The organism is Limimaricola variabilis, assembly GCF_014195545.1.
Lineage (GTDB): Bacteria > Pseudomonadota > Alphaproteobacteria > Rhodobacterales > Rhodobacteraceae > Limimaricola > Limimaricola variabilis.
This window is the reverse complement of record NZ_JACIBX010000009.1, coordinates 56,600-111,752: the sequence shown is the minus strand read 5'-3', so window position 1 is coordinate 111,752 and position 55,153 is coordinate 56,600. Positions and strand designations below refer to the sequence as shown.

The 55,153-nt window shown below is 68.1% G+C and carries 55 protein-coding genes, 1 tRNA gene and 1 pseudogene (2 of these 57 cut by a window edge); 24 read left to right on the top strand and 33 right to left on the bottom strand.

Annotated features, from left to right (window positions below):
* Window positions 1-694 carry the 3' portion of a guanine deaminase gene (gene guaD, locus FHS00_RS12550; protein WP_183474150.1) on the top strand. Its footprint begins 596 nt before the window's first position, so 694 of the gene's 1,290 nt are visible here — the last part of the coding sequence; the start codon falls outside the window, past its left edge; its stop codon occupies window positions 692-694.
* Here the strand turns inward: guaD and hisN are convergent.
* Both hisN and FHS00_RS12540 read right to left on the bottom strand, forming a co-directional pair.
* Window positions 691-1,494 (bottom strand): histidinol-phosphatase, encoded by an 804-nt coding sequence (hisN, locus tag FHS00_RS12545; RefSeq protein WP_183474147.1) that lies wholly within the window; start codon window positions 1,492-1,494, stop codon window positions 691-693. The two genes, guaD and hisN, sit on opposite strands and share 4 nt — an antisense overlap.
* Before the next feature lie 102 nt (window positions 1,495-1,596).
* Window positions 1,597-1,965, bottom strand: a complete 369-nt coding sequence (locus FHS00_RS12540) for a helix-turn-helix domain-containing protein (RefSeq protein WP_183474144.1) — start codon at window positions 1,963-1,965, stop codon at window positions 1,597-1,599.
* Window positions 1,966-2,417: 452 nt separating this feature from the next.
* Here FHS00_RS12540 and FHS00_RS12535 point away from each other — a divergent pair, with 452 nt between their 5' ends.
* The gene (locus tag FHS00_RS12535; RefSeq protein WP_183474141.1) at window positions 2,418-3,194 is read left to right on the top strand and encodes a Bax inhibitor-1/YccA family protein; all 777 of its coding nucleotides are present in this window, start codon (window positions 2,418-2,420) and stop codon (window positions 3,192-3,194) included.
* 144 nt (window positions 3,195-3,338) lie between these two features.
* Entirely contained in the window at window positions 3,339-4,706 is a 1,368-nt protein-coding gene (locus tag FHS00_RS12530) for an aminotransferase (protein ID WP_183474138.1), read from the top strand.
* 88 nt (window positions 4,707-4,794) lie between these two features.
* Here the strand turns inward: FHS00_RS12530 and phaR are convergent, their stop codons facing one another.
* From phaR to phaC, 3 genes are all read right to left on the bottom strand, one after another.
* A complete protein-coding gene (gene phaR, locus FHS00_RS12525; RefSeq protein ID WP_183474135.1) occupies window positions 4,795-5,334 on the bottom strand; it encodes a polyhydroxyalkanoate synthesis repressor PhaR in 540 nt (179 codons plus the stop codon).
* A 123-nt stretch (window positions 5,335-5,457) separates the two neighbouring features.
* Window positions 5,458-5,922: a phasin family protein gene (locus FHS00_RS12520; protein ID WP_183474132.1), complete on the bottom strand. Its 465-nt coding sequence runs from the start codon at window positions 5,920-5,922 to the stop codon at window positions 5,458-5,460.
* Window positions 5,923-6,074: 152 nt separating this feature from the next.
* Window positions 6,075-7,904, bottom strand: a complete 1,830-nt coding sequence (phaC, locus tag FHS00_RS12515) for a class I poly(R)-hydroxyalkanoic acid synthase (protein WP_183474129.1) — start codon at window positions 7,902-7,904, stop codon at window positions 6,075-6,077.
* Between the two features lie 120 nt (window positions 7,905-8,024).
* Between phaC and phaZ the strand changes: the two are divergent.
* A pseudogene (gene phaZ / locus FHS00_RS12510) lies at window positions 8,025-9,296 on the top strand (polyhydroxyalkanoate depolymerase); the annotation flags it as partial.
* A gap of 409 nt (window positions 9,297-9,705) precedes the next feature.
* On the opposite strand, the gene FHS00_RS12505 reads toward phaZ, so the two are convergent.
* Window positions 9,706-10,887, bottom strand: a complete 1,182-nt coding sequence (locus tag FHS00_RS12505; protein ID WP_183474123.1) for a pyridoxal-phosphate-dependent aminotransferase family protein — start codon at window positions 10,885-10,887, stop codon at window positions 9,706-9,708.
* 68 nt (window positions 10,888-10,955) lie between these two features.
* Window positions 10,956-11,570 carry a hypothetical protein gene (locus FHS00_RS12500; RefSeq protein WP_183474120.1) on the bottom strand — a complete coding sequence of 205 codons (615 nt, stop codon included), beginning with the start codon at window positions 11,568-11,570 and terminating at the stop codon, window positions 10,956-10,958.
* 122 nt (window positions 11,571-11,692) lie between these two features.
* Here FHS00_RS12500 and FHS00_RS12495 point away from each other — a divergent pair, with 122 nt between their 5' ends.
* Genes FHS00_RS12495 through ygfZ form a run of 3 tightly spaced genes read left to right on the top strand, consistent with a single transcriptional unit; the run spans window position 11,693 to window position 14,930 of the window.
* Window positions 11,693-12,370, top strand: coding sequence for a tyrosine-protein phosphatase (locus FHS00_RS12495; protein WP_246391297.1), 678 nt, complete (start codon window positions 11,693-11,695; stop codon window positions 12,368-12,370).
* A complete protein-coding gene (locus FHS00_RS12490; RefSeq protein ID WP_343064606.1) occupies window positions 12,367-14,160 on the top strand; it encodes an ABC transporter ATP-binding protein in 1,794 nt (597 codons plus the stop codon). The genes FHS00_RS12495 and FHS00_RS12490 overlap by 4 nt, the downstream gene beginning before the upstream one ends.
* A gap of 32 nt (window positions 14,161-14,192) precedes the next feature.
* Window positions 14,193-14,930, top strand: coding sequence for a CAF17-like 4Fe-4S cluster assembly/insertion protein YgfZ (gene ygfZ, locus FHS00_RS12485; protein WP_183474110.1), 738 nt, complete (start codon window positions 14,193-14,195; stop codon window positions 14,928-14,930).
* Here the strand turns inward: ygfZ and FHS00_RS12480 are convergent.
* Both FHS00_RS12480 and efp read right to left on the bottom strand, forming a co-directional pair.
* Window positions 14,927-15,754: an inositol monophosphatase family protein gene (locus tag FHS00_RS12480; protein WP_183474107.1), complete on the bottom strand. Its 828-nt coding sequence runs from the start codon at window positions 15,752-15,754 to the stop codon at window positions 14,927-14,929. The genes ygfZ and FHS00_RS12480 overlap by 4 nt on opposite strands.
* 89 nt (window positions 15,755-15,843) lie before the next feature.
* Window positions 15,844-16,407, bottom strand: a complete 564-nt coding sequence (gene efp, locus FHS00_RS12475) for an elongation factor P (protein ID WP_183474104.1) — start codon at window positions 16,405-16,407, stop codon at window positions 15,844-15,846.
* Between the two features lie 230 nt (window positions 16,408-16,637).
* On the opposite strand from efp, the gene FHS00_RS12470 reads away from it, so the two are divergent.
* Window positions 16,638-16,961: a DUF6280 family protein gene (locus FHS00_RS12470; RefSeq protein ID WP_026147324.1), complete on the top strand. Its 324-nt coding sequence runs from the start codon at window positions 16,638-16,640 to the stop codon at window positions 16,959-16,961.
* A gap of 118 nt (window positions 16,962-17,079) precedes the next feature.
* Entirely contained in the window at window positions 17,080-18,531 is a 1,452-nt protein-coding gene (locus FHS00_RS12465; RefSeq protein WP_183474101.1) for a cobyric acid synthase, read from the top strand.
* A 3-nt stretch (window positions 18,532-18,534) separates the two neighbouring features.
* Here FHS00_RS12465 and FHS00_RS12460 read toward each other — a convergent pair whose 3' ends face one another.
* The 3 genes from FHS00_RS12460 to FHS00_RS12450 form a co-directional block, all read right to left on the bottom strand.
* A complete protein-coding gene (locus FHS00_RS12460) occupies window positions 18,535-19,326 on the bottom strand; it encodes a hypothetical protein (protein ID WP_183474098.1) in 792 nt (263 codons plus the stop codon).
* Between the two features lie 73 nt (window positions 19,327-19,399).
* Window positions 19,400-20,788 (bottom strand): TolC family outer membrane protein, encoded by a 1,389-nt coding sequence (locus tag FHS00_RS12455; protein ID WP_183474095.1) that lies wholly within the window; start codon window positions 20,786-20,788, stop codon window positions 19,400-19,402.
* A gap of 32 nt (window positions 20,789-20,820) precedes the next feature.
* Window positions 20,821-21,474, bottom strand: coding sequence for a methyltransferase domain-containing protein (locus FHS00_RS12450; RefSeq protein WP_183474092.1), 654 nt, complete (start codon window positions 21,472-21,474; stop codon window positions 20,821-20,823).
* Between the two features lie 221 nt (window positions 21,475-21,695).
* On the opposite strand from FHS00_RS12450, the gene FHS00_RS12445 reads away from it, so the two are divergent.
* Window positions 21,696-21,769 (top strand) — tRNA-Cys (locus tag FHS00_RS12445).
* Between the two features lie 259 nt (window positions 21,770-22,028).
* Window positions 22,029-22,805, top strand: a complete 777-nt coding sequence (locus FHS00_RS12440) for a bestrophin-like domain (protein WP_183474089.1) — start codon at window positions 22,029-22,031, stop codon at window positions 22,803-22,805.
* 119 nt (window positions 22,806-22,924) lie between these two features.
* Here FHS00_RS12440 and FHS00_RS12435 read toward each other — a convergent pair whose 3' ends face one another.
* Window positions 22,925-23,719, bottom strand: a complete 795-nt coding sequence (locus tag FHS00_RS12435) for an SDR family oxidoreductase (RefSeq protein WP_183474086.1) — start codon at window positions 23,717-23,719, stop codon at window positions 22,925-22,927.
* 179 nt (window positions 23,720-23,898) lie between these two features.
* Window positions 23,899-24,357 (bottom strand): Lrp/AsnC family transcriptional regulator, encoded by a 459-nt coding sequence (locus FHS00_RS12430; RefSeq protein ID WP_183474083.1) that lies wholly within the window; start codon window positions 24,355-24,357, stop codon window positions 23,899-23,901.
* Window positions 24,358-24,471: 114 nt separating this feature from the next.
* Here FHS00_RS12430 and FHS00_RS12425 point away from each other — a divergent pair, with 114 nt between their 5' ends.
* A complete protein-coding gene (locus FHS00_RS12425; RefSeq protein ID WP_183474080.1) occupies window positions 24,472-25,377 on the top strand; it encodes a DMT family transporter in 906 nt (301 codons plus the stop codon).
* Between the two features lie 17 nt (window positions 25,378-25,394).
* Window positions 25,395-26,633, top strand: a complete 1,239-nt coding sequence (locus FHS00_RS12420) for an amino acid aminotransferase (protein WP_183474075.1) — start codon at window positions 25,395-25,397, stop codon at window positions 26,631-26,633.
* Window positions 26,634-26,777: 144 nt separating this feature from the next.
* Here FHS00_RS12420 and FHS00_RS12415 read toward each other — a convergent pair whose 3' ends face one another.
* Window positions 26,778-28,052, bottom strand: a complete 1,275-nt coding sequence (locus tag FHS00_RS12415; RefSeq protein ID WP_183474072.1) for a cation:proton antiporter — start codon at window positions 28,050-28,052, stop codon at window positions 26,778-26,780.
* A gap of 184 nt (window positions 28,053-28,236) precedes the next feature.
* On the opposite strand from FHS00_RS12415, the gene FHS00_RS12410 reads away from it, so the two are divergent.
* Window positions 28,237-29,481, top strand: coding sequence for a lytic murein transglycosylase (locus tag FHS00_RS12410; protein ID WP_183474069.1), 1,245 nt, complete (start codon window positions 28,237-28,239; stop codon window positions 29,479-29,481).
* Window positions 29,482-29,544: 63 nt separating this feature from the next.
* Here the strand turns inward: FHS00_RS12410 and yghU are convergent, their stop codons facing one another.
* Window positions 29,545-30,411 (bottom strand): glutathione-dependent disulfide-bond oxidoreductase, encoded by an 867-nt coding sequence (yghU, locus tag FHS00_RS12405; protein ID WP_183474066.1) that lies wholly within the window; start codon window positions 30,409-30,411, stop codon window positions 29,545-29,547.
* Window positions 30,412-30,666: 255 nt separating this feature from the next.
* Between yghU and nhaC the strand changes: the two genes are divergently transcribed.
* Together nhaC and FHS00_RS12395 are read left to right on the top strand one after the other, a co-directional pair.
* Window positions 30,667-32,184, top strand: a complete 1,518-nt coding sequence (nhaC, locus tag FHS00_RS12400; RefSeq protein WP_183474063.1) for a Na+/H+ antiporter NhaC — start codon at window positions 30,667-30,669, stop codon at window positions 32,182-32,184.
* A gap of 121 nt (window positions 32,185-32,305) precedes the next feature.
* Window positions 32,306-32,575 carry a DksA/TraR family C4-type zinc finger protein gene (locus tag FHS00_RS12395; protein WP_183474060.1) on the top strand — a complete coding sequence of 90 codons (270 nt, stop codon included), beginning with the start codon at window positions 32,306-32,308 and terminating at the stop codon, window positions 32,573-32,575.
* Between the two features lie 57 nt (window positions 32,576-32,632).
* Here the strand turns inward: FHS00_RS12395 and modC are convergent, their stop codons facing one another.
* The 4 genes from modC to FHS00_RS12375 form a co-directional block, all read right to left on the bottom strand.
* Window positions 32,633-33,697: a molybdenum ABC transporter ATP-binding protein gene (modC, locus tag FHS00_RS12390; RefSeq protein WP_183474057.1), complete on the bottom strand. Its 1,065-nt coding sequence runs from the start codon at window positions 33,695-33,697 to the stop codon at window positions 32,633-32,635.
* On the bottom strand, window positions 33,694-34,383 hold the full coding sequence (modB, locus tag FHS00_RS12385) for a molybdate ABC transporter permease subunit (protein WP_183474331.1): 690 nt from the start codon (window positions 34,381-34,383) through the stop codon (window positions 33,694-33,696). The genes modC and modB overlap by 4 nt, the downstream gene beginning before the upstream one ends.
* Complete coding sequence (gene modA, locus FHS00_RS12380) at window positions 34,383-35,147, bottom strand: molybdate ABC transporter substrate-binding protein (protein WP_183474054.1); 765 nt, start codon at window positions 35,145-35,147, stop codon at window positions 34,383-34,385. The genes modB and modA overlap by 1 nt, the downstream gene beginning before the upstream one ends.
* A 61-nt stretch (window positions 35,148-35,208) precedes the next feature.
* Window positions 35,209-36,333 carry an acetoin utilization protein AcuC gene (locus FHS00_RS12375; protein ID WP_183474051.1) on the bottom strand — a complete coding sequence of 375 codons (1,125 nt, stop codon included), beginning with the start codon at window positions 36,331-36,333 and terminating at the stop codon, window positions 35,209-35,211.
* 140 nt (window positions 36,334-36,473) lie between these two features.
* Between FHS00_RS12375 and FHS00_RS12370 the strand changes: the two genes are divergently transcribed.
* The 5 genes from FHS00_RS12370 (at window position 36,474) to arsH (ending at window position 41,828) form a co-directional block, all read left to right on the top strand.
* On the top strand, window positions 36,474-36,965 hold the full coding sequence (locus FHS00_RS12370) for an NUDIX hydrolase (protein ID WP_183474048.1): 492 nt from the start codon (window positions 36,474-36,476) through the stop codon (window positions 36,963-36,965).
* Between the two features lie 67 nt (window positions 36,966-37,032).
* On the top strand, window positions 37,033-37,455 hold the full coding sequence (locus tag FHS00_RS12365; protein WP_183474045.1) for a DUF1178 family protein: 423 nt from the start codon (window positions 37,033-37,035) through the stop codon (window positions 37,453-37,455).
* Window positions 37,456-37,522: 67 nt separating this feature from the next.
* On the top strand, window positions 37,523-38,761 hold the full coding sequence (locus FHS00_RS12360; RefSeq protein ID WP_183474042.1) for an aspartate kinase: 1,239 nt from the start codon (window positions 37,523-37,525) through the stop codon (window positions 38,759-38,761).
* Between the two features lie 43 nt (window positions 38,762-38,804).
* Window positions 38,805-41,060 carry a phosphoenolpyruvate--protein phosphotransferase gene (locus tag FHS00_RS12355; RefSeq protein WP_183474039.1) on the top strand — a complete coding sequence of 752 codons (2,256 nt, stop codon included), beginning with the start codon at window positions 38,805-38,807 and terminating at the stop codon, window positions 41,058-41,060.
* Window positions 41,061-41,120: 60 nt separating this feature from the next.
* Complete coding sequence (gene arsH / locus FHS00_RS12350; RefSeq protein WP_183474036.1) at window positions 41,121-41,828, top strand: arsenical resistance protein ArsH; 708 nt, start codon at window positions 41,121-41,123, stop codon at window positions 41,826-41,828.
* On the opposite strand, the gene FHS00_RS12345 is transcribed toward arsH, so the two are convergent.
* Together FHS00_RS12345 and FHS00_RS12340 are read right to left on the bottom strand one after the other, a co-directional pair.
* Window positions 41,825-42,640, bottom strand: a complete 816-nt coding sequence (locus FHS00_RS12345) for an EcsC family protein (RefSeq protein WP_246391295.1) — start codon at window positions 42,638-42,640, stop codon at window positions 41,825-41,827. The genes arsH and FHS00_RS12345 overlap by 4 nt on opposite strands.
* Before the next feature lie 31 nt (window positions 42,641-42,671).
* Window positions 42,672-43,160 carry a GNAT family N-acetyltransferase gene (locus FHS00_RS12340; RefSeq protein ID WP_183474020.1) on the bottom strand — a complete coding sequence of 163 codons (489 nt, stop codon included), beginning with the start codon at window positions 43,158-43,160 and terminating at the stop codon, window positions 42,672-42,674.
* Between the two features lie 139 nt (window positions 43,161-43,299).
* Between FHS00_RS12340 and FHS00_RS12335 the strand changes: the two genes are divergently transcribed.
* Complete coding sequence (locus tag FHS00_RS12335) at window positions 43,300-43,905, top strand: flavin reductase family protein (protein ID WP_183474017.1); 606 nt, start codon at window positions 43,300-43,302, stop codon at window positions 43,903-43,905.
* 57 nt (window positions 43,906-43,962) lie between these two features.
* Here FHS00_RS12335 and FHS00_RS12330 read toward each other — a convergent pair whose 3' ends face one another.
* A complete protein-coding gene (locus FHS00_RS12330; protein ID WP_183474014.1) occupies window positions 43,963-45,555 on the bottom strand; it encodes a SulP family inorganic anion transporter in 1,593 nt (530 codons plus the stop codon).
* 181 nt (window positions 45,556-45,736) lie between these two features.
* On the opposite strand from FHS00_RS12330, the gene FHS00_RS12325 reads away from it, so the two are divergent.
* Together FHS00_RS12325 and FHS00_RS12320 are read left to right on the top strand one after the other, a co-directional pair.
* On the top strand, window positions 45,737-46,267 hold the full coding sequence (locus FHS00_RS12325) for an adenine phosphoribosyltransferase (RefSeq protein WP_183474012.1): 531 nt from the start codon (window positions 45,737-45,739) through the stop codon (window positions 46,265-46,267).
* Between the two features lie 128 nt (window positions 46,268-46,395).
* Window positions 46,396-46,578: a CsbD family protein gene (locus FHS00_RS12320; protein WP_183474009.1), complete on the top strand. Its 183-nt coding sequence runs from the start codon at window positions 46,396-46,398 to the stop codon at window positions 46,576-46,578.
* A gap of 73 nt (window positions 46,579-46,651) precedes the next feature.
* On the opposite strand, the gene FHS00_RS12315 is transcribed toward FHS00_RS12320, so the two are convergent.
* The 10 genes from FHS00_RS12315 to coxB all read right to left on the bottom strand — a co-directional run.
* On the bottom strand, window positions 46,652-48,061 hold the full coding sequence (locus FHS00_RS12315; protein ID WP_183474006.1) for an FAD-binding oxidoreductase: 1,410 nt from the start codon (window positions 48,059-48,061) through the stop codon (window positions 46,652-46,654).
* 14 nt (window positions 48,062-48,075) lie between these two features.
* Window positions 48,076-48,660, bottom strand: a complete 585-nt coding sequence (locus tag FHS00_RS12310; protein WP_183474003.1) for a GNAT family N-acetyltransferase — start codon at window positions 48,658-48,660, stop codon at window positions 48,076-48,078.
* The gene (locus FHS00_RS12305) at window positions 48,660-49,925 is read right to left on the bottom strand and encodes a M16 family metallopeptidase (protein WP_183474000.1); all 1,266 of its coding nucleotides are present in this window, start codon (window positions 49,923-49,925) and stop codon (window positions 48,660-48,662) included. The genes FHS00_RS12310 and FHS00_RS12305 overlap by 1 nt, the downstream gene beginning before the upstream one ends.
* Window positions 49,922-51,310 carry a threonine synthase gene (gene thrC / locus FHS00_RS12300; RefSeq protein ID WP_183473997.1) on the bottom strand — a complete coding sequence of 463 codons (1,389 nt, stop codon included), beginning with the start codon at window positions 51,308-51,310 and terminating at the stop codon, window positions 49,922-49,924. The genes FHS00_RS12305 and thrC overlap by 4 nt, the downstream gene beginning before the upstream one ends.
* Window positions 51,311-51,327: 17 nt before the next feature.
* Window positions 51,328-51,996 (bottom strand): SURF1 family protein, encoded by a 669-nt coding sequence (locus FHS00_RS12295; protein ID WP_183473994.1) that lies wholly within the window; start codon window positions 51,994-51,996, stop codon window positions 51,328-51,330.
* A gap of 89 nt (window positions 51,997-52,085) precedes the next feature.
* Entirely contained in the window at window positions 52,086-52,886 is an 801-nt protein-coding gene (locus tag FHS00_RS12290; RefSeq protein WP_183473992.1) for a cytochrome c oxidase subunit 3, read from the bottom strand.
* A 25-nt stretch (window positions 52,887-52,911) separates the two neighbouring features.
* On the bottom strand, window positions 52,912-53,526 hold the full coding sequence (locus tag FHS00_RS12285) for a cytochrome c oxidase assembly protein (protein WP_183473989.1): 615 nt from the start codon (window positions 53,524-53,526) through the stop codon (window positions 52,912-52,914).
* On the bottom strand, window positions 53,523-53,729 hold the full coding sequence (locus FHS00_RS12280) for a hypothetical protein (protein ID WP_183473987.1): 207 nt from the start codon (window positions 53,727-53,729) through the stop codon (window positions 53,523-53,525). The genes FHS00_RS12285 and FHS00_RS12280 overlap by 4 nt, the downstream gene beginning before the upstream one ends.
* Before the next feature lie 6 nt (window positions 53,730-53,735).
* Entirely contained in the window at window positions 53,736-54,704 is a 969-nt protein-coding gene (cyoE, locus tag FHS00_RS12275) for a heme o synthase (RefSeq protein WP_183473984.1), read from the bottom strand.
* A 172-nt stretch (window positions 54,705-54,876) separates the two neighbouring features.
* Window positions 54,877-55,153, bottom strand: the final stretch of a protein-coding gene (gene coxB / locus FHS00_RS12270; protein ID WP_246391293.1) for a cytochrome c oxidase subunit II. 581 nt of this gene lie beyond the right edge of the window; the window shows 277 of its 858 coding nt (coding positions 582-858); the start codon falls outside the window, past its right edge; the stop codon is at window positions 54,877-54,879.

The window sequence follows — 55,153 nt, the reverse complement described above, 5'->3', positions numbered from 1 at the left end:
GCCGCGCTTCTCGCCCACCTCGACGCCCGAGCAGCTCGAGGCGCTGGGCGCACTCTGGGCCGAGAGCCCCTCCTGCCTGATGCAGACCCATCTTTCCGAGCAGGTCGACGAGATCGAATGGGTCAAAAGCCTCTACCCGCAAGCGCGCGACTATCTCGACACTTACGAGGCGCACGGGCTGCTGGGTGAACGTGGGCTCTACGGCCACGCGATCCACCTTGAGCCGCGCGAGGCCGACCGGCTGCGCGAGACCGGCGCGGGGCTGGTGCATTGCCCGACCTCGAACACCTTCATCGGCTCCGGCCTGTTCGACATGGCCGCACGGGTGGCCGAGGGGCAGCGGATCGGGCTGGCCTCGGATACCGGCGGCGGCTCGTCGTTCTCGATGCTGCGGGTGATGGGCGCCGCCTATGAGATCGGCCAGCTCAAGCGCAACCCGATCCATCCGGCGCAGCTCCTGTGGCTGGCCACTGAAGGATCGGCGAAGGTGCTGCATGCCGAAGGCGAGATCGGGCGGCTGGCACCAGGCGCCATGGCCGACATGATCGTGCTCGACCTCGCCTCGACGCCGGGCATCGCGCAGCGCAGCGCGGTGGCCTCCGATATCTGGGAGGCGTTGTTCCCGACCATCATGATGGGCGACGACCGGGCGATCGCGGCAACCTATGTCGCCGGGCGGCGGATGAAGGGCTAGCGCCCCCGCAACAGTTCGAGCGCCTCGGCATGGATCCGGCTGTTGGCGGCGGCGATCACGCGACCGCCGCCATGCGCCGGGCCGCCATCCCAATCGGTGACGATGCCGCCCGCCGCCTCGATCACCGCGATCGGCGCGCAGATGTCGTAGCTGTTGAGCCCGGCCTCGATCACCAGATCGACCTGACCCAGCGCCACCAACGCATAGGCGTAGCAGTCCATGCCATAGCGGGTCAGCCGGACAGCCTGGCTCACTGCCTCGAACCCTGCCCGCTCGGCGGGGCTGCCCACTTCCGGAAAGGTCGTCATCACGATCGCCTCGGCCAAGGGACGCGGGGCACGGGTGGCAAGCGGGGTTTCACCCCGGGGGCCGGCCAGCCGTGCCACGCCGAAACCGCCTTCGAAGCGTTCGCCGATATAGGGTTGATCGATCAGCCCATGGACTGGCCCCTCGGCGTCGTTCACCGCGATCAACACGCCCCAAGTGGGCGTGCCGGCGATATAGGCACGGGTACCGTCGATCGGGTCGAGCACCCAGGTCAGGCCGCTGGTCCCGGCGCTGTGGCCGTATTCCTCGCCCAGGATCGCGTCATCGGGGCGGCGCTCGGCCAGCACCGCGCGCATCGCGCGCTCGGCGGCCCGATCGGCCTCGGTAACCGGGTCGAAGCCGGTTTCGAGCTTGTTCTCGGACGCGATCTGGGTGCGGAAATGACGCAGCGCCTCGGGACGGGCTGCGTCGGCTAGCGCATGGGCGGTGGCCGCGAGGTCGCGCTGCAGATCGGGGGTAAGCGTGCCGGTCATGATGTCTCCGTCGAGCCCGGACGGAGCATCCCGCCCGGCACCGGCGGTAGCGCGCAGGTGTCGCCCCGGTCAAGCCGGGGGCTCACCCTCGGATCGGGGCTTTCAGGCGGCGTCGCTCAGCACGCGCGCGAGATCGAACAACCGACGGCGCTGCTGCTCGGGGATCGCATAATAAGAGCGGAGCAGTTCCAGCGCCTCGCGATCCGCCATCACGTCGCCGGGCATGTCGCCGGGGCCGGCCTCGGGCTGGGCCGCTTCCATGCCCTCAAAGAAGAAGGAGACCGGCACACCGAGCGCGTGTGCGATGTCCCACAGCCGGGAGGCGCTGACCCGGTTCATGCCGGTTTCATATTTCTGGATCTGCTGAAACTTAATGCCGACCTTTTCGGCAAGCTGCTGCTGGGTGGTGCCGTTCATCCACCTCCGGTGGCGAATACGCTTGCCAACATGGACGTCTACTGGATGCTTCATAATGCCGGCCTTCCTACCTTCGGACGCCCTCCTCCCGGATAGCGACGCTCCCAAGTCGATTAATGTTCGAGCAAGAACTGCCCGTCAGTATATATCCATTAAGACACGTTTTGGTTGCATCGGTCATCATTGCTTTTAGATCAGAAATCGGGGCATCCGCAGGGCGGCACCTGTCCGGAAGGTCAGGATTGTATCGCAACTTCATGAATTGCAACGCCATTCGGGTTGTGCGGGCGGAATGCCGCTAGCGTGCCGGTCTTCTCCTCCCGGTAAGAATATCGCTTTAAAAACGAACACGACGCAACGTAACGAGCGGCGCTGATATTCCGGCTCTCCAAACGCGCCCGAAAGCGTCACAGAGCGAGGGGCGACCCGCCCCGACACACTTGAAAAGAGCGGGCCGATCCCCAATATCGGACAGCGACTGAACTGCTTTCTGAACGGAGGTCTCTATGGCTGAATTCAACACGATCCGTGCGACGGCCGGAGCCCGCACCGCTCGGATCGACGAGGGCCTGCGCGCCCACATGAACAAGGTCTACGGCACGATGTCCGTGGGCATGGTGATCACTGCCGCCGCCGCCTGGGCGATCGCAGGGCTGGCCACCACCACCGACCCGTCGCTTGCCGCCGCGCAGATCGGCGCCGGCAAGTACCTGACCAATTTCGGCGCCGCGATCTACGCCTCGCCGCTGAAATGGCTGATCATGTTCGCGCCGCTGCTCTTTGTCTTCGGCTTCTCGGCCGGCATGAACCGGATGTCCGCGGCCACCGCCCAGACCGTGTTCTACGCCTTCGCCGCGGTGATGGGCCTGTCGCTCAGCTCGATCTTCCTCGTCTTCACCGGCGTGTCGATCGTGCAGGTCTTCCTGATCACGGCGATCGCCTTCGCGGGGCTGTCGCTTTACGGCTACACCACCAAGAAGGACCTGTCGGGCTTCGGCACCTTCCTGATCATGGGCGTGATCGGCCTGATCGTCGCCTCGATCGTAAACATCTTCCTCGCCTCCTCGGCGGTCGCTTTCGCGATCTCGGTGCTGGGCGTTCTGATCTTCGCGGGCCTGACGGCCTATGACACGCAGAACATCAAGAACGTCTATGTCAGCCATGCCGCGCATGGCGACGCCGAGTGGCTGGGCAAGGCCGCCATCATGGGCGCGCTGCAGCTCTATCTCGACTTCATCAACATGTTCATGTTCCTGCTGCAGCTCTTCGGCAATCGCGAGTAAGCACCAGGACTTCGGAACCCGAGGGGGCCGGCGGAAACGCCGGCCCCTTTTTCGTGGTCAGCCCTGCCCCCGCGTCGCCCGTCGTCCCGATTGCGGCGCGTCGAGCCCGCGTCTAGGCTCCGCTGCAAGACGCAGGAGAGCAAGATGACCCAACACGGCCCGAACAGCTGGGGCGCCCGCGCGGCGGCGCATTCCTTCTACGGTTTCACCGACCTGCCCACGGTGGCCGAACGCGGCACCATCGTGGTGACCCATGGCGAGGGGCCCTACATCGTCGACACCGAAGGGCGCCGCTATCTCGACGCCAATTCCGGGCTCTGGAACATGGTGGCCGGCTTCGACCACCCCGGCATGATCGAAGCGGCACAGGCCCAATACGCGCGGTTTCCCGGCTACCACGCCTTCTTCGGGCGGATGTCGGACCAGACGGTGATGCTGTCGGAGAAGCTGTCGGAGGTTTCGCCCTTCGAGAGCGCCAAGGTGTTCTACACCAACTCCGGTTCCGAGGCGAACGACACCATGGTCAAGATGCTGTGGTTCCTCTGGGCCAGCGAGGGCCAGCCGCAGCGACGCAAGATCCTCACCCGCAAGAACGCCTATCACGGCGTCACGGCGGTCTCGGCTTCGATGACCGGCAAACCCTACAATTCCGTCTTCGGCCTGCCCTTCGACGGCTTCATCCACCTCTCCTGCCCGCATTACTGGCGCGAGGGGCGCGAGGGCGAGAGCGAGGCGCAGTTCACGCAGCGCATGGCCGACGAGCTCGAGGAGACCATCGCGCGCGAGGGCGCCGAGACCATCGCCGGCTTCTTTGCCGAGCCGGTGATGGGTGCGGGCGGGGTGATCCCGCCCAGCGCGGGCTACTTCCAAGCGATTGAGCCGATCCTGCGTCGCCATGGCATCCCGATCATCTCGGACGAGGTGATCACCGGCTTCGGTCGCACCGGCAACACCTGGGGTTGCGAGACCTACGACTTCATGCCCGACGCCATCATCTCGTCCAAGAACCTGACCGCGGGCTTCTTCCCGATGGGCGCGGTGATCCTCGGGCCGGAGCTGTCGGACCGGATGGGCCGCGCCGCCGAGAAGATCGAGGAGTTCCCGCACGGCTTCACCGCATCGGGGCACCCGGTGGGCTGCGCCATCGCGCTCAAGGCGATCGACGTGGTGATGAACGGGGGGCTGGCAGACAATGTGAAGCGGCTGACGCCGCGCTTCGAGGCCGGTATGGCGCGGCTCGCCGAGCATCCGCATATCGGCGAATGGCGTGGACGTGGTTTCATGGGCGCGCTTGAGGCGGTCGCGGACAAGGCCACGAAGACGCCGTTCGAGGGACACCTCTCGGTCAGCGAGCGGATCGCCAATGCCTGCACCGATCAGGGGCTGATCTGCCGGCCGCTGGGCCAGTCGATCGTGCTCTGCCCGCCCTTCATCCTCACCGAGGGCCAGATGGACGAGATGTTCGCCAAGCTCGAAGCGGCGCTGGACAAGGTATTCGCCGAAGTCGCCTGACCTAGGTCCGGAAGACAAGGAGGCGCGGGACATGCCCGCGCCTCACCATTCCCTGAAATCATGACGGACGGAAGCGCCGGGGTCGGCGCTACTTGCTCATCCGCGCCAGTTTGGACTGAAGCTCTGCGAGCTGCTTCTTGATGTCGTCGAGATTGTCTTCCTCGCGCTCCGGCTTGGGACCGGTGGAGCCCATCATGCCGCCAGTCATCGCCTTGAAGAAGGCGGCCTGCTGCGCGCGCATCGCGTCGAAGCCGGGCATCTGCCCCATCGGCGACACCTTGGTCATGTTCTCCATCATCTTCGACTGGCCGTCGCGCAGCATCTCGAAGGAGGCGGCAAGGAATTGCGGCACCACCGAGCTGGCCTGGCTCGTGTAGCTGCGCACGAGGTCGGTCAGCACGTCGACGGGCAACACGCTCTCGCCACGGCTCTCGTGCTCGGCGATGATCTGCAGCAGATACTGCCGGGTCAGGTCGTCACCGGATTTGAGGTCGACGATCTGCACCTCGCGGCCCGCGCGAATGAAGCCCGCGATATCCTCGAGCGTGACGTAGTCGCTGGTCTCGGTGTTGTAGAGCCGGCGGCTGGCATAGCGCTTGATCAGAAGCGGTTTCGTGGTCTCGGCCATCTCGGTTCCCCCCAAGGCATGATGCGCTGCAGCAAAGCCTAGGATGGTGTTTCACAAAAAGAAAGGGCGGGCTGCGCTTGGCAGCCCGCCCTTCGCGGCGAGGGAGGATCGCCGCGGTGCGGCTTACTTGGAGGCAGCCTGTGCGGTCTGGGCCGAGGCCTTGCGGGTCGCGGCCTGAGCGTCGGCACCGGCCTTCTTGGCGGCGTTGGTCATGTCGTCGCTCAGATCCTTGCCGGCCGAAAGCATCAGCTCGAGGGTCTCGGTCTGCAGCTTCTTCGCGATCTCGGCGAAGGCGGCCATGTGCTCGGAAGTGGCTTCGGCCGAAGCGGAGAGGAAGTCGCTCATCGACTTGGCGTAGTCGGCCGGCTCGGACTTGGCGCGGGTCACTTCGCCGAACTTGGCGAGCGTGTCCTGGGCCCACTTCGCCGACAGCTCGGTCGACTTCTGGGCGGCTTCCAGGTTGGCGGCCGACAGCTTCTCGGCGAGCGTGCTCTGGTTCTTGAACATCTCTTCCATGTTCTTGGTGTCGACGGGGAAGGAGCCCATCATGTCTTTGAAGATCGAGGTGAAGTCTTGGGTGTTGGCCATTTGAGGTCCCTTTCTGGTCGCTGCGGCAGCTCCAAGGCCCCGCTCTATCGAACTCGTAAGGGGAATATGCATGCTGCACCGCAGCATTTCAAGTCATTCTTCTGCGGTGCAGCAAAAAATTTCCCTAGGGGCAGGCTTCACCCATACGCCCTCTACTCGGCAGCGAGTCGACCCCCGAGAACATAGCGGCCGGGCGCCGGGCCAAGCGGCGGATGCGCCTTGGAGCCGGGCTCGCGAGCCGGTACCAGCTCGCCTGCGCGGGGCTTCAGCCACTCGGTCCAGAGCGGCCACCAGGACCCCTCGTGCCGGGTCGCGGCGGCGCGCCATTCCTCCGGCGTCGCCGCGTCGGCCGCGTTGGTCCAGTAGCCGTATTTCTTCTTCGCGGGCGGATTGACGATACCGGCGATATGGCCCGAACCCGACAGCACAAAGGTCTTGTCCTTGGCGCCCATCTTCTTCACGCCGCGCCAGCTCGAGTCCCAGGCGGCGATATGGTCGCTCTCGCAGCCCACGGCAAAGACCGGCACGCTGACTTCCGACAGTTTCGCTAGATGCCCCGCCACCTCGAACCCGTCCCGTGCGAAGCGGTCCTCCTGGCACAAACCGCGCAGGTACTCGACCGCCATGCGCGCAGGCAGGTTGGTCCCGTCGCCGTTCCAGTAGAGCAGATCGAAAGCGGGCGGCGCCTCGCCCATCATGTAGCTGCGGATCGCCGGCTGGTAGATCAGGTCGCGCGCCCTGAGAAACGAGAAGGTGCGCGACATGTAGAACTTGTCGAGCACCCCAGCGGCCCGCGCCTCGGCCTCGATCCCATCGACGAAATCATCGTCGAGGAACACGCCCACCTCGCCCTGGTCCGAGAAATCGGTGAGCGTGGTGAAGAAGGTGGCGGAGTTGACCGACTTGTCCTTACGGGCCTTGAGCACCGACAGGGTCAGCGCCAGCGTCGTCCCGGCGATGCAGTAGCCGACGGCATTGACCGTCTTGGTGCCGCAGATCTCCTTCACCGTCTCGATCGCGCGGATGTAGCCGTCCTCGACGTAATCGGTCATGCCGATCTCGGCATAGCTCGGGTCGGGGTTGATCCAGCTGACCACGAAGAGCGTGTGGCCCTGCTCGACCACGTGGCGGATCAGGCTGTTCTGCGGCTTCAAGTCGAGGATGTAGTACTTGTTGATCCAGGGCGGGAACAGCACCACCGGCGTCTCGTGCACGTCCTCGGTGGTGGGTGCGTACTGGATCAGCTCGAACAGGTGGTTCCGAAACACCACCTCGCCCGGCGTGGTGGCGAGGTTCTCACCGACCCGGAAGGCGTCGCCATCGGCCAGGGTGACGACGAGGTCGCCGCCATTCGACTCGAGGTCGCGCACCAGGTTCTCGAGCCCGTCGATCAGGCTCTGCCCCTCGGTCTCGAGCGCCTTTTGCAGCGCGTCGGGATTGGTGGCGAGGAAGTTCGTGGGGCTGAACATGTCGACGATCTGCGTCGCGAAGTAGTCGAGCCGCTTTTTCTCGCGATCCGAGAGGCCCTCGATCGAGTTCACCGCCTGCCGCACGGCCTCGGCATTGGTCAGGTACTGGTTCTTGATGAAGCTGAACCAGGGGTTGGTGTCCCAGAGCGGGTTGGCGAAGCGACGGTCCTTCGGACCATCGGCCGTCGGCGCGGTGCCGGGGATCATCTGCTGCTGGGCCTCGACGTAATGCTTGAGCGTCTGGCCCCAATAGCCGAGTTGATGCTCCATCAGCTTGGCCGGGTCGCGCATCATCTCGGCCCAGTAGGTCCCGGCGGCCTTGACGTAGAGGTCATGGCTCGGGCCCTGCAGGTTCTTTGGCACCTGCCGCCCCTGCCCCATCGCCCCGACCAGGCGCTGGGTTAGCGCCTCGATCCGGGCGAGATTGGCCTCGAGCCGGGCTTTCGCCCCCGTGGCAGCGGCGTCACCCCCGCCGAGCCCATTGTCGCCCTTGCCGTGATCGTCAGTTGTCATACACCCTCCCGCGCCCTATTTTGCAGCCGCAGCATACGACCTGACGGGAGGGTCGGACCCGTGTGCAGCCGAGGCGGGGGAGGCCCCTGCGAACCCCGGAACCCTGCCTGGAGCAGTCAAATGAAGTATATGCCGACCTACGACCTAATGGAAAGCATGCGCAATACCAACCAGTGGCTTGGCGCGACCGCGCGGGCCCTGGGTGACTACCCGGCGATGGCGATGACCAACCACCCCGGCATGCAGATGCTGAAGGCCTGGGGCGAGGTGACCGAGCGCAGCTTCGAGCGCATGGTGGTCAAGCCTGACTGGGGTATCCCCTCGATCACCGGCCCCGACGGCAAGGACCACATCGTCAAGGTCGAGACGCTGGTGAAGCGTCCCTTCGGCGACCTGATCCGCTTTACAACGCCCGGCAGAAAATCGCCGAGGAGACGGGTTCTCCTGGTTGCTCCGATGTCGGGGCATTACGCGACCCTGCTGCGCAAGACGGTGATCAGCCTCCTGCCCGATTGCGACGTCCACATCACTGACTGGCACAACGCCCGCGACATTCCCGTCAGCAAGGGCAAGTTCGACGTCGAGGACTATACCAAATACGTCGCCGACTTCATGCGGCATCTGGGCCCGGACCTGCATGTCATCGCAGTGTGCCAGCCGGTGCCGCTGACCCTCGCGGCGACCGCGATGCTGGCCGAGGATGACGCGGCGGCGCAGCCGCGCTCGCTCACCCTGATCGGTGGGCCGGTCGATCCCGACGCCGCGGCCACCGACGTCACCGATTTCGGCAGCCGCGTGACCATGGGTCAGCTCGAGCATTCGATGATCCAGCGGGTCGGCTTCAAGTACCGGGGCGTCGGCCGGCAGGTCTATCCGGGGCTGCTGCAGCTCGCCTCGTTCATCGCGATGAACGCGTCGACCCACGCCCAAGCCTTCACCGACCAGATCTTCCGCGCCGCGCAGGGGAAAGCTTCCGAGCACGACAAGCACAACCAGTTCTACGACGAATACCTTGCCGTGATGGACATGACGGCCGAGTTCTACCTCTCGACCGTGGAGCGGATCTTCAAGACGCGCGAGATCGCCCGCAACGTCTTTACCGTCGATGGTCGCCAGCTCGATTTCGGCAAGATCACCACCGTCGCGGTGAAGATCGTCGAAGGTGAGAAGGACGACATTTCGGCGCCGGGCCAGTGCCTCGCCGCGCTGGACCTGCTGACCGGTCTGCCCGACTCCAAGAAGGCCGCGCATCTCGAGCCCGGCGCGGGGCATTACGGCATCTTCGCCGGGTCGAGCTGGCGCAACAACATCCGGCCTTTGGTGCTCGGCTTCATCGACGCCAATTCCGATGCGCCGGCCAAGCCGCAGGCGGCGAAGCCGGCAGCGGCCGCCAAGCCCAAGAAAGCGGCCAAGCCCGCCCCGGCGAAACCGGCGCCCAAGGCCAAAGCCACGACCCAGCCGACTCCTCCGCAGCAGGCACCCAAGCCCGCCGCGCCGAAGCCCGCGGCCGAGGTGAAGGCCGCGCCGGCGCCTCAAGCGCCGAAGGAAGCGCCCAAGGCCGTTCAGGCGACGCCCGAGCCTAAGGCTCAAGCGACCTCTCCGGCTCCGCAGGAGGCGCCCAAACCCGCCCCGTCGAAGCCCACCCTCGTCGCGAGCACGCCTGCCCCTCAGGCGAAGACGGAACAGGCTGGCACGCCGCAGCCGGCCGCTGGCTCGGCAAAGGACGAGACCGCCAAGACGGATCGCCCGGAACAGCCGGCGAAGCCCGGCACCCCGGACCGCGCCGCCAACGACTGACGCCTCAGGCGGTGGCCAGCGTTCTGGCCGCCGCCGTCACCCCGCCGCTTGCATGCGGGATCGCCAAGGCGGCGAGCCCCGCCTCGATCACGCCCAGCGCGCCCAGCACCATATGCGCGTTCACGTGGCCCATATGGCCGATCCGGAACCAACCCTCGGGCGGGGTCCGTCCCAATCCGATCCCGAAGGTCACCCCCGTCTCTGCCTCGCACCAAGCCCGCAGCCTGTCGGCATCGGGGGCTCCGAGATGGATCGAGGTGACGGCATGGCTGCGATCCCCCGCCGCCCGGACGCCGAGCCGCATCTCGCCCTCGCGTCCCCACTGCGCCACCGCAGCCCAGATCGCTTCGGCGAGCCGGGCGTGGCGCTGCCAGACATTCTCCAGGCCTTCTTCGACGATCAGGTCGAGCGCGGCGCGCAGTGCGTAGAGGTGATGCGTGGGCGCCGTGCCTGCAAAGTACTGGTAGTAGAGATCGGGCGTCGCGCGCGGCGTCCAGTCCCAATAGGGCGTCACCATGTCGGCCCGCTTGCGCGCTTCGGCGGCGCACTCGTTGAAGAAGAGAAAACCGAGGCCCGGTGGCGTCATCAGCCCCTTCTGGCTGGCGGTGATCGCCACGTCGACGCCCATCGCGTCCATCTCGAAACGGTCGCAGCCCATCGAGGCGATGCAGTCGGCGACCAGGACCGCCGGGTGCCCGCAGGCATCGATCGCCGCGCGATAGGCCGCCATGTCGGCCCGCGCCGTCGATGCGGTGTCCACATGGCAGGCAATCACGGCACGGATCTCGTGACCCGGATCGGATCTGAGCCGGTCCTCCAGCCGCGCCGGATCGACCGGCCCCGCCCCGTCGCTTTCGATCAGCTCGACCTCGGCCCCGAGCGCCCGCGCGGTCGCCGCGAAGGTACGCCCGAAATGGCCCGTGACCAGCGCCAGCACCCGGTCGCCGCGCGCCAGCAGGTTGAGAAGCGCGGCCTCCCAGACGCCGTGGCCGTTGGAAATGTAAATCGCCGCGTGATGCGCCGTGCCCGCCACCCGCCGGAGATCGGGAAACAGCGTCTCGGTCATCTCGTGCAGCGCACCGGTATAGATGTTGGGCGCCGGGCGCTGCATGGCGGCGAGCACCCGGTCGGGCATGACCGACGGGCCGGGAATGGCGAGATAAGGGCGACCGTGGGAGAGCGTCATGCGAGGGGCCTTCGGAGCGGTGGTTCGCGCGCAGCCTCGCCCTGCCCGGCGCCGCCGTCAACGGGGCTTCAGCGTCCCAGAGCGCGCGCCAGCGCCGCCTCCACCCGTGCGACCTCGGCCGCGCCATCCTCCGGCATCGCGCCATGCAGGTTGTTGAGATCGCTGACATAGCCGCGGATCTGCTCGCGCAGCGACGCGCGGCTGCGATCGGGCAGGATACCGGCGGCGCGCAGCTCCTCCTCGGTGCAAGGCACCTTCTCCGGATACTTCGTGAGATCCGCGAGCCTGAGCCCGGCGGTGATCCCCCGTCCACGCGAAAAGAAGCTGCGATAATCGCGCACCGCGACGAGCCCCATCGGCTCCGGGCCGAGGCCGGCGGCATGCAGCCGCGCGAACATCACCCAGTTCTCGGCCACCCGGCGCAGCACCGGCGTCTCGAAGGCGCGCGCCCAGTCCGGGGCGCTCGGCCGTTTGTCGAACCCGCCAAGCACTTCCTCACGTCGGGGTGCCTTGTAGTAGATGCAATGCTGACGCCCGGCCACCGCATGCATCAGCTTGAGCTGGGACCCCGGCAGATAGACCGCCCAGGCACCCCACTTCACCCGCCGCAGGTGCCCGTCGACGTTTGCATGGCTGGGCCACAGCCGCACCTTGTCGATCACCTCGACGTCCAGATCATCCATGCCCGCGCCTCCAGCCTGCCGTCTTGCCCTAGGCCGCCGAGGCGATCCCGTCAAATCCTCGCGCCTTGCGAGGGGGGGCCGGGATGCTTATGCAAGGCCGGATGCGTGCGATGGAATGGGCAATGACGGTTCTGCAGAAGCTGAAGGCCTGGGAAAGGCGCGCCCGCACCGGGCGGCACCATCATCTAGGTGATGCCGGCGCGCGGCGTCGCGCACTTGCAAGCTACCTGATCCTCGATCACGCGATCCTGCGCTACTGGTGGACCAACTTCCACCTCGTGACGCCCGGCGTGTTCCGGTCCAACCAGCCGACCCATGGCCGGTTCGAAAAGATGGCCAAGATCGGTATCCGCACCGTCATCAACCTGCGCGGCGAGGGCGGGCATCCGCGCTACCTGTTCGAGGCCGAGAGCTGCCATGCGCTCGGGCTGCGGCTGGTCTCGACCCAGCTTTCGGCGCGCCGCGCCGCGCCGCGCGACCAGATCCTGCGGCTCTTCGCATTGCTGCGCGAAGCCGAGCGCCCCGTGGTCATGCATTGCAAGTCCGGCGCCGACCGCGCCGGCTTCGCCTCGGCGCTGCACCTGCTGGCCGAGGGGCGTTCGATCGAAGAGGCGCGGCGGCAGCTGCACCCGCGCTTCCTGCATTTCCGGCGCTCGCGCACGGGCATCCTCGATCACATCCTCGATCTCTACGCCGCCCGGCTCGAGCGCGGCCCGATCGGCATCGAGGAATGGATCGCCACCGAGTACGACGCCGATGCCGCCCAGCGTGGCTTCGACGAAGGGCGGGTGGGACAGTGACCGCAACCCTGCGCAGCCCCGCCCCGGCGGATACCGGCGATCTGCGGGCCGATCGGCGCGGCCTGTTCCTCTGGCTCTGGCGCAGCTACCTGCGCAAGCACTGGCGCTGGCTGATGGTGGCGATGGTGCTGATGGCGATCGAGGGCGGCTCGCTCGGGCTCTTCGCCTCGATGATGAAGCCGATGTTCGACGAGGTCTTCGTCGCCGGCCGCACCGAGGCGCTGTGGATCGTCGGCGTGGTGGTGATGGGCATCTTCATCGTGCGCGCCGTGACCTCGCTCGGCCAGCGGGTGCTGATGACCACGATCCGCGAGCGCAGCGCGGCTGACCTGCGGGGCGACCTGCTGGCACATCTGATGCGGCTCGATGGCGGCTGGCACCAGGCGCACCCGCCGGGCTACCTGATCGAACGGGTGCAGGGCGATGTCACCGCGATCAATCAGATCTGGGCCGGCCTCGTCACCGGCGCCGGGCGCGACCTGACCTCGGTGATCGCGCTGTTTGCCGTGGCGATCTCTGTCGACTGGCGCTGGACGCTGGTGGCGCTGATCGGCATCCCGCTGCTGGTTCTGCCCTCGCTGATCGCGCAGAAATACGTGCGCCGCCGCTCGCGCGCCTCGCGCGAGATCGCCGCCCGCATGTCGACGCGGCTCGACGAGGTGTTCCACAACATCGCGCCGATCAAGCTCAACGGGCTGGAGGACTACCAGTCGGCGCGCTACGGCAAGCTGATACGCCAACGGGTAAGCGCCGAGATCCGCTCCTCCTCGGGTCAGGCCGCCATCCCGTCGATGATCGACATCATGACCGGTCTCGGCTTTCTCGGGGTGCTGTTCTACGGCGGCGCCGAGATCATCGCCGGCGACAAGTCGGTGGGCCAATTCATGGCCTTCTTCACCGCCATGTCTCTCGCCTTCGAACCGCTGCGCCGGCTGGGCAACATCTCGGGTCAGTGGCAGACGGCCGCGGCCAGCCTCGAGCGGATGCGTGCCATCTTCGACGCGCGCCCAAGCCTTGTCTCGCCGGCCAAGCCGAGCCCCGCCCCCAACGGTGCGCCGGAGATCCGGCTGGAGGACGTGCAGCTCTCCTACGGCGATCTGCCGGTGCTGCGCGGCGCGAGCTTCACTGCGCTGGCGGGCCGCACCACCGCGCTGGTCGGCGCCTCGGGCGCGGGCAAGAGCACGGTGTTCAACCTGCTGGCGCGCCTCGTCGATCCGCAATCGGGCGAGATCACGATCGGTGGCGTGCCGACCCGCGCGCTGAAGCTGGAGGAGCTGCGCGGATTGATCTCCGTCGTCACGCAGGACGCGCTGCTTTTCGACGAGACGATCCGCGACAACATCCTTCTGGGGCGCACCGATGTCAGCGAGGCGCGGCTGAAGGAGGTGCTCGACGCCGCGCATGTCTCGGATTTCCTGCCGCGGCTCTCCAACGGCCTCGACAGCCCCGCAGGCCCCCGTGGTTCGGCGCTCTCGGGCGGGCAACGACAGCGCGTCGCCATCGCCCGCGCCTTGCTGCGCGACACGCCCGTGCTGCTGCTGGACGAGGCGACCAGCGCGCTCGACACGAAGTCCGAGGCCGTGGTGCAGCAGGCACTGGAGCGCCTGTCCGAGGGGCGCACGACGCTGGTGATCGCGCACCGGCTCTCGACCGTGCAGGGTGCCGACAGCATCGTGGTCATGGATCACGGCCGGGTCGTCGACCAGGGCACGCATGGCGAACTGCTCGCGCGCGGTGGCCTCTATGCGGATCTGCACGCCCTGCAGTTCCGCGACGCCGAGACGGGCTGACGCCGCCCTTTGTCGCGCCTATGTAGGGTCACATGACACAGGATCGCAGCATCATCGCCGTCAGCGGCGCCGACCGAGAGGAGTTCCTGCAGGGACTCGTCACCAACGACATCGCCCGTGCAAAGGACGGGCTCGCCTATGCCGCGCTGCTGACGCCGCAGGGCAAGCTGATCGCGGACTTCTTCCTCAAGGGAGAGCCCGACCGCATCCTGATCGACGTCGCTGCCGACGTGGCGCCGCAGTTGTTCCAACGGCTCTCGATGTACAAGCTGCGCGCCGACGTGGCGCTGGCCGAAGCCGATGTGAAGGTCTCGCGCGGCACCGGACCCGCCCCGGAGGGCGCCCTGCCCGACCCCCGCCATCCCGCGCTGGGCTGGCGGCTCTATGGCGCGGCTGAGGGCGACGACGGCAGTGACTGGACCGCGATCAGGGTCGAGCACCTGATCCCCGAATGGGGCAGCGAGCTGGGCCCCGAGAGCTATGTCCTTGAGGCCGGCTTCGAACGCCTGAACGGCGTTGATTTCCGCAAGGGCTGCTATGTCGGTCAGGAGGTCACGGCGCGGATGAAGCACAAGACCGAGCTGCGCAAGGGATTTGCCCGCGTCGCAGTCGAGGGCGCCGCCGATCCGGGTGCCGAGATCGTGGCCGATGAGCGGCCGGTAGGCACGCTGCACAGCCGCGCCGGGGAACGGGCCATCGCATGGCTGCGCTTCGACCGGGCCGAGGGCGAGATGCGCATAGGCGAAGCCCGCGTGATACGGCTGGACTAGAGCAGCGCAGGGCCGATCCGCTTGGCCGCAGCGTCCCAAGCCGCCTCGTTCGCCGCCGTCAGCAGGTAGCCCGCATCCGGCGCCAGTCCGAGATGGTAGTCGCGCCCATCCAGCATCCGCGCCACGCCACCTGCCCGCGTCACCACGAGCGCTCCGGCGGCGTGGTCCCAGGGGTTGAGCACCGCCGCCAGCGCGATCTCGGCGTGGCCCTGGGCGATCAGACGGTACTCGTGGCAGGCGCAGCGCAGCCCCATGGCGCGCCCGAAGCTCGGGAAGGTGGCGGCCATGGCGGCCTGCTTTTCGCGCGGCAGCAGCGAGAGGGGCAGATAGGCGGTCATCAGCGACAGGTCGGTTTCGGACGAGGTCGTCAGCCGCCGGCGCACCCCGTCCGCCGTCACCATCTCGCAGGGCCCGTCTTCGTGCGCCTCGACCCGGTCGTCGAGCAACGGATCGTAGAGAATGCCATGGGTGACACGGCCACGGGCACCGAGGGCCAGGATCGTGCCGAACAGCGCGAGACCGCGCGCGAAGTTCCAGGTCCCGTCGACCGGATCGATGATCGCCGCCACATCGGCCTCGCCCAGCCCATCCAGCAACGCAGGATTCCCGGCCACCGCCTCCTCGCCGAGGATCAGCGCCTCTGGGAGCCGCGCGCGCAACGCCTCCGTGATCCGGGCCTCGGCGGCGGTATCGGCCTCGGTGACGAGATCGTCGGGGCGGCTCTTGGTAGTTATCGCGTCGGCGTCCAGCCGCCGGAAACGCGGCAGGATCTCCGCCCGAGCCGCCGCCTTCAGAATCTTCGCCAGTTCGTCATTGCCGATCATCGCCGCACCTCGCCAATAAAAAGAGGCGGCCCGGGAAGGACCGCCCCGTTCGGGCGCAGTCTGGAGATCCCTGCCGCAAGGGCAAGAGGTCAGGCGCGCTCGGAATATTCCATGGTCTCGGTGTTGACGATGATGTCTTCGTCCTGAGCGACGAAGGGCGGCACCATCACCCGCACGCCATTGTCGAGAAGCGCCGGCTTGAAGCTGTTGGCCGCGGTCTGGCCCTTCACGACCGGCTCGGTCTCCACGACCTTGCAGGTCACCTTCTGCGGCAGCGAGACGTTGAGCGCCTCCTCGCCGAAATACTCGATATGCACGGTCATGCCGTCCTGCAGGAACGGGCGACGTTCGCCGAGCAGTTCGGCCGGCAGCGCGATCTGGTCGAAGGTCTCGCTGTCCATGAAGGTCAGCATGCCGTCGGTTTCGAACAGGAACTGCTGGTCCTTCTGCTCGAGACGCACGCGCTCGACCTTGTCGGCGGAGCGGAAGCGCTCGTTGAGCTTGGAGCCGTTGCGCAGGTTCTTCAGCTCGACCTGGGCGAAGGCGCCGCCCTTGCCGGGCTTCACGTGATCGACCTTCACGGCAGCCCACAGGCCACCGTTATGCTCGAGGATGTTGCCGGGGCGGATTTCGTTACCGTTGATCTTGGGCATGTCGGTCCATGTGACGGAATTGGGGCGATGGGTTGATCGCAATTGGCCTCCGCCTATATCTCGCGGGTCGCTGCAAGGCAAGCTGAGCCGACGGCGCAGGGGCTTGAGCGACGAGCCATGCACCAGACGCATGGCTGCCATTCCGTTTAGGGCGCATCGAATCGGTAGCAAATTCGATAAGTCACCGGGACGCATTGGCGACAAGAGCAAAAAGAACGTAAGGAAGCATGATGAAGGATTTCGTTGACGGCACCGCCTACAACAACGAGCAGGGCAACCGCGCCCGCAAGCTCTTCGCGGCCGTCGTCCTTGCCGCTCTGGATGACGCCATCGCCGACGATAAGAAATATGGCAACGGCCCCGAGCAGATCGCCCGCTGGGCCCGGTCGCGTGATGGCCGCGAAGTGCTGTCCTGCGCCGGTATCGACCCCAACGAGCGCGTCGTCGCTGGTCTGATGGAATTTGTCGGCAAAGGCGTGCGTACCTCGGTCGCCCTGTCGCGCGAAGAGAGCGAGCGTCGTCACGCTGCCGAGCTGGAATCCCGCGCCGCCTGATCCGCGCGCCAGCTTGAGAGAAAAAAGCGCGGCTCCTTCGGGACGCCGCGTTTTTTCTTGGCCTTTTCCCCGCTCATCTGCCCCTGTACCTGCGGCGCAGGCAACCAGGGAGCACGCGATGGGGCGGGCGTTCATGATCCAGGGCACCGGCTCGAATGTCGGCAAATCACTGATCGTGGCCGGGCTGGCGCGGGCCGCGCGACTGCGCGGACTCTCGGTCGCGCCATTCAAGCCCCAGAACATGTCGAACAACGCCGCCGTGACCCTCGATGGCGGCGAAATCGGCCGGGCTCAGGCCCTGCAGGCCCGCGCTGCCGGCATCGCCCCTCTGGTCGACATGAACCCCGTTCTCCTGAAACCCGAGAGCGAGACCGGTGCCCAGGTCGTGGTACAGGGCAAGCGCCTGACCACCGCGCGGGCGCGCGATTATGCCGCGCTCAAACCCCAGCTGCTGCCGCGGGTGCTCGAAAGCTTCCACAGGCTCGCGGCGGCGCATGACCTGCTGATCGTCGAAGGGGCCGGCAGCCCGGCCGAGGTGAACCTGCGGGCGGGCGATATTGCCAATATGGGCTTTGCCCGGGCGGCGGGCGTGCCCGTCGTGCTGATGGGCGACATCGACCGGGGCGGCGTGATCGCTCAGTTGGTGGGCAGCCATGCGGTCCTCGACGCCGATGACGCGGGCCTGATCCGCGGCTTCGCGGTCAACAAGTTTCGCGGCGACGCGTCCCTCTTCGCCGACGGCATGGCGTTCATCGCCGCCCGCACGGGTTGGGCGCCGCTCGGCATCGTGCCGCATTTCGCGGAGGCTTGGCGCCTGCCGGCCGAGGACGCGGCCGAGATCGTTTCGCGTCCCGGCGGGCCGGTGAAGATCGCGGTGCCCCGGCTGAACCGGATCGCCAATTTCGACGATCTCGACCCGCTCTCGGCCGAGCCCGATGTCAGCGTCGAGATGATCGCACCCGGCCGCCCCCTGCCCGGCGACGCGGATCTCGTGCTGATCCCCGGCTCCAAATCCACCATCGCCGATCTCACCGCCTTCCGCGCCGAGGGTTGGGACATCGATCTGAAGGCGCATGTGCGGCGCGGCGGCCGGGTCTTGGGCATCTGCGGCGGCTACCAGATGCTGGGGCACAGCATTGCCGACCCGGAGGGCATCGAGGGCGCGCCCGGCAGCGTCGAGGGGCTGGGCCTGCTCGACGTCGAAACCGTGATGCACCCGGAAAAGCGGCTGGGGTTGGTGCGGGGCCGCCTGCGCGACGGCGGCGCGATCGACGGCTACGAGATCCATATCGGAGAGACCGCCGGTCCCGATCACACGGCCCGGGCCTGGATCGAGATCGAAGGTCGCCCCGAGGGCGCAGCGAGCGCGGATGGACGCGTGCGCGGCTGCTACCTGCACGGCCTGTTTTCCGACGATGCGTTCCGCGCGGCCTTCCTCACGGAGCTGGGCGGGCGCGCCTCGGGTGCGAGCTACGAAGCCGGCGTGGAAACGGCGCTCGATGCGCTGGCCGCGCATCTGGAGCGCCATCTCGACATCGATCGCCTGCTCGCCCTCGCCGAGCCGGTCTGAGGCTCAGTCGAACTCGCCACTGGCCAGCGCGCGGAAGATCTCCCGGCGCACCAGCTTGCGCAGGTTGCCAGTGATGCGATCGCCGAGCGGACCGCGCAGCTCCTCGCGCAGCACGTCGCGGATCATGTCGCGCAGGAGATCCTCGTCGATCCGGGGCATCTCGTCGGCCGGGGCGGCGTTGGTTTGCGGCGCTGGCGCCGATGCGACGACGGGCGCCGGCTCCCGAACGGCAGGTGTTTCGGCCACGGGCTCGGGCGCCTTGGGCGGCTGCGCGACTTTCGGTACCGGGCGCGCCGGGTGGCGGCGGCTCAGGAAGGGCGCATCCTCGGCGCGAGCGTTCGACCAGTCCATGACCGGCGCCGGCTCGCTGCCATCAGGCTCCCATTCATCGTCCTGATGGGTGACGGCCGATTCGAGTTCGGCGATCGTTTCCTTCAGCTTGGGACGCGGCGCGGGGGCCGGCTGCGGCTCCGCGGCGATGCCGGTCGGCTCGAAATCCTGATCGTCGTCCTCGACTTCGGACTGGGATTGCGACGGGCCGGGAAACGGCGTCGGCGTATGCCGTGCGCCCGCCTCCGAGCGCCCCGCCACGCGCAGCGCCGGCGTCAGCATGAGGGGTGCGTCCTCGCGACGTTCTTCGCGGGCACGCGACGGCAGTTCCCGCCCCTGCTCCGGAGCGGCTTCGGGGCGCGGTCGCGCCCCGCTACCGGCGCCCGGCGCCTCGCCATCGGCGAGAAGCCGGCGGATGGAGGAAAGCACATCCTCGATTTCGACGCTCTTGACCGGATCCGACATGATCTTCCCTGCTTGCCTCGTCAGGAGTCTAGCGAAGCCCGCCGCCTCCGGCAACGATCCCGACGTTACGGGATTAACGTCCGATGGCGTCCAGCACGCGGTCGAGGGCCTTGCCCTGCTCGGAGGTGCTCGACGGCGCATTGCGCACGAGGTTGTAATACGCGACCGGGTCATAGACCTGCACCGCGAGCCCCAGCTGCTCCGCCGTCAGCCGGCCGATCGAGGCCAGAACGACATAGGTCGCCAGAGTCTCGTCGATCTGCGCCGAGGCAAGCGTGGCGCGCGCGTCGAGCAGGTCCTGCTCCGCGTTGAGCACGTCGAGCGTGGTCCGCGCCCCGAGGCGGGCCTCTTCGCGCAGGCCGTCGAAGGCCACCTGCGCCGCCCGAACCTCGCGGCCCGAGGCTTCGATGCTGGCCCGCGCCACGGCGAGCAGCGCATAGGCATTCTCGACGTTGCGGTCGATGGTGCGGCTGGTGTTGATCAGGGCGCCCCGGGCAGCGTCACGCCGGGCCTTGGCTTGGCGCACCTGGCTGGCGATCCGGCCACCGGAATAGAGCGTCTGGTTGGCCGTGATGCCGATCTGCTGGCTGTCCTCGAATTCGTCATCGACCGTCAGGGTGCCGCTGAGCGACACGGTCGGCCGCTTGGCGGCCTCGGCCGCGGCGATGTTGATCTCGGCCACCGAGATGGAATGCTGGGCCTCGAGGATCGAGGGATGCTCGCGCCGTGCGATCGCCTGCGCCTCGGCGAGGCTGCCGGGGACCCGGGCATCCGGAACCGCCCCGAGCGGACCAGGGGCGCGGCCGACGGCGGCGCGGAACTCGGCGCGCGCCTGGGCGAGCTGGCCCTCATCGGCGGCGAGCTGGCTGCGGGCCGACGCGAGCTGCGCTTCGGCGAGCGAGACGTCGGTACGGGTGATTTCGCCAACCTCGAACCGGTCTTGGGCTGCGCGCAGTTCCTGGGTGATGAGCTGAAGGTTGTTGCGGCGCAGTTCGACGAAGGCGGCGGCGCGGCGCACTTCCATGTAGGCCTCGACGACCCGCTGCAGCACCTGCTGCTCGATCTGGCGCAGCCGCTCGCGCGTCGATAGCACCAGTGCCTTTTGCGAATCGAGGCCGTAGCGGGTCTGGCCGCCGTCATAGAGCAGCAGCGAGGCGGTCAGCGAGACCTGAGAGGAGACGTCGAAGCTGTCCACACCGACGACGCCCGAGGCGCTGTCGCGCCGCTGGCTGCTGGTGGAGAGCGCGGTCTGCGCCGACCAGCTCAGGATCGGTCGCAACGTGGCCAGCGCCTGCGCGACATCCTCGTCGGCCGCGCGGAGCAGCGCCCGGTTCTGGTCGAGCAGGCCGCTATGCTCGTAGCCATGCGCCAGCGCGCTGGCCAACGTGTCGGCCCGCGCCGCTCCGAGGCTCACGGCGGCCAGACCGGCGCCGAGAACCAAGCTTCCAATCAAACGCCGCATACCGCCCCGTCCCCTTTTCTTTAATCGCTATGTTACAGCACGAAATCCTGCGCCGCCTCGAAGCCCGACAACAGCGGCGCCCCGGCATTGAATGCGAAACGCCAGGAGATCCTGCCGTCGATCTTGTAGCCGACACGAACCACGCCCAGCGCGCCTTCCGCGAAGATCGCCCCGACCCGGCCGCCCTCGCGCAACTGATCGGCCAGCGTATCGGGGAAGCGCTCGATGGCGCCCTCGATCATGATCACGTCGTAGGGGCCGCTCTTGGGGGCGCCTTCGGTCAAGGGTGCGCAGATCACCGCCGCGTTGTCGACGCCATGCTCGGACAGGATCGACTGCGCCTCGGCGGCGCGCGCCTCGTCATCCTCGACGGCGGCCACGAATCCCGCGAGCCGCGCGAGAAGCGCGGTGGAGTAGCCGAGCCCGCAGCCCAGATCGAGCACCGCGTCCTGCGGATCAATCTCGAGCGCGTCGAGCATCTTGGCCAGGGTCCGGGGCTCGAGCACCACCCGGTCGCCGCCTAGGGGCAGGTTCTCGCCCACATAGGCCGCCTCGCGCAGGCCCGCCGGCACATAGGCCTCGCGCGGGACATCGAGCATGGCGTCGATGATCGGGAATTTCGTCACGTCGGAGGGCCGCACCTGGGTGTCGACCATGAAGACGCGGCGGGTCGCATAATCAACCACGGACCGGACTCTTTCGTTCAGTTTCGCCATGACCGTGATGCCACAACCCCGGGCAGGCGGCAACTGCTCCCGCCGCCCGGCGGCCCCGGCTTCGCCCCATCCAGTGCCGCGGCGGCCACACCCGGCGCGCACCGGCGCCGGTGCCGCCCCGCTTTGCCCCGCATCCGCCCCGATAACCGCTTGACGACCCGCGCCGCAGCGCCTAGTGAAGCCGCCACCGAGGCGGGTTGGCGGAGAGGTTACGCAGCGGATTGCAAATCCGTGTAGACCGGTTCGATTCCGGTACCCGCCTCCACATCATTTCAAGCACATACGATCCGTGCCGCCGAGCATGCGAAAGCTGCGCTTTCGCCTCCGGCCTGCTGGATCACGGCCCGCGCCTCCCTTTTGTCCTCATGGCAGGGCCAAGCGCCTCCCCCCGCATTCCCTACCGCAGCTCACACTTGAACGGCGCCCTGCGTGAACAGGCCGGATCTTGCCGGTGACGGGGGACGATGTGTATCAACCGCTGAGAGCGCCTGATCTCCAAGCGCGAGGTTGATCGGGCCAGAGCGATGTATGACGTCCCCTCCTATGTGATCGCATTGATCCTGGCTCTCGCCATGCTTGCCTCCATGTGGCTGGGCGGCGCGATCGGCAGACGGCGCCATGTGACGGCGAACGGAGACAGCAAGAGCCAGGCGAACGCTGTTCAGGGTTCGCTCCTTGGCCTCTTGGCGCTGTTGCTAGGCTTCACCTTTTCCCTGTCGCTGGGGCGCTACGATCAGAGATCCGCTGCGGTGGTTCTCGAGGCGAATGCCATCGGAACCGCTTGGCTGCGCACCGATCTGATCGGCGACGAGCGGCGCGAGGAGGCCCGGACGCTGCTCCGGGAATATGGCGCCATCCGGCTCGAATCCGCGACGGTGGCCGCATCCAATCAGGGGGAACGGTCCCGCCTGCTCGCCGAAGCGGAGGCGGTGTTCGGCCGGCTCTGGCGCGTGGCCGCAGCCGAAGCGCGGGAGATGGGTAACCCTGTGGCGATGAGCTTCGCTGCCAGCCTGAACGACATGGTCGACGCGCTGGCCACGAGAGACGCGGCCATCGACCGCCACGTCCCGGAGCTGGTCCTGATCCTTTTGTTCGGAACATTCATCCTTCTTGGCGGCGTGGTCGGCTACTCCACCTGGATCTCGAACATCCGGCCCGGCGTCCCGGTCTATGCGATGATGATCCTGATCGTCGTGCTGGTCTTCCTGATCATGGATCTGGACCGGCCGCGCCGCGGGCTGATCGCAGTGGATCAGTCCAAGCTCGTCGCGACCGTCACTGCGATGGATCTGGATCGCTGAGGGCCAAGGGCACGAAGCACTTAGTGCGCGGCTGCCTTCATCTCCGGGCTTGAGCATCACTTCAGACGAAGCGATCCCACCCAAGCAGCGGGTGAACGCGTGCCAGAAAAGGTTTCCCCTCAGCCGCCCGGCGTGGCGGCCGATCCCGCGAGGATACCACCGTCGATCGTCAACTCCGCCCCGGTCATGTAGGTGACCTCGTCCGAAGCGAGCAGGACGGCCAGCGCGGCGACCTCCTCCGCCTCGCCGAACCGCCTAAGCGGCGTGTCGGCAACCATCGCGGCCTCCCGTTCGGTGCGGTCGGGGCCATCGCCCAGCATCGGCTCCCACATCGGCGTCATGATCGCCGCCGGGTGGATCGAATTGCAGCGGATCGCGAGCCCCTGCCCCGCGCAGTAGAGCGCGACGGATTTCGTGTGGTTGCGGATCGCGGCTTTTGATGCCGCGTAGGCTGCCGCCATCGGGATCCCCACGAGGCCGGAGCGCGACGAGATATTGATGATGGAGCCCGCCCCCTTCGCCCGCATCGCACGAATGGCATAGCGACAGCCGAGGAAGGTGCCGTCACTGTTGACCGCGTGCACCGCGCGCCAGTCTGCGAGGCTCGCATTCTCGGGGTCATGCGCGGGCGGCGGGCCATCGAACGGCCCCTCGAAACCGGTGATGCCCGCATTGTTCACCAGCACGTCGAGCGCTGGGTACTGTTCGGCCACTGCGTCCCAGTCCGCTTCGGAGGATACGTCGAGCCGAGCGAAACGCGCGCCGATCTGGTCGGCCGTCGCCTGGCCCTCATCGCCGTCGATGTCGATCAGGAGCACGGCAGCACCTTCGTCGCGAAATGCGCGAGCGATGGCGGCCCCGATGCCGCGCGCGCCCCCTGTGATAAGAGCGGTCTTGTTGCGTAATCTGGACATGGCACCTCCTAGACTTCGCGTTCGATGGAATGACGCCGATCGTTCGAAGCGCAGCACCGACCGGGGGCAGTGAGCCGGAACACCGGTGGCGCCCATCCATCAGGGTCTGCCCTTCGTCGTATGGCAAGGGAATTTGAGACGGGGATCTTGTCGCAGTCGAACTGCCGCCGGGCGCCCGGTCAGTCGATCCGGGGAAACACCGTCCGCCGCTTGACCGTGCCATAGGCAAAGCTCGTCTCGATCGCGGCGATGCCGCCGATCTGGTGCAGCTTCTGGCGCACGAAGATCTCGTAATCCTGCAGGCTGGAGACCAGCACCCGCAGCAGATAGTCGTCATCCCCGGTCATCATGTAGCAGTCGAGGATCGCGTCGATGTCGCGTACCTTGCGCTCGAACTCAGCGACCTGCGCCTCGCCATGCCGCTCCAGCCGGACCCGCACGAAGGCAGTGATCGGTAGGCCATAGGCGATCTCATCAACGATGGCGGCATAGCCACGAATGACGCCGCTATCCTCCAAAATCCGCAGCCGTCGCAGGCAGGGCGACGGTGAGAGATTCACCTTCTGCGACAGTTCCTGGTTGGTCAGCCGCCCATGCGCTTGGAGCGCGGCGATGATCTGCCTGTCCTTCTCGTCCATTTCCCGCCCTTTCTTGGCAGAATCTGCCAAAATCTCTTACTCTGCAGGCAGAGATAGCAAGCCGATTGCTGAGACGCCACGCCATGCTGCGCCCGAGACAGGCAGGAGAGCGGCATGACCACGACCATCATGACACCGACCAGCGCGTGGCCCGCCACGTCCCGGCTGGCCGGCTGGGCCGCCATCGCGGTGGCGGTGACGATCTGGGCGGGGTTCGCGCTCTCGATCCGGGCGATCGGCGTCTCGGCGCTGGCACCGGCCGACGTGGCGCTGATCCGCTTCGGCCTGCCCGTGTTGATCCTCGCGCCGTGGCTCGCTTCGCGGCTTCCGGCGCTGCGCCGGGTGCGGCCGCTCGATGCCGCGCTGGTGACGCTCGGGGCGGGGCTGCCCTTCTTCTTTACCGCCTCATGGGGCGGTAGGCTTACCTCGGCAGCGCATGTCGGCGCCCTGATCGCGGGGACCACGCCGCTCTCGGTTGCCCTGCTCGCTTTCCTGATCGACAGGACCGCCGTGTCCCGCGCGCGCGGCCGTGCGCTGGCCCTGATCCTCGGCGGCGTGGCGCTGCTCGTGGCGGGCCAAGGCGCGCTCGACGGCGCGGCGCTCGGTGGCGCGGGGCTGCTGCTGGGCGCGAGCCTGATGTGGGGCGCCTACACGCTCGGGCTGCGGCGCGCCGGGCTCGACCCGATCGGCTGCACCCTGCTGTTGTGCCTGCCCTCGCTTGCCGCGCTGGGCGCGATGATCGCCACGGGCATGGTCGAGACGCGGATCATGACCGTGTCGTTCACGGAGATCCTGCCTTTCCTCGTGGTGCAGGGGCTCGGCGTCGGCGTGCTGGCGAGCCTCGCCTATGCCGCCGCGATCGCCCGGCTCGGCCCGGCGACCTGCGCCGCCGTGGGCTCCCTCGCCCCTGCCCTCGCAGCCCTCGGCGCGGTGCCGCTGCTGGGCGAGTCGCTGACGCCGATGATCTTCGCCGGCATCGCCATCGTCACCCTTGGCGTGTTCCGCGCCGCCCGTTCTTGATCCCGTAGGAGACCGTCATGCTCGACCGACTGCCCCAGCCCGGCTCCGATCCGCTGTGGAGCCTGATCTCGGCCTTCCGCGCCGACCCGCGCCCGGGGCGCATGGATCTCGTGGTCGGTGTCTACCGCGATGAGAGCGGCGAGACACCCGTGCCCGAAGCGGTGCGCCGGGCCGAGGCGCGGCTCGCGCAGGCCGCGCCCTCCAAGGCCTACCGCGCGCTGTCCGGCAACGCCGCGTTCAACGCGGGCATGGTGCGTCTCTTGCTGGGCGACGTGCCGGCCCGCCTCGCCCGCACCCATGCGATGCAGAGCGTCGGCGGCACTGGCGCGCTGCGGCTCCTGGCCGAGATGATCGCCGCCGCCCGCCCGGATGCGACCGTCTGGTCGAGCGATCCGGGCTACATCAACCACCGGCCCCTGATGACCGCGCCGGGCCTGCGCTTCGAGACCTACCGGCTGCGCGAGGACGACCGAGCCCTCGATCTTGACGCGATGCTCGACGATCTGAAGGCGGCGGTGCCCGGCGATGTGGTGCTGCTGCATGGCTGCTGCCACAACCCGTCGGGCATCGACCTGTCAGAACCGCAATGGGCCGAAGTCTCGGCCTTCTGCGCTGCACGCGGGCTGATCCCGCTGGTCGATATGGCCTATCAGGGCTTCGGCGACGGCATGGAGGCAGACGCCGCGGGGCTGCGTCGCGTGGTGGACGAAAACCCCACCGTGCTGATCGCCGCCAGTTGTTCCAAGAACATGGGACTCTATTGCGAACGCACCGGCGCGGCACTGGTGGTCGGCGAAAGCCCCGCCGCGATCGCCCCGGTCGGCCCGCTGCTGGAGCGGATCGCCCGGGCCAGTTACTCCATGCCGCCCGAGCATGGCGCGGCGATCGCGGCAGAGATCCTCGTCGCGCCGGAAAGCTGGCTCCGCGAGGTCGACGCGATGCGCGCGCGAGTGAACGGCCTGCGTTCGGCCCTGGGCGATGCGCTCGAAGCGGAGGGGGCGGATCCGGCCTTTGCCGGTCTGCGTCGGCAGAAGGGAATGTTCTCGCTGCTGCCACTCGGACCGGAGGAAATGCGGCGGCTGCGCGAGGAGTTCGCGATCTACGGCACCGATACCGGGCGCATCAACGTCGCGGGGCTCAGGCATGAGCAGATCGCGCCGCTGGCCCGCGCCTTGCACGCCGTATCCCGCATTCGGACATTCGCCCGGCCCAGCCCCGCGGCCCCTTTGCAAAGGCAGGTCGAACTGATCGGATGAGAGGTCCACAGGAAGTAGCGGACCGCTGATCGTTCAGGCTTACGAGGCGCGGATGCGCTAGCCGATTGAGGCGAAACATCACCCTGAGCTGGAAGACCGATCCGGGCAGATCGCTCGGATCGGTCCGCACCTAGCTGCGGCCCCTCATCGATCGACAGCGAGCTTTCGACGCTCACGCGTCTCGGAGGATTGCTCCATCGCCCAGCCGACGCTGAAGCCGTGGAGAATGGTCGAGATCAGGATCACCAGCGCCACCAAGGACCACAGCGCGTCCTCGTTGACGAACTCCATGTGGCTGCCGGCATAGCACAAATAGTAGATCGAACCGATGCCACGCACGCCGTAGACGGCGACGATCATCCGGTCGCGTGGATGGAAACCGCTCCCGGCGAGCGACACCCAGCCTGCCAGCGGCCGGATTACCAACAGCAGCGCCAACGCCGCCACGACCTGCCCCCAGCTGAGGTCGCGGAACAGCAGCGGCAGCACCGTGCCCAGCGCCACCAGAAGCACGGCGGTCAGCGCATGCTCGATCGATTCGGAGAAGTCGTGCAGGCGACGGTGGAAATGGTGATCCGCCTCGATCCGGCGGAGCGTCAGGCCGAGGATCGCCACCGCGATGAACCCGTAGCCTTCGACCAACTCGGTCGAACCGTAGCATAGCAGGATGCCCGCCAGCGCCACCACGCCCGAGCCGGTCTCGGCCAGGGCGGCGTCGGAGGGCAGCCGGAACAGTATAAAGGCCAGCGCTTTGCCACCCAGCCAGCCCATCGCCGTGCCCACGGCGATCCGGTAGACCACGTCGAGCGCCAGCCATTCCATCAACCAATTGCCCGGGTTCAGCCCCTCCGCCGCGACGATCAGGCCGAGATAGACGAAGGGAAAGGCGAGGCCGTCATTCAGTCCCGCCTCGGTGGTCAGGGTGAAGCGGACGGGATGCTCCTCGCCCTCCTGTGGCGGTCCGACCTGGACGTCAGCGGCGAGCACCGGGTCGGTGGGCGCGAGAACCGCGCCGAGCAGGATCGCCCCGGCCACGGTCATGCCGGTGAGCCCGACCCCGAGAAGCGCCACGGAGAGGATGGTCAGTGGCATGGCGATGCCCAGCATCCGGATCGTCGGCATCCACCGCGCCCAGGAGCCCAGATCGTCGATCCGCATGCCGGCTCCGAACAGCGCCACGATCACGGTCAACTCGCTCGCAAGCTCCCAAGGCAGCGGCGCCTCGCGCGGGTCGGGCAGCGTGGCGAGGTCGGGAAGGAGCAGCGCCACGCCCGCGCCGAACAGGATCATCAGCGGTGCCGCCGCCGGTTCGCGCCGCGACACCAGCCGCGGCAGCCAGCGCGCCGCGATCACCACCAGCCCCAGCACCGCCAACGCGATGTGGTAGCGATTGAACCCGAAAAACGCCTCTTCCTGCATCCGCCTCGCCTGCCATGTCCTGCGACCTTCGCGTCAGTGAACATGCGTCGGTCCGCAGCGCAGGCAAGCTCGGCGTCCCCGGCGGGATCACGCCGGGTGGCCTGCCCCGCGCTCCACAGCGCCGTGACCGGGCGGGGTCGGCGGTCTAGGGTCCCCCAGACCACCCCGTTTGCCGGAGGCCCCGATGATCCGCCTGATCGCCCTGTGCTTGCTGATCGCCCTGCCCGCTGTCCTGCCCCTCGCCGCCAGCGCGCAGGATCGCGCGGCTGTCGAGCGGCAGTTCCGCGAATGGCGCGAGAGGACGCTCTGGCCGCAGGCGGCGCGCGAGGGCGTGTCGCGCGGGACTTTCGACGCGGCGCTGGGACATGTCGCGCTGGATTGGGACATCCCGGATCTCGCCCCGCCCGGCGCGCCGACCCAGCCCCAGGGGCGCCAGCGTCAGGCAGAATTCGCGAGCCCCTCTGCCTATTTCTCGCGCGGCGCGGTCGAAGGCGCGGCGGCGACCGGCCGTCAGATGGCGGCGCGCCATGCCGGGGTGCTGCGCGCGGTGGAACGGGCGACCGGCGTGCCGGGGCACATCACCCTGGCGATCTGGGGCCGCGAGAGCGCCTATGGCCGCGCGGCGATCCCGCATGACGCCTTCCGCGTCCTCGGCACCAAGGCCTTCATGGGGCGCCGCGCCGAATACTTCACCGCCGAGCTGCTAGCGCTGCTGCGCATCGCGCAGGCCGGACACGCGCCTGCCGGTGCGATGAAGTCGAGCTGGGCCGGGGCGCTGGGCCAACCGCAATTCATGCCGTCGAGCTTTCTGAAGTTCGCAGCCGACGGTGATGGCGACGGCCGGACCGACATCTGGCGATCCGAGGCCGACACCCTCGCCTCGATCGGCAACTACCTCGCGCGGCACGGCTGGGTGGCGGGGCGCGACTGGGGCTTCGAGGTCCGGGTGCCCGCGAATGTCTCCTGCGCGCTGGAAGGACCGGATCAGGGCCGCCTGATCCGCGATTGGGCCGCCATGGGCATCAGCCGCGTCTCGGGCAAGCCGTTTCCGGCGCATGAAGCCGCCGCGACGGGCTTTCTGTTGATGCCGGCCGGCCGGCACGGTCCCGCCTTCATCGTCACGCCCAACTTCTACGTGCTCAAGGACTACAACATGAGCGATCTCTACGCGCTGTTCGTCGGCCATGTCGGTGACCGCATCGCCTATGGGGCGGGCGATTTCGCGGCGGGCTGGGGCGCGGTGGGCGGGCTCATGCGCGGCGACGTGGCCGCCATGCAGCAGGCGCTGATGTCCAAGGGCTACGACACGGGCGGGGCCGACGGGCTGGCGGGCTACAAGACCCGACGCTCGATCGGCCAGTGGCAGGCCACGCAGGGGCGTGCGCCGACCTGCTTTTCCGAGGCCGGGATGAAGTCCGCATTGCGCTGACATGCAAACGAAAAGGGCTGGCACCCGTCGGTGCCAGCCCTCTCTTCTCGAAGATGCGCCGGCTCAGCCGCCGATCTTGTCTTGCGTTTTGGTCTCGAAATCCTCGGCCGCGTGCCGTTCGTGCAGCTGCAGGGCCGGATCGCCGAAGGAGCGGTTGACCATGCGGCCCCGCCGAACCGCGGGCCGGGCATCGATGGCCTTCGCCCAGCGCATCACGTGGCCGTAGCTCTCGACGTCGAGGAACTCGGCGGCATCGTAGAGGCGGCCCAGCACCAGTTGACCGTACCAAGCCCAGATCGCCATGTCGGCGATCGAGTACTCGTCCGCCATGAACTCATGCTCGGCCAAGTGCCGGTCGAGCACGTCGAGTTGGCGCTTGGTCTCCATGGCGAAACGGTTGATCGGGTATTCGAACTTTTCCGGCGCATAGGCATAGAAGTGTCCGAAGCCGCCGCCCAGATAGGGCGCGCTTCCCATCTGCCAGAACAGCCAGCTCAGCGCCTCGGTGCGCCGGCCCGGCTCCTTCGGCAGGAAGGCCCCGAACTTCTCCGCCAGATGCAGAAGGATCGCGCCCGATTCGAAGACCCGCTGCGGCGCGTCGCCGGTGCGGTCCACCAGCGCCGGGATCTTGGAGTTCGGATTGATCTCCACGAAGCCCGAACCGAACTGGTCGCCCTCGCCGATCCTGATGAGCCAGGCGTCGTATTCCGCGCCCTCATGTCCCGCTTCGAGCAGTTCCTCGAACAGCATCGTGACCTTAACGCCATTGGGCGTGGCCATGGAGTAGAGCTGGAAGGGATGCTCGCCCTCGGGCAACGGCTTGTCATGGGTCGCCCCGGCGATGGGGCGGTTGGTCTTGGCGAACTGGCCGCCATTCTCCGCATCCCAGGTCCAGACCTTGGGCGGGGTGTACTCGGTGAGATCCTTCATCGCGGGTGTCCTGACATCTGTGACGGGTTGGTCCGGTAGATGTCCCTGCGGAAGGTGGCTGTCGAGGGAGAGGCCCTGCACAATCCGTTGCGCACTTCCGCACCACGGCCCGATCCGCCTGCAATAATGGGCCATGACGGCTCCATATGCCTTCGAAACCAGATTATTTCAGCCGAAATTCCCCTACCCCGGTGGCAATTCTCCGCTAATTCCCCCATAAGGCGCCTTTTTCAACAGTCAGGAGATCGCTCCCACGTGACCGACACGACAGACAGAAAACTGCCATCGCTCGGACTGGCCCTGTTGCCGGTCGTTCTGACCTTGGGCCTACTCGGCCTGCAGCTCTTCTATTTCGGTGACTTCACGCCGCATATCCCGCTGGTCATCGGCCTCGCCATCACCGGCCTGCTGGGCGTCCTGCGCGGCCAGAAATGGACCGATATCCGCGAGGGCGTGTTCCACGTCATCCACGTCTCGCTGCCGTCGCTTTCGGTGCTGATCGTGGTTGGCATGATCATCGGCGTCTGGATCGCCTCGGGCACCGTGCCGACACTGATCTATTACGGCCTGACCCTTCTGAACCCCTCGATCTTCCTTGCCGCCGCGATGATCCTCTGTGCGGTCGTCTCGCTGTCGCTGGGCACCTCCTGGGGCACGGTCGGCACGATCGGCGTGGCGCTCATGGGCATCGGCGCGGGCTTCGGCATCCCGATGTACTGGACCGCCGGTGCGATCGTCTCGGGCGCCTTCTTCGGCGACAAGATCTCGCCGCTGTCGGACACCACCAACCTCGCCCCCGCCGTGACCGGCGTGAACATCTTCGACCACATCCAGAACATGCTGCCGACCACGGTGCCCGCGATGCTGATCGCGCTGGGCGTCTATATCGTGGCGGGCTACGGGCTGATCGAGCCGGCCGATACCTCGCTTGAGGCGATCACCCAGATCACCGCGCGGCTGGAGCAGGACTTCGCCCTCGGGCTGATCCCGCTGACCCCGGCACTGCTGGTCATCGGTCTCGCGCTGTTCCGCCAGCCGCCGCTGCCCTCGCTCTTCGCGGGCGTGCTGCTGGGTGGCATCATCGCCATGTTCCAGCAGGGCGTCGGCCTGCATGACGTGTTCACCTACGCGCAGTCGGGCTACTCGATCGAGACCGGCATCGCCGACATCGACGCGCTGCTGAACAAGGGCGGCATCCAGTCGATGATGTGGACCATCTCGCTGATGCTGATCGCGCTGGGCTTCGGTGGCGCGCTGGAGCGCACCGGCTGCCTCGAGGCGATCATCCTCGCCATCGTCAACCGGGTGAAGAGCTTTGCCGCGGTGCAGTCCTCGGCCATCGTCACCTCGTTTGCCACCAACGTGGTTGCGGGCGATCCCTACATCTCGATCGCCCTGCCGGGCCGGATGTATGCGCCGCTCTATCGCGGCATGGGCTACTCCACGCTCAACCTGAGCCGCGCCACCGAGGAAGGCGGCACGCTGATGAGCCCCCTGATCCCGTGGAACGCCGGCGGTGCCTTCGTGATCACCGCGCTGGGCCTCGGCATCATGGACGGCAACATGGAGAACCTGCTCTACATCCCGCTGGCCTTCGCCTGCTGGACTGCGCCGGTGATCGGTATCTTCTACGCCGTCACGGGGCTGTTCTCGCCCAAGGCCTCCGACAAGGACCGCGCCAACTGGGCTCGCGACAACGAGGACGTCATGGACCTCTCCGGTCACGACCACCTCGGCGACCCCGGCCCCGCCAAGGAAGCCATGCCGGTCTGAACCAGGCCTGCAGACGACCCAAAAGCCCCGCTTCGGCGGGGCTTTTTCATGTCGGGGTACAGGGGTTCACTTCGCGGCGCGAGCGCCTAGGTGAAAGGAGATCCAATCACGGGAGGCGATCATGGCCGGAGGCTGGGCCCGCGACGGCGCGGTGGAAGAGCAGATCGAGGCCTCGATCAATGACGAGCTGAAGCGCATGCAGGCGCGGCGCGGCCCGGTCGGTGAAAGCGCGACCCATTGCGCGGAATGCGACGAGGAGATCCCCGAGCGGCGACGCGAGGCGATCCCCGGCGTGAAGCTCTGCATCGAGTGTCAGCAGGGGCGCGATGCCCGGCCGCAAGCCCGCGGCGGCATCAATCGGCGTGGATCCAAGGACAGCCAGCTGCGCTGAACAAGGAGAGCGGCTCCGCGGATTCGGGGAAGCATGACCGGAACGGACGCCCGGAGTTCAGACCGCGCCGCCGACATCGTCAGGGGCCACCGCGCTCGCCTTGACGATCGCCCAGACCCCCTGCCCCGGCTCCAGCCGGAGCGCCCGGGCCGAGCGGCGTGTGACCCGCGCCAGCAGCCGGTCGCTGCCGCATAGCAGGCCCACCGCCACGCCTTCGGGGCCCTCGTCGAGGGCAGTGACCTCGGCGGGCAGGATATTGAGGGCGCTCAGACCCTGCGGCTTCTCGCGGGCGAGGATCACGTCCTGCGCCGAGATGCGCAGCCGCAGATGGGTGCCGATGCCGCCGAGCCGACCAGGCAGCACGATCCGTCCGCCGGACAGCGCCAGCTCCGTCAGCCCGTCGATCCGGTCGAGCCCGGCGATCCGCGCCCGCACCACCGCGCCCGCCTCCTGCGCGCCGATCATGCCGACCGCCGCCGGGTCGGACAGCACCTCGGCGACCGCCCCCGCGCGCAGCACGCGGCCCGCCTCCATCACCACCACCGTGGTGGCCAGTCGCGCGACCTCGGAGGCAGCGTGGCTGACATAGAGAATCGGCAGCCCGGCCTCGTCGCGCAGCCGCTCGAGCCAAGGCAGGATCTCGGCCTTGCGCGCCGCGTCGAGCGCCGAGAGCGGCTCGTCCATCAGCAGGATGCGTGGATCGCTCATCAACGCGCGCCCGATCGCCACGCGCTGCCGCTCACCCCCCGAAAGCGCGGCAGGACGACGCTCGAGCAGCCCCTCAAGCCCGAGCATGGCGATCACCCGGTCGCGGTCGTGGCGGCCGCCATAGGCGAGGTTCTTTTCCACCGACATGTGGGGGAACAGCCGCGCATCCTGAAACACGTAGCCGACGCGGCGACGATGCACCGGCACGTCGACCCGCGCCGCCCGGTCATAGAGCACCGCTCCGTCAACTTCGATCCGCCCCGCATCCGGTCGCAGCAGCCCCGCCACGGCATTGATGACGCTGGTCTTGCCCGAGCCCGAGCGGCCGAACAGCGCGGTGACGCCGGGCAGCGCCTCGAACTCCGCGTCAAGATCGAAGGCGCCGAGTCGCTTTTTCACGTGAATCGCGATCATGCCGCCACCCGCCGCGCGATCCGCCGCGACAGCCATTCCGAGGCCAGAAGCGCGCCCATGGCCAGCGCGATGGAGACCGCCACGAGCCGCAGCGCCGCGCCCTCGCCGCCCGGCATCTGCAGGAATGCATAGATCGCGGTCGGGATGGTCCGGGTTTCGCCGGGGATGTTCGACACGAAGGTGATGGTGGCACCGAACTCGCCCATGGCCTTGGCGAAGGCGAGGATGGCGCCCGCCACCACGCCGGGCAGCGCCAGCGGCAGCGTCACGGTGGCGAAGACCCTGAGCCGCGACGCGCCGAGCGTCGCCGCCGCCGCCTCGAGCCCCGGATCGACCGCCTCGAAGGCAAGCCGCATCGGCCGCACCATCAGCGGAAAGGCCATGATCGCGGCAGCGAGTGCCGCGCCGGTCCAACGAAAGGCGAAGGACACGCCGAGCGGCTCGAGCAGCGAACCCAGCGGGCCCTGCCGCGAGAAGGCGATCAAGAGCAGGTAGCCGGTCACCACCGGCGGCAGGATCAGCGGCAGATGCACCAGCCCGTTGAGAAGCTGCCGCCCCGGAAACCGGCCCTTGGCCAGTGCCAGCGCGCAGAGCAGCCCGAGCGGAAGGCTCGCCGCGACGGCGGTGGCCGACACCTTGAGCGACAGCCGCACCGCCTGCCATTCCTCGGGACCGAGCCAGTCGATCACTCCGGCGCCTCCGCCTGCGGCGGCCGGGTGAAGCCCGCCTCCGCGAAGATCTCGCCCGCCAGCGGGCCGGACAGGAAGTCTAGAAACGCCGCCGCGTCCTCATCCGCCCCGGCCACGAGGGCGGCCGGGTAGAGGATCGGCGGGTGGCTGTCTTCGGGAAACTGACCCACCACGCGCACCCGCGGCTCCTCATGCGCGTCCGTGGCGTAGACGATGCCATAGGGCGCGGCACCGCTGGCCACGAGCGCCAGCGCGGCGCGCACGTTCTCGGCCTGCGCGACGCGCGGCGCGACCTCGTTCCATAGATCGAGGCTCTCCAGCGCCGCGCGGCCGTATTGGCCGGCCGGTACCGCGTCGACCAGTGCCATGGCCAGACGGCCATCGCCCAGAAGCGCGGGAAGGTCGAGATCGGGGCCGATCGTCACCGGCTTAGCGTGCGGCTCGGCGACGAGCACCAGCGCGTTGCCCATAAGGTCGCGACGGCTTTCAGGCTGGATCAGCCCGTCTTTTGCCACCTCGTCCATCCATTCCGTGCTGGCCGAGACGAAGAGATCGGCTGGGGCACCGGCGGCGATCTGGCGCGCCAAGGCCGAGCTGCCGGCATAGGACACGGTCACCGGGGCGCCGCCCTGCGCCTCCCAGACCTCGATGGCGCGGTCGAGCGGGCCGCCAAGACTCGCCGCCGCGAAGGTCAGTATCTCGGCCCGGCCGAGACCGGGCGAAGCCGCCAGCAACGCTGCGAGCAGGATTCCGGTGCGCATGTTTCTCCCCGTCTGACGCTTCCCTCTCGCATCCCCCGACCCTGCCCCGCAAGGGTGCGGCTCAGACCCATGCCACCAGCCGCGACTCCAGCGTCGCAACGCGGTCGCGCAGCAGATCCGGCAGGAGACCCGGGCGCGGCGGGTCGACCAGCGTGGTCAGCCACTCTGCCGGCGGCCGCTTGACGCGTTTCTGGTTGCCCCATTCCAGAGCCCGCAGCACCGCCTGCGCCGGTTCCGGCAGCCGGTCGGGCAGCGCGTGACCTGCCAGAACACCCCATGCCGCCGTCCAGAGGCGACCGACGCCCCAAGGGTTGTAGCCGCCGCCGCCCAGCAGCAGGAAACGCGGCGCAAGCGGCATGAGCGCGCGCAACACCGACAGATGGGCATGGCCTGACATGGCGAGCCGCGACTGCGGGTCTTCTTCCAGCGCGTCGGATCCGCATTGCAGCACGATCGCATCCGGCCGGAACGCGGCAACGGCGGGGAGGATCACCCGGTCCCGCGCCAGCGCCATCGCGTCATCGCCGGCACCGGACGGCAGCGGCAGGTTGAAGACCTGCCCGGAGCCGACATCCTCCAGCGCGCCGGTGCGGGGCCATCGGTTCTCCTCATGGGTCGAAACGAGAAGCGTGTCGGAATCGCGTGCGAAGGCCGCCTCGACCCCGTCGCAGTGATGCGCGTCGATATCGACATAGGCGACGCGCCGCGCGCCATGATGCCTGAGGGACAGGATCGCGAAGACCGGGTCGTTGAGATAGCAAAAGCCGTTGGCGCGATCGGGCAGCCCGTGATGGGTCCCGCCGCCCGGCAGATGCAACCGCCCGCCATCGCGCAGCAACTCGCCTGCCAGCAGCGCCCCGCCCACACCGGTGGCGGGGCGGCGATACATCTCGGGAAAGACCGGGTTGGCCGGCGTACCGAGCTGGTGGCGCGCGCGGGTCTCGCCGGCGACCTGTTGTGTCTCCTCGGCCGCCAACAGGGCCGAGACATAGTCCGGCGTGTGAAAGGCGTGCAGCGCCGCCGGTCGGGCACGCGGGCTGCGGATATAGGCCGCATCGGGCAGCCAGCCCAGCGCGCGGGCGAGGTCCATGACGGTCGAGACCCGCGGCACCCGCAGCGGATGCCAGGCACCATAGGACGATCCCCGGTAGATCTCGGATCCGATGAAACGCGCTCTTGTTGTCATGCCTCGTTCCCCACCCGCACCCTGCGCGTTCGAACGCGGCGCCATCGCCACGTCGCCGCGGCCGGGGCGCGCCCATGTCTTGCCAGCCCCTGCCCGCTCATGGAACCACTGGCAGACCTTAAGCGGCCCCGAGAGACCCCATGATCCAGCACCCGCTCCGCGTCGCCAAGCGGCACCAGCGCATGGGCCGAACCCAGTTCGCGGCCCTGCCCTGGCGCGTGGCCGGCGATTCGATCGAGATCTGTCTGATCACCAGCCGGGGGCGTGGCCGTTGGATCCTGCCCAAGGGTTGGCCAATGGACGGTGCTACCCCGGCCGAGGCGGCGGCGGCCGAGGCGCGCGAGGAAGCCGGGCTCATCGGCCTGCCGGAGGATCGCTGCCTCGGCATATGGTCCTATGTGAAGGGCAGCGGCCGCAGCGGGCGGCCGCATTTCGCCATGGTTTTTCCGGTCCGGGTCACCCAAGTGCTCGCGGACTGGCCCGAACGCGGCGAACGACGCCGCAAGTGGTTCACCCGCGAGGCAGCCGCGGCCAAGCTCTCCGCGCCCGAGCTGCGGCAGATGGTGCTCGGCTTCGACCCCGCACCGCAGCGCCCGCGCATGACGGAGGCGGACCCGCCCCCGGCCTCGTGAAGCGCGGCACTTTGCACCTTTCCGCCTCTGCGCCTATCTGATGGCTATCAGACCAGGATTTCTGCCGATGATCCGTTACGACCTCACCTGCCAGAACGGCCACGCCTTCGATAGCTGGTTCGCCTCCGCGAGCGCCTATGACGCGCTCGAGAAGGCCGGGCAGCTCTCCTGCGCGGTCTGCGGCGACGCGCGGGTGAAGAAGGCGCTGATGGCGCCCTCGGTCAACGAGAACGCCACTGCGCCGAAGCGGCGGCTGTCGGAACCGGGCAGCCCGCTCGAAAAGGCGATGGCCGAGCTGCGGCGCAAGCTGGAGGCGAATTCCGACTATGTCGGCGATACCTTCGTGCGCGAGGTTCGGTCCATGCATGAAGGCAAGACCCCCGAGCGGGCGATCCATGGCGAAGCCCGCCCCGAAGAGGCGCGGCGGTTGATCGAGGACGGGATTCCGGTCGCGCCGCTGCCTTTCGCGCCCAAGCGCCGGACCAACTGATCCTACCTCCATTGCCCTCGCGTCGCCCGGCCGCTATGGAGGCGCCGGAATCTGCGCGGGGAGAGCCATGTCGGTCCTGGTGATGAAATTCGGCGGCACCTCGGTCGCCACGCTCGATCGGATCCACCGTGCCGCGAAACGCGTGGCCGTCGAGGTGGCCAAGGGGCACGAGGTGATCGTGATCGTCTCGGCGATGGCCGGCAAGACCAACGAGCTGGTTGGCTGGGTCAATGAGACCTCCCCGATGTATGACGCGCGCGAATACGACGCCGTCACCTCCTCGGGCGAGAACGTGACCGCGGGCCTGATGGCGCTGCGGCTTCAGGAAATGGATATCCCGGCGCGCAGCTGGCAGGGCTGGCAGGTGCCGGTGCAGACGACGAGTGCCCATGGCGCCGCGCGCATCGAGGACATCCCGCCCGAGAACATCCGCGCCAAGTTCGCCGAGGGCATGAAGGTCGCCGTGGTCGCGGGCTTTCAGGGCGTCAGTCCCGAGGGCCGCATCACCACGCTGGGCCGGGGTGGCTCGGACACCACGGCGGTGGCCTTCGCGGCCGCCTTCGACGCGGTGCGCTGCGACATCTACACCGACGTGGACGGGGTCTACACCACTGACCCGCGGATCTGCGAGAAGGCCCGCAAGCTCGATCGCATCGCCTTCGAGGAGATGCTGGAGCTGGCCTCTCTCGGGGCCAAGGTGCTGCAGACCCGCTCGGTCGAGCTGGCGATGCGTTACAAGGTGAAGCTGCGCGTGCTGTCGAGCTTCGAGGAACAGTCCGACGATGCGGGAACGCTCGTCTGCGACGAGGAGGATATCATGGAAAGCAACGTGGTCGCCGGTGTCGCCTATTCCCGCGACGAGGCCAAGATGACGCTCATCTCCGTGGCCGACCGGCCCGGCATCGCCTCGGCGATCTTCGGCGCGCTCGCCGATGCGAGCGTGAACGTGGACATGATCGTCCAGAACATTTCGGAAGAGGGTCGCACCGACATGACCTTCTCCTGCCCCAACGACCAGGTGATGCGCGCCGAGAAGGCGGTCGAAGCCGCCCGCGAGCGTGGCGACATCCGCTTCAACGACCTCGTCACCGACACCGGCGTGGCCAAGGTCTCGGTCGTCGGCATCGGCATGCGCAGCCATACCGGCGTCGCCGCCGACATGTTCAAGGCACTTGCCGCCGAAGGCATCAATATCAAGGTCATCACCACCTCGGAGATCAAGATTTCCGTACTGATCGACCGGAAATACATGGAACTCGCCGTGCAGGCCCTCCATGATGCCTTCGGGCTGGACAAGGCCGCCTGACCGGGACGACTCCCCCCAGGGTACGGGCGGCGAAGGGGCGGCGATGGTCGATCGACAGGTAGAATCCGAGAGCCGCAAGCTGCTGGGGCGCCTTTCGGCCGTGATGGCCGAGGGCGGCGCGGGCCAGGCGCGGCTCGACCGCATCGTCGGGCTGATTGCCTCCTCGATGAAGACCGAGGTCTGCTCGATCTACCTGTTCCGCGACGCCGAGACCCTCGAGCTCTGCGCCACCGAGGGTCTCAAGGCCGAATCCGTGCACCAGACAAGGATGCGACTCGGCGAGGGCCTGGTCGGCCGCACCGCCCGCACCCGCCAGGTGGTCAACACCGCCGACGCCCCCGCCGAGCCGGGCTTCCGCTACATGCCCGAGACCGGCGAGGAACGGTATTCCAGCTTCTGCGGCGTGCCGATCCAGCGCCTGGGCGAGCCCTTGGGCGTGTTGGTGGTGCAGTCCAAGGCGGCGCGCGAATTCACCCCCGACGAGGTCTATGCGCTCGAGGTCGTGGCCATGGTGCTGGCCGAGATGACCGAGCTGGGCGCCTTCATCGATACCGGTGCCGCGCTCTCAGCGCGTCACCAGCAGGCGGTGATGTTCAAGGGCACTTCCGGCCAGGAGGGCGCGGCCGAGGGCCATGTCTGGCTGCACGACCCCCGCGTCGTCGTCACCAACCCGATCGCCGACGACCCGGCGATCGAGCTGGAGCGGCTGCGCCAGGCCGTGGACAAGCTGCGCGTCACCGTCGACGAGATGCTCTCGGGGGCGACGACCGCGAATGCCGATCAGGTGCAGGTGCTCGAGACCTATCGCATGTTCGCCAATTCGCGCAGCTGGATGCGGCGCATGGAGGAGGACATCGAAAGCGGGCTCTCGGCCGAGGCCGCCGTGGAAAAGGAGCAGTCGCTGGCGCGTTCGCGGATGAACCGCTCGGGCGATCATTACATGCGCGAGCGGCTCTCGGATCTCGACGATCTGTCGAACCGGCTGCTGCGCATCCTGACCGGACAGGGCCGCGACACCGGCGCCGAGATGCCCGACGACCCTGTGCTGGTTGCGCGCAATATCGGCCCCGGCGAGCTTCTCGAATACGGCAAGAAGCTCAGGGGCATCGTGCTCGAAGAGGGCTCGGTCGGCTCCCACGCCGCGATCGTCGCCCGGGCCTGGGCGATTCCGCTGGTGATCCATGCGCGCAACATCACCCAGGAGGCGCTGAACGGTGACGTGATCCTGGTCGACGGCGATCAGGGCGTGGCGCATCTGCGGCCCGAGGAGACGGTGAAGACCGCGTTCCGCGACAAGATCGCGATGCAGGCCCGTGCGCTCGAACGCTATGCCTCGATCCGCGATCTGAAGGCCACCGCGCTGTGCGGCAGCACGATCTCGCTGCACATGAATGCCGGACTGATGGCCGACCTGCCCTCGCTCAAGGGCTCGGGCGCCGAAGGGGTCGGGCTGTTTCGCACCGAGCTGCAGTTCCTGATCCGCAACAAGATGCCCAAGCGCGCCGAGCTCTCGGCGCTCTATGCGCGGGTGATGGACGCGGCGGACGGCAAGCGCGTTGCCTTCCGAACGCTCGACATCGGCTCGGACAAGGTGCTGAGCTACATGAAGCCCAATGACGAGCCGAACCCGGCGATGGGCTGGCGCGCGGTGCGGGTCGGGCTCGACAAGCCCGGCGTGCTCAGGATGCAGCTGCAGGCACTGATCCGCGCCGCGAATGGCCGCCCGCTATCGGTGATGTTTCCCTTCATCACCCTGCCGGCCGAATTCTATGCCGCGCGCGAGGAATTCGAGAAGGCGATGGCGCGCGAGCGCATCCTCGGCCATGCGCTGCCCGAAACCATCGAGGTCGGCGCCATGCTCGAGACGCCGAGCCTCGCCTACGCGCCAGACTGCTTCTACCACGAGGTCGACTTCCTCTCCGTGGGCGGCAACGATCTCAAGCAGTTCTTCTTCGCCGCCGATCGCGAGAACGAGCGGGTGCGCCGCCGCTACGATACGCTCGACGTGAGCTTCCTGAGCTTCCTCGACCACATCCTCTCCCGCGCCAAGGCGGCCGGCACGCCGATCTCCTTCTGCGGCGAGGATGCGGGACGGCCGATGGAGGCGCTGTGCCTCGCCGCCCTTGGTTTTCCGATGCTGTCGATGCGCCCGGCCTCGGTCGGACCGGTCAAGCACCTGATTCGGCACTGCAACCTCAAGGCGCTGCGCGGTGTCATCGAAGAGGCGCGGGCCGAGGGCGCTGCATCGGTGCGGCCGGCTGTGACCAAATGGCTGACCTCGCAGGGCTGGCTGATGTGACGACTTGAACCGCCCTCCTCACTTCCATATATCCAGAAAAATGGAAATGAGGAGACGGCCATGTCCGACCTGCCCAATCTCGACCGCGACCGGCTGGAGCCGATCGACCCGGCGCTCTACGCCGCCCCCGGCGATCCGGGCCACGCGCCGCGCATCCTGATCCTGTATGGCAGCCTGCGCACCCGCTCCTTCTCGCGCTTCGCCGCCGAGGAGGCCGCGCGGCTGCTCGAACATCTCGGAGCCGAGGTGCGGATCTTCGACCCCACCGGCCTGCCGCTGCCGGATGCCGAACCTGCCGACCACCCCAAGGTCGCCGAACTGCGCGAACTCGCGGACTGGTCCGAAGGCATGGTCTGGTCCAGCCCCGAGCGGCATGGCGCGATGACGGGCATCCTCAAGGCGCAGATCGACTGGATCCCGCTCTCGTTGGGCAGCGTGCGGCCGACCCAGGGCAAGACCCTCGCCCTGATGCAGGTCTGCGGCGGCTCGCAGAGCTTCAACGCCCTCAACCAGATGCGGGTATTGGGCCGCTGGATGCGCATGGTGACGATCCCCAACCAGTCCTCGGTCGCCAAGGCGTGGGACGAGTTCGACGAGGCCGGGCGGATGAAGCCCTCGCCCTATTACGCGCGGATCGTCGACGTGATGGAGGAGCTGGTGAAGTTCACCTACATGACCCGCGGCCGTCCCGCCCTGACCGACCGCTACTCCGAGCGGGTAGAGAGCCACGCGGCGCTGTCGAAGCGGGTGAACACCGGTAGGATCTAGCGCCGCGCCGGCATACGGCGGCGGTCGAGCGCCGCGTGGAAGGCCTCGAGCACCGCCGTCTCGCCATGGACGCGCGCCAGCCGCCGCAGCCCGAAATGGACATGTGCGATCTCAACGTAATAATCGATGAAAGCGTAATTCGTGCCCGCACCGGCCGCGGCGCCAAGGATCGGCACGGCTTGGCCTGCAAGCTTCTGTCCCAGCACGGTGGCAAAGCGCGGCGCCACGCGCGAGATCAACCGGTTCACGGCGACGCCTGAAAGGCCGAGCCTCGCGCCGAGAAAGGCGGTGTCGACGCCGTCGTCATCCTCCTCCGTGCCCCCGGCGCCGAACACGCGCAGGCATTCGGCCCGAGTTTCGGCGCTGGCAGGATCCTCGCCATTGGCCTCGGCCACGCGCTGGACGGCGCGAAAGATCATCGTGGTGGCGACCGGCAGTTCGGCCAGCGCCGTGGTCATTCCGCCTAGGCCGCCCAGCGCCCCCGACAGCGTGCACATGAACCGCGCCGCCCGGTCCGAGCCGAAGGCTGCCTCGAGCACGGCCGCGCCATTGCCAGGGGCGCGGGTGCGTTCGGCCATGTCGTAGCTGCGCGTCAGCGCGGCCCGTGCCGCCGCCTCGATCCGCGCCCGGGCGGGCTTTGGCAGCATCCGGATGCCGCCCTCGACACGATTGCCGGCCAGATTGATGATCCGTATCAGCCCGCGCCCCGCGCGCGCCTGACGTTCGGCCAGCGCCGTGATCTCGTCCTTCACCGCCGCATCGAGCGGCGCGGGGGGATGTTCGGGATTGATCTCGCGCATGACGGGGCTCATGCGCCGATATCTGGGATGCCCGGGGCGGTTTTCAATCCACTGCGCGCGTCACTTCGCCCGCGATCCCGTCCCAGCCGCCCTCCACGAGCTCGAGCCCGAGCACGCGTTCGGGATTGGTCGGCGGCGGCATGACCACGCCTTCGAGCCGCGCGAAGCCGAAGCGGGCGTAATAGGGCGCGTCACCGACGAGCATCATGCGTGGATGGCCCAGATCGCGTGCCCGGGCGACCACCTTGTGGATCAGCAGCGCGCCAAGGCCTTCGCCCTGACGGGTCGGGTGCACCGCGACCGGCCCCAGAAGCAGCGCGGGTACCTCGTCCACGCGCACCGGCCAGGTGCGGATCGCCCCGGCCACCTCGCCCGCGCGGCCGCGCGCCACGAGGCACAGCGCCGCCTCCGGCGGCACTCCGTCACGCAAGCGATACGACGACAGCGCCTCGCGTCCCGGTGCGAAGCACAGGTCGTAGAGAGCTTCGACCTCGTGGAAATCCCCGGGCGCCTCGCGCGCGATCTCGGCCATGCGTCACTCCCGCCCCCGCGGCGAAGCGCGCCGCGCGCCGCGCCCTAGCATGGCGGGGGCGCGGTGCAAACCGCCTCAGGCGGCTGGACCGACGCAGGCCGGGCCGCTACCTCTCGGTACAACTGAAAAGGAAAGCGCGATGTTCTACCGCCCCGAGAATGGCCACGGCCTGCCGCACAACCCGTTCAACGCCATCGTCACGCCCCGCCCGATCGGCTGGATCTCCACCCGTGGCGCCGATGGATCGGAGAACCTCGCCCCCTACTCCTTCTTCAACGCCGTGGCCTACGTCCCGCCGCAGGTGATGTTCGCCTCGACCTCGGCCAAGGAGGACCGAGACTGGTCCAAGGACAGCATGTCCAACATCCGCGAGACCGGCGTGTTCTGCGTCAACATCGTCGAATACGCGGCGCGCGACGCCATGAACGCGACCTCCGGGCCGTGGCCGCGCGGCACCGACGAATTCGAGCATGCCGGCATCGAGCGGGCGGAATGCGAGACCATCCCCTGCTCGCGCGTGGCGTCGGCGCCTGCATCGCTTGAGTGCAAGCTGCTCCGCTTCGTCGAGCTGGAAGGCGAGATGAACGTGATGGCGATCGGCGAAGTGACGGGCGTGCACATGCGCGACGACTGCCTCGTCGATGGCCATTTCGACGTGACCCGGTTCCAGCCCTTGGCGCGGCTCGGCTACCGCGACTATGCCCGGGTGACCGAGCTGTTCAGCCTCAAGCGGCCCGCCGACTGAACGCAAAAGGCGGCCCGCCAAGGGGCCGCCTCTCGATTTTCGCAAAGGCCGGTGGGCTCAGTGCCCGCCGCCCAGCGCGCCGAGCCGGACGTCGTAATCGACCGCCAGACCGTAATTCGGATCGTCATCGCTCTCGACCACGAGCTGGCCCGCCCGGCGCAGAAGCGCGTGGCAGTCCGGCGACAGGTGGCGCAGCACCAGCCGCTTGCCGGCATTGGTGTAGCGCTCGGCCATCGTCTCGATCGCCGCCAGCGCCGACTGGTCGGCGACGCGGCTGTGCTCGAAATCGACGATCACGTGGTCCGGGTCGTTTTCGACCTGGAACAGCTCGGAAAAGCCATCGGCCGAGCCGAAGAAGAGCGGGCCCTGTATCTGGTAGACCTTGGCGCCGTCCTCGGTGCGGAAGGTGCGTGCGCCGATCCGGGTCGCGTTCTGCCAGGCATAGGCCAGCGCCGAGACGATGACGCCCGCCACCACCGCGGTGGCGAGGTCGGTCAGCACGGTGATGACCGTGACCAGCACGATGACGATGGCATCCACCCGCGGCACCCGGCGCATCACCCGGAAGCTGTTCCAGGCGAAGGTGCCGATAACCACCATGAACATCACGCCGACCAGCGCGGCGAGCGGGATCTGCTCGATCACAGGGGCGGCGAAGAGGATGAAGCACAGAAGGAAGATCGCGGCCGAGGCGGCGGCAAGACGGGTGCGGCCGCCCGAGGAGACGTTGATCATCGACTGGCCGATCATCGCGCAGCCGCCCATCCCGCCGAAAAAGCCGGTGACGACGTTGGCGATGCCCTGGGCCACGCATTCTTGGCTGGCGCCGCCGCGCTTGCCCGTGATCTCGCTGACGAGGTTGAGCGTCAGCAGGCTTTCGATCAGGCCGATCGCCGCGAGGATAAGCGCGTAGGGCAGGATGATGCCGAAGGTCTCGAGGTTGAGCGGCACCATCGGGATCGAGAACTCGGGCAGCCCGCCCGAGATCTGCGCGAGGTCGCCGACGCGCGGCACCGGCAGGCCGAAGCCGATCACCAGCGCGGCCACAATGCCGATGGCGGCGAGCGGCGCGGGGATCGCACGGGTCAGGCGCGGCATGATCCAGATGATGAACATCGTGAGCGCCACCAGCGCCAGCATCAGCACCAAGCGTCCACCGCTGAGGAAGCCGCCGGTCTGGGGGTCGTGGAACTGCTCAAGCTGCGACAGGCCAATCACGATGGCCAGGCCGTTGACGAAGCCGAGCATCACCGGATGCGGCACCAGCCGCATGAACTTGCCCAGCCGAAAGATGCCGGCGAGCACTTGCAGGATGCCCATCAGCACCACGGTGGCGAAGAGATACTCGACCCCGTGCTCGGCGACGAGGCTGACCATGACCACGGCGAGCGCGCCGGTTGCGCCAGAGATCATGCCGGGCCGGCCGCCGATCAGTGCCGTGATCAGGCCGACCAGGAAGGCCGCGTAGAGACCGACGAGCGGATTGACTCCAGCGACGAAGGCGAAGGCCACCGCCTCGGGCACCAGCGCCAGCGCCACCGTCAGCCCCGACAGGATCTCGGTCTTGTAATCGGCGGCGCTGCCGGGCAGCGCCGGTGCGTTCTCGGAGGAGACGGCATTGGCCAGCACGGCCAGCGGGGATCGGCTCATCGGCTCACTTTCGCGGACAGGTTCGTTCGGGATGCGGTCGCGGCATAGCCCAGCGCGCCCCGCGACGGAACCCGCAAACGCGCCGTTTCCCCGAATCGGGCTTCGCAAGCGGCCCTGCACGCCCTATGAACGCGCCGCCCGTCCCTTGGGGACACGTACAGCCGCAATACAAGGAGCCGTCATGGCCCATGTGACCGACTACATCCGCACCATCCCCGACTTCCCGCATGAAGGCATCATGTTCAGGGACGTCACCACGCTCTTCGCCGATCGCGACGGGCTGCGGCTCGCCATCGAGGGGCTGGTCACGGCCTGCGAAGGGCTCGAGATCGACACGGTGGCGGGTCTCGAAGCCCGCGGCTTCATCCTAGGCGGGGCGCTTGCCGACCGGCTCGGCACCGGCTTCGTGCCGATCCGCAAGAAGGGCAAGCTGCCCGGCAAGACCATCGAGCAGGCCTACAGCCTCGAATATGGCGAAGCGGTGGTCGAAATTCATGACGACGCGCTGCATGCCGGCCAGAAGGTGCTCTTGGTCGACGATCTGCTGGCCACCGGCGGCACGGCCGAGGCGGGGATCCGGCTGATCGAGCGGCTGGGCGCCGAGGTCACGGCCTGCGCCTTCGTGATCGATCTCAGGGAGCTGGGCGGCCGGAAGCGGCTCGAGGGGCTGGGTCAGCGGGTCGAGGCGCTCTGCGCCTATGAAGGGGCCTGAGCCCATCTCGCAGACGTGAAGCTTGGCGGCACGCCGCGCGCAACTGCGGGGCGTGCTCCAGCGTTTGATGTCCACGAAGCGAGGTGCGGCGATGGTCGCCGCGCCTGCCGCGATTGAGGACGTCCCCAATGGGTGAATTCATCGACAAGACCAAGGCCGCCGCCAACAAGGCCGCTGGCTCCGCCAAGGATGCCATCGGCGAGGCGACGGGCGACGAGCGGCTGCGCTCCGAGGGCAAGGCACAAAAGGCACGCGGCACGGCTCAGAACGTCTCGGGTTCGATCAAGGGGGCGTTGGGCGACGATATCTGATCACGTCTCCCCAAATCCCGGCTCCGCGTGAGCCCGAATGGCCGCAGCGGTGCGGCCATTCGCATGTCGGGCCTCAGCCCCTCAATACCGCGCCCGGATTGAGGATACCGTTCGGATCGAGCGCCGACTTGATTGCGCGCATCATCGACAGCTTCACCGGGTCGCCGTAGCGCTCCAGATCGCCGACCTTGAGCCTCCCGATGCCATGCTCGGCGCTCACAGAGCCGCCGAAGCCATGCGCGAGGTCGTGGACGATCTCCTTCACGCGCGGGCGGATGTCGTCGAACTCCCGCCGGTCCCGTCCTTTCGGCGGGAAAACGTTGTAATGCAGGTTGCCGTCGCCCAGATGGCCGAAGCAGTTGATCCGCACCTCGCCCACTTCCTGCAGCGCCGAGCCGCCTTGCGCGATGAAGTCCGGCACGGAGGAGAGCGGGACGGAGATGTCGTGCGAAGAGATCGAGCCGATGCGGCGGTTGGCCTCGGGGATCGTCTCCCGCACCGCCCAGAGCGCCTGGGCCTGAGCCTCGGACGAGGCGATCACCCCATCCTCGGACAGCCCCTTCTCGAGCGCTGCTTCGAAGATCGCGGCGAGGCTGTCCTCGGGACGCAGCCCCTCGGGCAGGCCCAGTTCGATCAGCACCATCCACTCCGGCAGCGGATCGAGCGGTACGCGCGCGTCTAGACCCGCCTCGATCAGGAACTCGGGGCCTTGCCGGTGCATCAGCTCGAACGCGGTGACGTTGTCGCCGACCCGGTCGCGCGCCAGCGCCAGCAGATCGAGCGCGGCCCGGGGCGAGGCCACCTGCAGGAGCGCCGTGCCGGAGGCCGCGGGCACCGGCGCCAGCTTCAGCGCCGCGGCGGTGATGACGCCCAGCGTGCCCTCCGCGCCGATCATCAGGTCGCGCAGGCCGTAGCCGGTGTTGTCCTTGTAGAGCCGCGTCAGCCCGTGCCAGATCTCGCCCTGTGCTGTGACCACCTCGAGCCCGAGGCATTGCGCCCGCGCATTGCCGTAGCGCAGCACGTTGAGCCCCCCCGCATTTGTCGACAGGAGCCCGCCGATCCGGGCCGAGCCTTCCGAGGCAAGCGAGAGCGGGAACATGCGCCCGGCGTCGCGCGCGGCCGCCTGCACCTCGGCCAGGATTGCCCCGGCCTCGGCGACGATGACATTCTCGGAGGGGTGGACCGCGCGGATCGCGTCCATCCGGGCCAGCGACAGGATCACCGGCGCCGCGCCATCCTGCATCACCTGCCCGCCCACGAGGCCGGTACCGCCGCCATGCGGCACCACGCCGACGCGCGCCGCGTGGCAGGCCCGCAGGATCGTGGCCACCTCCTCGGTCGAGTTCGGTGCCAGCAGCAGCCCCTGCCCCGTGTAGCGGCCCCTCGGCTCCTGCAGATGTTCCGGCCCCGCCTCGCGGAACGTGGCCGCGGGCAGGTGCGCGCGGAGCGTGTCGAGGAATGCAGGCGTGGCGGGGTTCAGCATGGCAGGTCTCCTCCCTAGCCAGTCTCGGCGCGACCGCGCCGGTCGGCCCGCAGATTGGCGTAGAGCACATGGTTGCGCCAGCGTCCGTCTATCTGCAGGTAACTCTGCGCCACGCCCTCATACTTGTAGCCGCAGCTTTCGAGCAGGCGGCGCGAGGGGGTGTTTTCCGGCAGGCATCCCGCCTCGATGCGGCTGAGATCCATGACGTTGAAGGCGTGGTGCACCACCGCCAGCACCGCTTCGCGCATGTAGCCCGCGCGGGCGAAGGGTTTGCCGATCCAGTAGCCGGTCGTGCCCGCCTGTGCTGGGCCGCGGCGGATGTTGTCGAGGGTAATGGCCCCCAGCAGCATCTGGTCGGCGCGGCGGATCAGAAACAGCGGCAGCGCGGTGTTCTGGGCGATCGAGCGCTGCGCCCAGTAGACGCGGTTGGTGAAGGCGCGGCGGGTCAGGTGGTCGGCCGCCCAAGTCGGCTCCCAGCGGGTCAGGAAATCCGCCGAGTCCTCGCGCAGCGCCGCCCAGGCCCGGTAATCGCCATGCACGGGCGGGCGCAGGGTCAGCCGCTCGGTCTCGATCTGGACCCGCCGCCGCTGGCCGAGCATCAGGCGGCGAGCCTTTCCTTCAGCTCGTCGAGACGCGGCGCCTTTTCCGCCGGGCCGTAGAGCGCCAGCGCACTGCCGGCGCCGCCCGCCGCATGCGCGGCGAAGGCGCGGACATCCTCGACGGTGACGGCGTCGATCTTCTCGACCGCCTCCTCGATGCCCGGCACCCGGCCCCAGATCGCCAGCATCCGCGCCAGGCGCTCGGCCCGGTTCGACGGGCTTTCCAGCCCCATCAGCATCCCGGCCTTCATCTGCGCGCGGGCCCGGGCGACCTCGGCCTCGCTCATGTCGTCGGCCGCGCGCTTCATCTCGTCGATGGTGAGCCGCGCCAGATCGCCGATCTCCTCGGCCGAGGTCCCGGCATAAATCGTGGTCATGCCGGTGTCCTCATAGGCCCCGGCCTGCGCAAAGATGGTGTAGCACAGGCCCCGATCCTCGCGGATCTTCTGGAACAGCCGGGACGACATGCCGCCGCCCAAAGCGGTCGCGTAGATCTGCGCCGTGTAGATCGCCGGATCGCGGTAATGCGGGCCTTCGAGCGCCATCGCGAAATGCACCTGCTCAAGCGGTTTGATCACCCGCCTCTCGCCGCCGAGGAAACGCGCAGGCGGCTGGATCGGTGCGGTGACGCGCGGCGCCAGCCCGCCGAACAGCCGTTCGGCCGCGGCCACGATGGCCTCGTGATCGACATCGCCCGCCGCCGACAGGATTAGCTGGCCCGGGCCGTAGTGGGCCTGGGTAAAGGCCTCTAGATCGGCGCGGCTGAAGCGCGCCACCCGCTCGGCGGGGCCGAGGATGGTGCGGCCCAGCGACTGGCCCGGATAGGCCTCTTCCTGGAGCCAATCGAAGATGATGTCGTCGGGCGTGTCCAGCGCCTGGCCGATCTCCTGCAGGATCACGCCGCGCTCGACCTCGATTTCCTCGGGCGAGAAGACCGGGTTCAGCAGGATGTCGGAGATCACGTCGAGCGCGAGGTCCACGTCCTGCCCCAGCACCCGGGCGTAATAGGCGGTCATCTCGCGCGAGGTATAGGCGTTGATGTAGCCGCCCACGTCCTCGATCGCCTCGGCGATGGCCAGCGCCGAGCGCTTCGCCGTGCCCTTGAACGCCATGTGCTCGAGGAAATGGGCGATGCCGTTCTGGTCCTCGGTCTCGTGGCGTCCGCCAGCCAGCACCCAGATGCCGATCGAGGCCGATTGCAGCCCCGGCATCCGCTCGGTGGCGATGCGGAAGCCGTTGGACAGGGTATGCAGCTGGACACTCACCGTGCGATCTTCTCCCGGATGACGGATTGCAGGGCGGCGAGGTCATTCTCGACCCGCGTCACCCGCTCCGGGCGGTCATACAGCCCTGCCATCCGGGTGGGAAGGGGCGGCCGGACCGTGGTGGCGGCCTCGACCGCGTCGGGGAACTTCGCGGGATGCGCGGTGGCGAGCGTCACCATCGGGTTGTCGCCCAGATGCGCCTCGGCCACGTGCACGCCGACCGCGGAATGCGGACACAGGAGCTCGCCGGTCTCGGCGTGGAGACGGCGGATGGTGTCCCGCGTCTCCTCCTCGGAAGCCCGGCCCGAGGCGAAGCTGTCACGCAGCCGGCCGATCGCGCCCTGGCTCACCGCGAAGCCGCCTTCGCGTTTGAGTTCGTTCATCAGCTGGGTCACCGCCGCGCCGTCACGTCCATAGGCATCCCAGAGCGCCCGCTCGAAGTTCGACGACACCTGGATGTCCATCGACGGGCTGATGGTCGGCGTGACGCCCGCCTTGCGGTGCTCGCCGCTCTCGATGGTGCGGTGCAGGATGTCGTTGCGGTTGGTGGCGATCACCAGCCGCCCGATGCTGAGCCCCATGCGCCGCGCGATGTCACCGGCGTAGATGTCGCCGAAATTGCCGGTCGGCACGGTGAAGTCGATGTCGCGATGCGGCGCGCCGAGCGTGGTGGCGGCGGTGAAGTAGTACACCACCTGCGCCAGCACCCGGCCCCAGTTGATCGAGTTCACCCCCGCCAGCCCGACCTCGTCGCGGAAGCCGAAATCGTTGAACATGTCCTTGAGCGCGGCCTGGCAATCGTCGAAATCGCCGCTCACCGCGAGGGTGTGGACGTTCTCCTCCGACGGCGTGGTCATCTGCCGGCGCTGCACCTCGGAAATCCGCTCATGCGGGTAGAGGATCACCACGTCGACATTGGCGAGCCCGCGGAAAGCCTCGATCGCCGCCGAGCCGGTATCGCCGGAGGTCGCGCCGACGATGGTAATGCGCCGCCCCGAACGCTCCAGCGAGGCCTGGAACAGCTGACCGATCAGCTGCATGGCGAAGTCCTTGAAGGCCAGCGTCGGCCCGTGGAACAGCTCCAGCAGGTGGTGGTTCGGGCCGAGCTGCTTGAGCGGCGCGCGGGCGGGATGGGCAAAGCCCGCATAGGCCCGCGCGATCAGCTCGCGGAATTCGTCATCGGTGAAGGCGTCGCCGATGAAGGGGCGCATCACCCGGAAGGCCACCTCCTCGTAGGGCTGGCCCGCCATCGCCGCGATCTGGGCGCGGTCGAACATCGGCACCGTCTCGGGGACGTAGAGGCCGCCGTCGCGGGCCAGACCGGTGAGCATCGCCTCTTCGAAGGAGAGGCTCGGGGCCTGGCCCCGGGTCGAGACGTAGCGCATGGATCGGTCCTTCGTGGTCAGGACGCGGCGCGGCGGCCGCGCCACAGGAAAAATCCGGTCATCACGGCCCAGACGGCGGCCAGCGAGAACCAGGTGATCGCGTAGCCGAGGTGGTCGTTCGGCACGGCGCCGCTGTCAAGCGGCATGGGGATGGTGCCGACCGACGGGCTGATCCGTCGTGCCACCACCAGAAGCGGGCGGGTCCCGAGCGCGGCGGCCATCGGCCCGACGTCGCGCGCGTACCAGATATTGGCGGCCGTGTCGGCGGGCGGGGTCCATTCGTCGGCTTCCTGCGGCCAGTGCAGGTTGCCGGTGACCATCACGTCGAGCGCGGCGCGGCCGCGCTCCTTGGCCTCCAGGGGCACGAAGCCGAGATCGATCATCACCCGGCGACCGCCGGTGTCGAGCACGCCGATCACCCGAAAGCCGGGGCCATCCGCTGCGCTCAGCACGTGGATCTCTTCGCCGGTCAGCCGGCCTTGGGCCACCACCGGCAGGTAGCGCTGGGCCTGCGGGTCGGCGCTCGACACGCCTGATAGCGGCACCGGGGCCGCGAGGATGCGCGAGTCGAGATCGGCAAGGATCGCGGTCTTCCACGACAGGCGCTGCACCTGCCAGACACCGAGGCCGAGCAGGATGGCGCAGCCCATGAGACCCATGAGCAGGGGAAGGATCGTACGGCGCATCTCGTCTCCGGAAACGTAAGGACGCGCGAGGAGGCCCCGCGCGTCCGTGAATCGGTGGGCCATGTGGCGGGCGGTCTCGCCCCGACCGCTCAGCTGCCCCAGACGTAGATCGCGAAGAACAGGAAGAGCCAGACCACGTCGACGAAGTGCCAGTACCAAGCCGCCGCCTCGAAGCCGACATGCTTCTCGGGGGTGAAATGGCCGCGCTCGAGGCGGATCAGGCAGACCAGCAGGAAGATCGTGCCGATGATCACATGCGCGCCGTGGAAGCCGGTCGCCATGAAGAACACGCCGCCATAGACGTTGCCGCCGAAGCTGAAGGGCGCTTCCCAGTATTCCAGTGCCTGGAAGCCGGTGAAGATCAGGCCGAGAACGACGGCGATGATCAGGCCATTGCGCATGTCCTTGCGGTTGTTCTCATGCACCAGCGCGTGGTGCGCCCAGGTGGCCGCCGCGCCCGAGCACAGCAGGATCAGCGTGTTGATCAGCGGCAGGTGCCACGGGTCGAAGGTGGTGATGCCCTCGGGCGGCCAGACGCCGTCGACCATCGGGCTTTCGGGGCCCATCGGGTAGAGCGCGTTCTTGAAGAAGGCCCAGAACCAGGCCGCGAAGAACATCACCTCGGACATGATGAACATGATGACGCCGTAGCGCAGGCCGATCTGCACCACCGGGGTGTGATCGCCGACCCGGCTTTCGCCGACCACGTCGGCCCACCAGCCATACATGCTGTAGAGCACGGCGGCGAGGCCGATCAGGAACAGCCAGGGGCCCGAGCCATGCATCCAGACGACAGCGCCGAACAGCATCGCGAAGGCGCCACCGGCGGAGATGAGCGGCCAGATGGACGGGGCCAGGATGTGGTAGTCGTGGTTCTTCTCATGCGCCATTGCGTCGGTCCCTCGGGCCTTTCGTTCAGTTCGTGTCTATCGCCTGCACGGCGGTTCGTGTCAAAGACTCGTTGCCCGGCGCCAGCGCCGCCGTCTCCGTGTCCTCGGGCAGGTCGATCTCGTAGAAAGTGTAGCTCAGCGTGATCTCGTGGACATACTTCGCCTCACGATGCTCCACGATCTCGGGATCGACGTAGAAGCTCACCGGCATCAGCACCGTCTCGCCGGGCTGCAGCACCTGCTCGGTGAAGCAGAAGCAGTCGATCTTCTCGAAGAAGCCACCGGCCGCATAGGGCGCGACGTTGTAGGCCGCCTGCCCCGCCACCGGCCGATCGGTCGGGTTGTGAGCCTCGTAGAAGGCCAGCCCGGTTTCGCCGATCTTGAGCATCATCTGCCGCTCGACCGGCTTGAAGGTCCAGGGCATGCCGCGATCGAGCGAGGCGTCGAAGCGCACGGTGATGGTCTCGTCGAGCACGGTGTCCGAGGCGGCCTCCGCCACCGAGGTGGCACCTCCGAAGCCGGTCACGCGGCAGAACCAGGAATAGAAGGGCACGGCGGCCCAGGCGAGCGCGCCCATCACCACGACCACGCCGACCATCTGCAGCGCCGTGCGGCGCAGTCTGCGATCCCGATCGATCATTGCGCCGGCGCCTCCTCCTGCGGAACGAGCTGGGGCCGGGCGACGTGGTCGAAGCGCTCGAGCTCGACGATGTTGCCGAGGCTCAGCGTCTTGACCACGGTCAGGCCGAAGATCAGCGCGACGAAGGCCACGAGCAGCAGCCCGACGCCCCAGTTGCGGCCCTTGCGGCGCTGGTGGATCTCATGTTCGACACGCATGGACATGTCTCCTTATGCCCCGAACAGGCCCGACAGGATCTGCCAGGAGCCGCCCCAGGGACGCAGCGCCGCCTCGATCAGAAGCGCGCCGAAATGCAGGAAAAGATAGCCGAGCGAGATCTTGAAGACCTTCTTCTCGGCGGCGTAGCCATCGGCCTCCGCCTGCGCCTCGTCGCGGCGCAGCAGCTTCCAGGCGCCGCCCAGGAACTGTAGGTTCAGCACGACCGCGATGGCGAGGTAGATCGGCCCGCCGATCGAGGTGAAGCCAAGGCCCAGCGCCACCGGCAGCAGCAGCAGCGTATAGGCGAGGATGTGGCGGCGGGTGGAGCGGCGGCCATGCGTCTCGGTCAGCATCGGCACGCCCGCGTCGCCGTAATCCGATTTCACGAACAGCGCCAGCGCCCAGAAATGCGGCGGCGTCCACATGAAGGTCAGCGCGAACATCAGCACGCTCTCGACGGCGATGTCGCCGGTCGCGGCGGCCCAGCCGATCATCGGAGGGAAGGCGCCGGCGGCGCCGCCGATGACGATGTTCTGCGGCGTCGAGCGCTTGAGCCACATCGTGTAGACCACGGCGTAGAAGAAGATGGTGAAGGCCAGCAGGCCAGCGGCCAGCGGCCCGGCGGCGAGGAACAGCACCACCACCGAAAAGCCCGACAGCGCCAGACCCAGCGCCAGTGCATCGCCCGGCGTCGTCTTGCCCGACGGGATCGGGCGCGACTTGGTGCGGCGCATGATCGCGTCGATGTCGGCGTCCCACCACATGTTGAGCGCGCCGGAGGCACCGCCACCGACCGCGATGCACAGGATCGCCACAAAACCGATGAAGGGATTGACCTGAACCGGCGCGACCACGAGGCCGACCAGCGCGGTGAAGACCACCAGCGACATCACCCGCGGCTTGAGCAGCGCGAAGTAGTCCTTGAGTCCCGCCTCGGGGGCCCCGGGATAGCTCAGGTCGGTCATGCTGGCATCGGTCATGCGGGCTCCCGTCCGGCGGTCATCATCCGCCGTCGCTGCTGGCGCGGTTGCGGGGCGCGTCGACCCCGCCGTCGCGGCCGGGCGGTCCCGGCCGGTCGTCATGTCGAATGGCGGCGATGCCGCCTCGTCGGGCGGGCGCCTGCGCGCCCTGCCCCGTCAGCCACGTCCCGGGTCAGGCCGGGAACTCTTCCTTGGCGCCGGCGAGCCACTGCTCGTAGGCCTCGGGGCTCACCACCTTGACGGTGATCGGCATGTAGGCGTGGTCCTTGCCGCACAGCTCCGAGCACTGGCCGAAATAGACGCCCTCCTGCTCGGCCTCGAACCACAGCTGGGCGATCCGGCCCGGCACCGCGTCCTGCTTCACGCCGAAGGCGGGGATGGTCCAGGAATGGATCACGTCGGCACCGGTGACGTCCATCACCACGGTCGCGCCCACCGGCACCACCACG

Coding starts and splice junctions, on each gene's coding strand:
- hisN (WP_183474147.1), bottom strand. CDS start 1,494: ATGACCGGCACGCTTACCCCCGATCTGCAGCGCGACCTCGCGGCCACC.
- FHS00_RS12540 (WP_183474144.1), bottom strand. CDS start 1,965: ATGAAGCATCCAGTAGACGTCCATGTTGGCAAGCGTATTCGCCACCGG.
- FHS00_RS12535 (WP_183474141.1), top strand. CDS start 2,418: ATGGCTGAATTCAACACGATCCGTGCGACGGCCGGAGCCCGCACCGCT.
- FHS00_RS12530 (WP_183474138.1), top strand. CDS start 3,339: ATGACCCAACACGGCCCGAACAGCTGGGGCGCCCGCGCGGCGGCGCAT.
- phaR (WP_183474135.1), bottom strand. CDS start 5,334: ATGGCCGAGACCACGAAACCGCTTCTGATCAAGCGCTATGCCAGCCGC.
- FHS00_RS12520 (WP_183474132.1), bottom strand. CDS start 5,922: ATGGCCAACACCCAAGACTTCACCTCGATCTTCAAAGACATGATGGGC.
- phaC (WP_183474129.1), bottom strand. CDS start 7,904: ATGACAACTGACGATCACGGCAAGGGCGACAATGGGCTCGGCGGGGGT.
- FHS00_RS12505 (WP_183474123.1), bottom strand. CDS start 10,887: ATGACGCTCTCCCACGGTCGCCCTTATCTCGCCATTCCCGGCCCGTCG.
- FHS00_RS12500 (WP_183474120.1), bottom strand. CDS start 11,570: ATGGATGATCTGGACGTCGAGGTGATCGACAAGGTGCGGCTGTGGCCC.
- FHS00_RS12495 (WP_246391297.1), top strand. CDS start 11,693: ATGACGGTTCTGCAGAAGCTGAAGGCCTGGGAAAGGCGCGCCCGCACC.
- ygfZ (WP_183474110.1), top strand. CDS start 14,193: ATGACACAGGATCGCAGCATCATCGCCGTCAGCGGCGCCGACCGAGAG.
- FHS00_RS12480 (WP_183474107.1), bottom strand. CDS start 15,754: ATGATCGGCAATGACGAACTGGCGAAGATTCTGAAGGCGGCGGCTCGG.
- efp (WP_183474104.1), bottom strand. CDS start 16,407: ATGCCCAAGATCAACGGTAACGAAATCCGCCCCGGCAACATCCTCGAG.
- FHS00_RS12470 (WP_026147324.1), top strand. CDS start 16,638: ATGAAGGATTTCGTTGACGGCACCGCCTACAACAACGAGCAGGGCAAC.
- FHS00_RS12465 (WP_183474101.1), top strand. CDS start 17,080: ATGGGGCGGGCGTTCATGATCCAGGGCACCGGCTCGAATGTCGGCAAA.
- FHS00_RS12460 (WP_183474098.1), bottom strand. CDS start 19,326: ATGTCGGATCCGGTCAAGAGCGTCGAAATCGAGGATGTGCTTTCCTCC.
- FHS00_RS12455 (WP_183474095.1), bottom strand. CDS start 20,788: ATGCGGCGTTTGATTGGAAGCTTGGTTCTCGGCGCCGGTCTGGCCGCC.
- FHS00_RS12440 (WP_183474089.1), top strand. CDS start 22,029: ATGTATGACGTCCCCTCCTATGTGATCGCATTGATCCTGGCTCTCGCC.
- FHS00_RS12435 (WP_183474086.1), bottom strand. CDS start 23,719: ATGTCCAGATTACGCAACAAGACCGCTCTTATCACAGGGGGCGCGCGC.
- FHS00_RS12430 (WP_183474083.1), bottom strand. CDS start 24,357: ATGGACGAGAAGGACAGGCAGATCATCGCCGCGCTCCAAGCGCATGGG.
- FHS00_RS12425 (WP_183474080.1), top strand. CDS start 24,472: ATGACCACGACCATCATGACACCGACCAGCGCGTGGCCCGCCACGTCC.
- FHS00_RS12420 (WP_183474075.1), top strand. CDS start 25,395: ATGCTCGACCGACTGCCCCAGCCCGGCTCCGATCCGCTGTGGAGCCTG.
- FHS00_RS12415 (WP_183474072.1), bottom strand. CDS start 28,052: ATGCAGGAAGAGGCGTTTTTCGGGTTCAATCGCTACCACATCGCGTTG.
- FHS00_RS12410 (WP_183474069.1), top strand. CDS start 28,237: ATGATCCGCCTGATCGCCCTGTGCTTGCTGATCGCCCTGCCCGCTGTC.
- yghU (WP_183474066.1), bottom strand. CDS start 30,411: ATGAAGGATCTCACCGAGTACACCCCGCCCAAGGTCTGGACCTGGGAT.
- FHS00_RS12395 (WP_183474060.1), top strand. CDS start 32,306: ATGGCCGGAGGCTGGGCCCGCGACGGCGCGGTGGAAGAGCAGATCGAG.
- modC (WP_183474057.1), bottom strand. CDS start 33,697: ATGATCGCGATTCACGTGAAAAAGCGACTCGGCGCCTTCGATCTTGAC.
- modA (WP_183474054.1), bottom strand. CDS start 35,147: ATGCGCACCGGAATCCTGCTCGCAGCGTTGCTGGCGGCTTCGCCCGGT.
- FHS00_RS12375 (WP_183474051.1), bottom strand. CDS start 36,333: ATGACAACAAGAGCGCGTTTCATCGGATCCGAGATCTACCGGGGATCG.
- FHS00_RS12370 (WP_183474048.1), top strand. CDS start 36,474: ATGATCCAGCACCCGCTCCGCGTCGCCAAGCGGCACCAGCGCATGGGC.
- FHS00_RS12365 (WP_183474045.1), top strand. CDS start 37,033: ATGATCCGTTACGACCTCACCTGCCAGAACGGCCACGCCTTCGATAGC.
- FHS00_RS12360 (WP_183474042.1), top strand. CDS start 37,523: ATGTCGGTCCTGGTGATGAAATTCGGCGGCACCTCGGTCGCCACGCTC.
- FHS00_RS12355 (WP_183474039.1), top strand. CDS start 38,805: ATGGTCGATCGACAGGTAGAATCCGAGAGCCGCAAGCTGCTGGGGCGC.
- arsH (WP_183474036.1), top strand. CDS start 41,121: ATGTCCGACCTGCCCAATCTCGACCGCGACCGGCTGGAGCCGATCGAC.
- FHS00_RS12345 (WP_246391295.1), bottom strand. CDS start 42,640: ATGAGCCCCGTCATGCGCGAGATCAATCCCGAACATCCCCCCGCGCCG.
- FHS00_RS12340 (WP_183474020.1), bottom strand. CDS start 43,160: ATGGCCGAGATCGCGCGCGAGGCGCCCGGGGATTTCCACGAGGTCGAA.
- FHS00_RS12335 (WP_183474017.1), top strand. CDS start 43,300: ATGTTCTACCGCCCCGAGAATGGCCACGGCCTGCCGCACAACCCGTTC.
- FHS00_RS12330 (WP_183474014.1), bottom strand. CDS start 45,555: ATGAGCCGATCCCCGCTGGCCGTGCTGGCCAATGCCGTCTCCTCCGAG.
- FHS00_RS12325 (WP_183474012.1), top strand. CDS start 45,737: ATGGCCCATGTGACCGACTACATCCGCACCATCCCCGACTTCCCGCAT.
- FHS00_RS12320 (WP_183474009.1), top strand. CDS start 46,396: ATGGGTGAATTCATCGACAAGACCAAGGCCGCCGCCAACAAGGCCGCT.
- FHS00_RS12315 (WP_183474006.1), bottom strand. CDS start 48,061: ATGCTGAACCCCGCCACGCCTGCATTCCTCGACACGCTCCGCGCGCAC.
- FHS00_RS12310 (WP_183474003.1), bottom strand. CDS start 48,660: ATGCTCGGCCAGCGGCGGCGGGTCCAGATCGAGACCGAGCGGCTGACC.
- thrC (WP_183473997.1), bottom strand. CDS start 51,310: ATGCGCTACGTCTCGACCCGGGGCCAGGCCCCGAGCCTCTCCTTCGAA.
- FHS00_RS12295 (WP_183473994.1), bottom strand. CDS start 51,996: ATGCGCCGTACGATCCTTCCCCTGCTCATGGGTCTCATGGGCTGCGCC.
- FHS00_RS12290 (WP_183473992.1), bottom strand. CDS start 52,886: ATGGCGCATGAGAAGAACCACGACTACCACATCCTGGCCCCGTCCATC.
- FHS00_RS12285 (WP_183473989.1), bottom strand. CDS start 53,526: ATGATCGATCGGGATCGCAGACTGCGCCGCACGGCGCTGCAGATGGTC.
- FHS00_RS12280 (WP_183473987.1), bottom strand. CDS start 53,729: ATGTCCATGCGTGTCGAACATGAGATCCACCAGCGCCGCAAGGGCCGC.
- cyoE (WP_183473984.1), bottom strand. CDS start 54,704: ATGACCGATGCCAGCATGACCGACCTGAGCTATCCCGGGGCCCCCGAG.